We start from the raw sequence: 56765 nt of genomic DNA on the forward strand, positions 1-56765 counted from the left end.
CAGGTTTTGAATCTCCAGTCCGACCAGACCCGCAAGGACCTGGCGCGCACGGTGGCGGCGCTGTTCGAAAAATGGGGACTCTCGGCTGAGGAGCAGTTGATCCTGCTCGGCATGAGTCCGGAAAGCCGGAAGGTCCTGCCGCAGTACCGTCGTGGTGAAAGAGCGCTGCCTAACGCGCCCGACACGTTGGCCCGGGTCGGCTACCTGCTGGGCATCCACAAAGGCCTGCGCCTGCTTTTTCCGGAAAGCGAGGCCCTGCGGTTTGGCTGGGTGAAACTGCGCAACCGGGTGCTGGAAGGCCACACGCCGCTGGAAGTCATGTTGGCTGACGGAATGCTGGGGGTCGCGCGCATCGCGCGCTTCATCGATTTCCAGCGGGGCCAGTAGTAGTGGAGGTTCTGGACACGCTGTCCCGCGTGGACGCGCAGCTGTTCAGGAACATCACCTCGCTGCGGCTCAGCGAAAATCTATTCGATGATCTGGTGCCCGACCGGGCCGGCCAGGACGCGGCGATCGCGGCCGAGATGGCCGTGCGAAAGACCGCCCCGGGCGTGATCGAGCGCGGCCTGTATTACTCGCAGGCCATCGACTACCCCTTCGCCAGCGACCCGGTCGTAGGCTCGCGCTTTGGCGACGGCACGATCCGCGTCTGGTACGGCGCCTTCGACGACGCAACCGCGCGCGCGGAGACGTGCTGGCACGCGCTGCGCCAGGGCAACGACCTGATCGACCCGCCGGAAACCGTGTTCGTGCGCTACCGGGCGGTGTACACGGTGCGGGCGCGGGGGCTGTTTGCCGACCTTCGCGGCAAGGAGGTCGCCTTCCCCGAACTGGTGGGTGATGACTACGCGCCGACCCAGCCGATCGGCCGGTATGCCGCCAACCAGGGGCTGGCCGGGCTGGTCTATCCCTCGGCCCGTTGGCCCGAGGGCGAGTGCCTGGCCGCCTTCCGCGCCGTGCCGCTCTCCGACGCCGCGCTGGCGTACTACCTGACCTACCGGATCGACCTGGATACGCAGACGGTCGCAATCGAGCGGACCCCCGGTGTGGTCGACCAGCGCCTGCACATCAGCGAGCTGCGGCGCTCACGCTGATCAAGATCGCGAGGACACCAGCCGCCGATCGCTTCGCGCGTTACCCAGCGCTCGCGATGCGTTGATGATCGTCGCAAGGTCGACCACTTCCTGCAGCGCCGCGCCAAGGATCGCCGGCAGGAACCCGAACGCCGCGAACAACATCAGTCCGACGCTCAAGGCGATACCGAGCCAGATGCTCTGCAGCGCCACCTGCATGGTGCGCTGGGCGATCGCCATTGCCGTCGCGGTTTTCGACACGTCATCGACGGTGATGATCACATCGGCCGACTCGCTCGCCGCCGTCGCGCCCCGGGCGCCCATGGCGATGCCGACGTCGGCCACCGCAAGCACCGGCGCATCATTGACGCCGTCGCCGACCATGACCACCGGCCGCTCGCTGATCGCCTGGACGATCCGGACCTTGTCTTCCGGCAGCAGTTCGGCCTGGATGTTGCCGATCCCGAGATCGCCGCCCACGTGGCGGGCCGTGGCGTCGGCGTCGCCGGTGAGCATCAGGACGCGCTCGACGCCCAGCGACAGCAGCCGATCGATGGTGGAGCGGGCATTTCCCCGGACCCGGTCGCTGAGCAGGATCGTGCCGGCGAAGCGGCCATCGACGGCGACGTAGACCGCCAGCTCGCCGCTGGCAATCGACGCCGCGCGCGCCTCGGGTGCGAAGGACGCGACGAACGCCAGCTTGCCGACCACGACTTCGCGCTGGTCGATGGTTGCGACGACGCCGTTGGTCGCCTCCTCGCGCGCCTCCGCGGCCTCGCGCGGGGTCAGGCCGCGCTCCTGCGCCGCTTCCACGATCGCCGTGGCCAGCACGTGCGAGGAGTACTGTTCGGCCGAGGCGACGAGGGTGAAAAGCTCGTCCTGCTCGAAGTCGGCGGCGGGCTGCACCGCGACCACGGTCGGGTCCCCGTAGGTGAGGGTACCGGTCTTGTCGAAGGCGACCGTGCGCGCGCGCGACAATTGCTCCAGCGTGCCACCGCCCTTGACGATGATGCCGTGCCGGGAGGCCCGGCTCATGCCGCCCATGAAGGCGACCGGGGCCGCGATCAGCAGTGGGCAGGGGGTCGCAACGACGAGCACCTCGGCAAATCGCACCGGGTCCCCGGACACCCACCAGGCGATCCCGGCAATCAGCAGCGATCCGAAGGTGAAGGGCACGGCGAAACGGTCCGCCAGCCGCACCAGCGGCGCCCGGCTCTCCGCGGCCTCCTCGACCAGCGCGACGATGCGCTGGTACTGGCTGTTGCTCGCCGCCGCCGTGGCCTCGATGACGACCGCAACCTCGCTGTTGAGCGAGCCGCTGAACACGGCGGCCCCGCGGCCGCGCTCGACCGGAAGGCTCTCGCCGGTCAGCGATGACTCGTCGAAGCTGCCGCTCGCCGACACCAGCACCCCATCCACCGGAACGACTTCCGACGGCCGCACCAGCAGGCGATCGCCAATGGCCACCTCCGATACCGGGACGTCCTCGACCTGGCCATCCTCGCCCAGCATGCGGTGGGCATCGCGGGGCGCACGATCCAGCAGGGCGCCGAGCTCCCTGCGCGCGCGGCCGGCGGCGTACTCCTCCAGCGCCTCGCCGCCGGACAGCATCAGCACGATGACCAGACTGGCCCAGTATTCGCCGACCGACACCGTGGCAATGATCGCCATGATCGCCAGCACGTCGATGCCCATCCGCCCGGCCAGCAGGTTGCGCAGCATCCCTACGGCCTGCGACGCGGCGATGGCAAGCGCGAACGCGCTGATCAGCCAGCGGGCGACGTTGCGCTCGGCAAGGACGCCCTGCCCGAACAGCTCGATCGCACCGGCGATGATGCCGACCAGCAGGGTGAGGGCGACGATCGGATAGCGCCTGGTCAGGCTGGCGACTTTGTTCATGCTGTCGGTCAAGCTCCCAAGCCGCTCATTACGGCGTGTTCGGTTTCAGCCTTCGTATTGCTGCCCCAGCGCCAGCAGTTCCGGCGTGCCGATCAGCTCGTTGAGCTGGTCGAAATCCAGCATGGCGTCCTTGAACGGCGCGGTGCTGTGATGGCTGTGCAAGCTGGCATAGTAGCCGCGAAGGGTATGCGCCACCGCGCGCGCGGTGCCGCCGGGGAAGATCACGATCCGGTAGCCGATCTCGCCAAGCACGTCCGAGCTCTGCACCGGGGTCTTGCCGCCTTCGACCATGTTGGCCAGCAGCGGGATCCGATCGGCGAAGCGGGCGCAGACGATGTCCATCTGCTCGCGACTGCGGACCGCCTCGATAAACAGCGCGTCCACGCCGCACTCCAGGTACGCCTCGGCACGGTCCAGCGCCGCCTCGAAACCTTCCACGGCAACGGCGTCGGTGCGCGCGAGGATCAGGGTCTGCTCGCTGCTGCGCGCGTCCAGCGCCGCGCGCAACTTGCCGCACATCTCCCCGACCGGAACGACGCCCTTGCCGTCCAGGTGCCCGCAGCGCTTGGGAAAGGTCTGGTCCTCCAGCTGGATCATCGCGGCGCCGGCGCGCTCAAACGCGCGCACGGTGCGCTGTGTGTTGAGCGCATTGCCGAAGCCGGTGTCGGCATCGACGATGACCGGCGTGCGGACCCGCTCGGTGATCCGCGCCAGGGTGTCAGCGACCTCGGTCGCAGTGGTCAGGCCGATGTCGGACCGGCCCAGTCGCGTATAGGCGATGGAGGCGCCGGAAAGGTACAGCGCCTCGAAGCCGGTCTGCTCCGCGATCAACGCGGTGAAGGCATCGTAGATGCCGGGTACGAGGATGGCGTTTGGCTGCTGCAGGCGTTGCTTGAGGGTGGTTTTCATTCGCACGGATCAAAGGCGGGGAATTGAAGAGGTATAGCGCCAAGCACCGGTGCCCGCGCACGGGGCGCGGGATGTCCGGACATTTGGGCTGGGCGGGTCAGAGGATACCGAGTCTCGGTGGGCTATGCCCGCGGTCGCCGGAAGGTCGATCAAGTGGATATCGCTCAAGCTGCGCATGGGCAGGAGGATGTGTTTGGGGGTCGCGTCGAATGCGACCTGAGGCTCCTCATCGGTCCCGCTTTTCCATCGGGTTTTCGACCGACGCAGAACGGTGACTAAAACTCCCGAACCAGCGGATAGGCAACCCCCTCGAACTCCGTCGCCGGGTCATCAATCAGCAGGTCGATGATGATCGGCATGAGGGTCATGAGGATCGATGCACCATCCCGGACCTGGGCGCGGTTGGCGCCGCTGTTCCAGGTCGCGCCGCCATGGACGAGTTGGTTGCGCAGGACGTAGAGCCGATCCAGGACGATGGAGAGCACCACATCCGTCTGCCGTCCCATCAGCGCCTTCATGGCGACCCGCTTGCTGGCGGCGAATTGGGTTTCCCAACGATCGCTGCTGTCGTGCTCGCGCATTGCCCGCCAATAGGGCTCGAACACGAACCGGTTCTCGATCATCGTGCGGATGGGGCCAGTGAACTTCTGGAACGCCGCGTCCTGCAGGCGGCCTTCCTGATCATTCGCCAGCACTCTGCCAATGAAGGCGCGCGTCTGCTCACGCTCGCTTTGTTCGAACCCGAAGTCCGCGGCGTAGGCGGCATTCAATGAGATCCACAGAAAGATGAACTGCGCATCCAGGTCCGCCGTTTCCTGCTCGGCCCGCGCCAGCCAGCTGATCGCCCGATGGATCCGCACCCGCAGGTTCTCGGGCTGGTTATCCCTGACGTGTCGGTGTTTGGCCTTGAGCGCTTCTGCGTTGAACGTCATGACATTTCCCCCTGAACGTGTCGCAATGTGTGAGACGTCTTTGCTGCATCGTCGCACCTGATGTCAACCACAGGGGGAGAGTGAGATGAGCGACCGCAGCCATATCAGCGTGATCCTGGACCGCACCGGATCCATGCAGGACATTCGCGACGACGTCGTGGGGGGATTCAATGCGTTCCTCGCGGCTCAGAAAGCCAGCCCCGATCCGGCGACTTTCACCTTGGTGCAATTCGACTCGCAGGATCCGTACGAGGTGCTGCACCGCGGCGCTGGTATTTCCGATGTGCCCCCTCTGACCCCGGCGCAGTACGTGCCTCGGGGCTCCACGCCGCTCTACGACGCCATGGGGCAGGGCATCCTCGAGCTGGAGGCGGACTTGGCGGCGATGGCTGACGACGAGCGGCCCAACAAAGTCATCTTTGTTGTGGTCACCGACGGGCAGGAGAATGCCAGCCGCGAGTTTGATCGGGCCCGGGTGACGAAGTTGATCGCAGCAAAGAAAAAGCTTGGCTGGGATTTTGTTTTCCTAAGCGCTGATCTTGAAGCATTCGAAGATGCGGACCGCATGGGGGTGGAACTCTCGTCCCGGCTGATGTTCAACAAGTCCAAGCAGGGCAACGATCGGGCCTGGTCAGCGGCCTCGGCGAGGATTCTCGATCGGCGGTCGGGCGTTTCGGCGTGTGTGGCTTTCGATGAGGTGGATCGGAAAGCCCAGGACGATCCGGACTAGCGGCTGATGAAGCACGAACGGGTCGTGTCGCCGGACCTGCTGCGCGAGATCCGCCGCCAATTCCGGCTCGACTGGACCGGACACCATGGCTTCCCGCACTGGGCGCGCGTCTATCGCCATGGCCTTTACGTTGGCCGGGCAGTGGGCGCGGATCTGCGGGTCGTCGAGTTGTTCGCGTTCCTGCATGACTCGCAGCGGGAGAACGAGTACACCGATCCCGAACACGGTTCCCGCGCGGCCGACTATGCCTGTTGGCTTCGATCCAAAGGAAGGTTTGAGCTTGATGCGCCGGCTCTCGATTTGCTGGTGGCCGCCTGCCAGGGGCACAGCGACGGGCACCAACTGGCAGATCCGACCGTCATGGCGTGCTGGGACGCGGACAGGCTGGACCTGGGGAGGGTGGGGATCCGCCCGGACCCGCGCCGCCTGTGCACCGCTCCCGCCCGTGATCCCGCTTACCTGGCGCGTGCGTGGCGTCGTGGCGTGGCGCACCGGGACCGCATCCACCGGATGGCGCACTAGCGTCTCCGATCATCGCCCACAAAAAACCCCGCAGATCCGCGGGGTTGGCCGGCATTCCGGGTCTCGACCCGGAGTCATCGTCGTGTGGTGGCTATGGGTGGACTCGAACCACCGACCCCAGCATTATGAGTGCTGTGCTCTAACCGGCTGAGCTACATAGCCGACGATCTTCCGCCGCAAGCGCGCAGCGAGCCGGGAATTTTGAGCGCGCCGGGGGGCATTGTCAAACCTGACTGGACCGGGCCCCGTCGCTTGTGGGATGGCGGGGGGCGTGGCAGAGTCAGAGTCAGTCCAATCCGGAGTCCGTCTCGTGATCGATCCGGACGGTTATCGACCCAATGTAGGCATCGTGCTGATGCATTCCGACGGACGCCTGTTCTGGGCGCGGCGGGTGCATAGGGATGGCTGGCAGTTCCCGCAGGGCGGGATGAACACCGACGAGACGCCGGTGGAGGCGATGTATCGCGAGCTGCGCGAAGAGACCGGCCTGCAACCCGACCACGTCGAAGTGCTGGGCGCTACGCCCGGCTGGCTGCGCTATCGCCTGCCGCAGCGGTCCATACGTCGCAACGATCGCCTGGTGTGCATCGGCCAGAAGCAGGTCTGGTTCCTGCTCCGGCTGACGGGCAAGGAATCAGACCTGCAGCTGGACGTCACCGAGAAGCCCGAGTTCGACCACTGGCGCTGGGTCGACTTCTGGTACCCGCTGGAGCATGTGGTGACGTTCAAACGCCACGTCTACGCCAGTGCACTCCAGCACCTCGCGCCGTTCGCGCGCCACGTCGCCGGTGATCAGGCGGTACCACCAGCCGGGCCGGTCCTGGCAGGGTGGTCGCGCCATCGCAGCAGGCCCCGTCCAACGCGACAGCACCCGGCGCAGGGCGGCAAGGGCGGCTGAAACGCACTCCCGACTGAACCCGGTCGGTCGGCTGATTGACAATCATTCTCATTCGTAGTGTGATTGCGACCGTAGCCGATCCGGCTGCCAACCCGGTCCAGTCAACGTGTACGTCTGTATCTGCAACGGCATCACCGATCACGAAATCCGCCAGGCCGCCGAGGCGGGCTGCGACTCCATGGCCGAACTCACCATGCGCACCGGCGCCGGTTCGTGCTGCGGCAGTTGCGTGGACATGGCCAGTGAGATTCTGGACGAGACCCGCGCCGCGCGTGTGCTGCCACTGCCGGTGCTTCGACAAGCCGCCTGAGAACCTGCGTCGCTGATCCTGCAGGCGACAATGGTTCGCGCTTGCAGCTGCACCCGATTCGCATTCCGCCGATCCATGGCATGACCGTTTAGAGTGGTGTGATCCCCACGCAAAAACGGAGCATTGCCATGAAGGGCGACGCCAAGGTCATCGAGTTCCTCAACAAGGCGCTCTACAACGAGCTGACCGCGATCAACCAGTACTTCCTGCACGCCAAGATGCTGAAGAACTGGGGTCTGAAGGAACTGGCCGACCACGAGTACGAGGAATCCATCGACGAGATGAAGCACGCCGACCAGCTGGCGGAGCGGATCCTGTTCCTCGATGGGCTGCCGAACTTCCAGGCGCTGGGCAAGCTGCGCATCGGTGAGAACCCGCGCGAGGTGTTCAACTGCGACCTGGCGCTCGAGATGGACGGACTGCCGCTGCTGCGCGACGCGATTGCCCACTGCGAAAGTGTCAGCGACTACGTCAGCCGCGAGCTGTTTGTCTCGATCCTGGAGTCCGAGGAAGAGCACGTCGACTGGATCGAAACCCAACTCGGCCTGATGGACCGCCTGGGCGACCAGAACTACCTGCTGACCCGTACCGAGAAATAACCCGGATTGAAGTAACCCTCAGCGCCGTGGGGTCGCGGCGGCGGATCGGCGACGGCGGAAGATCATGCGCCAGACCCACCACAGCACCAACGCCAGCACGATGCTGGTCACCACGACCAGCCCAAAGGCCACCCACGGGTAGCTGAACACCAGCGCCAGCCCGCCTACGGTGGCGACATCCTCGGTGAGGCTGGCCGTCCAGTTGGTCACCGGCTCGGGCGAGGTATTGAGCACCGCCCGCGAGCCGGATTTGAGCGCGTGGCTGGCAAACGCGACGCCGGCGCCGGTGGCCAGTGCGCCTGCCCCGAGGCTGCCGTCGGGTGACATCGCCGCCGCGGCCAGGAACGCACCCGCGGGAATGCGCAGCACCGTGTGCAGCAGGTCCGACAGTGAATCCACTCCGGGGATCTTGTCGGTGAGGAATTCCGCTGCCGCCAACACGCCCGAGATCCCCATCACCCAAGGCGATGCGGTGACTTCCAGGGCCTGGGGCAGGTCCAGCCAGCCGAAGAATCCGGCCAGCCCGATCCCGAACACCGTCATGTAGACGCGAACGCCGGCCAACCAGGCGAGAACTACGCCAATTGCGAACAGGTGCGCATCAGACATCGGGCAACCTCGCTAGAATCCGGGCCGGATATGGGGAAAACAGAAACCACACGTTATGTGATCGTGCCGCATCGGCGCGGTCGCCGCACGATGTTGCTGTCGGCGCTCGTCGCCGGCTGGCTGGGATCACTGCTGCTTGTCTGGGCGGCGACCAGTCTGCATGCGGCGCCGCAGCTGCCGGGCCTGAAGACCGCTGCGGCCACGGCGCAAACCGAGCTGGCCGCAGCCAGGGCCAGCCTGCACGAACTGAGCCAGCGCGCGGCGACGCTGGAGCGCTCCGACCAGATCAGCCGCGTCGCCAACCAGGAGCTGCAGGAAGAACTGTCCCAGCGCGAGGAAGAGATCAGTGGCCTGCGCGCCAACCTGGCCTTCTATGAGCGCGTCGCCGGGCCGGCCGCCAAGCAGCGCAAGGGGCTGAATGTGCATTCGCTGGAGTTCAAACCCGAACGCGCCGGCACGTGGCGCTATCAGGCGGTGCTGACCCAGAACCTGGCCCAGGGCGCGATCAGCAGCGGCAAGCTGCGCTTCGCCATCGAGGGGGTACGCGACGGCAAGTTGGCCACTGTCGGTTGGACCGATCTCCACCAGAGCAGCGCCGCGCCGCCGCAGGACTACGCGTTCCGCTACTTCCAGCAGCTCGAAGGCAGCGTCATGTTGCCTCCCGGGTTCACGCCGCAACGGGTGCGCGTCGCATTGCGCGGCGGCAGTGCCAACGTCGACCAGGCGCTGGCGTGGACCCAATCACCGCAACATGGAGAGACCTGACATGCTCAAGAAGAAGGCGAGTGTTCCCGCCAGCCAGATCGATACGCTCATCGGTGCCCAGGTGGTGATCCGGGGGGATTTCCACTTCAGCGGCGGTCTCTACGTGGAGGGGCGAGTCATCGGCAAGCTGATTGCCGACGACGGTGAGAAAGCGGTCCTCACCCTGGCCGACAACGGCATCGTGGAGGGCGAGGTGCGCGCGCCGGTGATGGTGATCAACGGCACGGTCAACGGCAACGTGTACGCCACCGAGCGCATCGAGTTGGGTTCCAGGGCGCGCGTCGACGGCAATGTCCACTACAAGGTGGTGCAGATGGCGGCGGGCTCGGTGTTGACCGGTCGGCTGTTGCATGTGGATTCCGAGCACGCCTACGCCGGTGTGGAAGAGATGGCCGAAGCTGAAGGGATGCCCCGCCTGGCGACCGTGAACGGCTGACGCTCAAGCAACACCGGGGTAGGCTGGCCGCAGACGCCCAGCCGGGGCGGAGCGACCGATACCCCGCCATGAACCCATCCGGATCGCCTTCGGAACCCAGTCCCACCGAACCTGCAGACTCCTCGACTCCCGCGCCGGCGGACACTCCGACGGAGTCGCCCGAGTCCGCGCGCGAGCGGGATGGGCACGATTCGAGCGGACGCGACCCCAACGTGCATGACTCCACCGCGCACGGCCCGGCGCCGGAGCACAGGCCGCCGTCAGCCGGGTTGTCTGCGCCACCGGCGGCCGTGCTCTGGGGCGTGCTTGCCATCGCGGTGCTGTTCGGCGGCTGGGGACTCTGGCGCGCGCTTGGGGGGGGTGGTGATGTGCATGCGCGGCTGAGCGCCAGCGAGCAGAGCAACCAACAGTTGCAAGCCCGCCTGGACGAGATGCAACAGAATGTCGCCACCCTGACCCGCTCCGACCAGATCAGCCGGGACGCCAATCGCGACCTGCAGGGCGCGCTGGCCGAGCGCGAAGAGGAAATCGCCGGCCTCCGCGCCGACGTCGCCTTCTACGAACGTCTGGTCGGCGCGACCTCGCAGCGCCGCGGCCTGACCGTGCATGCCTTGCGGATGTCGCCGCAGAACGGCAACGCGTGGGAGTTCCAGACCACCCTGACCCAGAACCTCAACCGTGGTGCGGTCAGCAGCGGCCGGCTCAGCCTGGTCATCGAAGGCACCCTGGACGGCAAGCGCGAGGAACTGGTCTGGAGCGAGCTGCGCCAGGGGGATGAGGCAGGGGGTACCCCGTTCTCGTTCAAGTACTTCCAGCAGATCAAGGGCGACGTGTTCCTGCCCGACGGGTTCGCGCCGGTACGGGTGACGGTCAAGCTGCAACCGCGGTCGGGCTCGCCGATCAGCGAGTCCTTCAACTGGTCGGAGGTCATCGGCAACGGCCCGCAGGGCGGTGTCCCGCCCGCCGAAGCTGACTGAAGCGCGTGCAAGGTCGCGGCGAGCTTGAATGCCTGCTGGTAACCCCCCATCCTGAGTGGATGGACAGTCAGTTTATTCCGATGCCCGGCCTCGACAGCGCCCCGGGATACCAGTCGCTCGACAACGCGTTGCAGTTCACCTCCGCCGCCGCCGCGAAAGCGGCCGAGCTGGTGGCCGAGGAGGGCAACCCCGCGCTCAAGCTGCGCGTGTTCATCCAAGGCGGCGGTTGCTCGGGCTTCCAGTACGGCTTCGAGTTTGACGAAGAACAGGCCGACGACGACCTCGCGGTGAAAACCGATGCGGCAACGTTGCTGGTGGACCCGCTGAGCCTGCAATACCTGATGGGCGCGGTGGTTGATTACACCGAAAGCCTGCACGGCGCGCAGTTCGTGATCCGTAATCCGAACGCGAAGACCACCTGTGGCTGCGGTTCCTCGTTCGCCGCGTGACGGGTGACGGGGCGCCGTTCGCATTCGTTGAAGCCGGTGCTTTTGCCGGGATAGACGCCCCGTTCCGTCGCGGCGACAGCACGCTTTTGCCGCATGCCGACCAGCCCGAGTGCCACGGGGCGCTGGACCGTGCCGATCGCCTTCGTGGCGATCCGGCTGCACTGGCCGCGCTCTGGGCGGAGGCCCGCGTGGTTCTGCTGGACGACGACGGCCGCGCGCTTGCAGAAGCCGATGGCAGCCTGTTCGCACCGACCGGGGCACAGATCAGCCAGGGACCCGGCGGCACCGGTGCGGCGATTTTCCTCGGCGTCGATGGCAGCGGGCGCGGCTGGTTCAGCCTCGAGGCCAGGCTGGTCGCGCTGCACGCGCCCCGGCGCACCGACCTGCGGACCGCGGCCGCCGAGTGGCCGGCGTTCGAGGCCGGCGTGTACGCACAGGCGCGCGCGCTGCAGCATTGGCGCAGTCGCTACCGCTACTGCAATGTCTGCGGCGGAGAGATCGGGTTCGAGCGCGGCGGCTGGCTCGGTCGCTGCCACCAGTGCGGCCAGGAGCATTACCCGCGCACCGACCCTGCAGTAATTGTCGCGGTGACCGACGGTGAGCGCCTGTTGCTGGGTCGGCAGCCGGGATGGGCGCCGCGCCGGTATTCGGTGCTGGCGGGATTTGTCGAGCCCGGGGAGACCCTGGAGCAGACCGTCGCGCGCGAGGTCATGGAGGAATCCGGCGTGCGCGTGCGTGCGTGCCGCTACCTGGCCTCACAGCCGTGGCCGTTTCCCGGTCAGTTGATGCTCGGCTTTATTGCGCTGGCACATCCCGATGAGCCGCAGGTCGATGACGAGCTGGAAGACGCGCGCTGGTTCAGCGTGGACGAGGTGCGTGCCGCCACTGCCGGTGATGTCGACGACGGCAGCAGCCTGCGCCTGTCAGCCACCATCTCGATTTCGCGCTGGTTGACCAACTGCTGGCTGCAGACGATGGACGCCAAGCGCACCAGCACGCCACGCTGAGTCTGGCCGGTCGCCGGCAGCGATTGCGGCGCGCGTCCGGCACCCGCAGTGCCGCTAGAATCGGGGAATGTGCGCAATCGAAGCGCCGCGCTATCGCGCGACCTGAACTGCGCGGCGTGAACCCGGAGGAGCCCAGCCAATGTCCATCACCCTGATCGCCACCATCGTGGCGCTCGTCCTGGGCCATCTGGCACCGTCGTTCGCGGCCACCGTCCGCAATTTCGGCTGGTACCGCGACCTGATCGCCTGGTGCAACGGTCGCTTTGGCGAGGACGGATTCTGGCGGGGTCGCTGGGGCGTCGTGCTGATCCTCCTGCCACCGGTGCTGGTCATCGGCGTGTTGCAGGCGTCGGTGGATGGCGGGCTGTGGGGGATTGCCGGGCTGTTGTTCGGTACCGCGGTGCTGTTCCTGTCCTGGGGGCCGCGTGATCTGGACCGCGATGTCGATGCGATCCTGGACGCGCCCGACCGCCTGAGCAGGCGCGAGCGCATCGCGCAGATGGTCGCCGAGGCGCAGACCCCCGGTGGCGGCTCCGGCCTGGTGGAAGCGGTGTTCCGCAACGCCCTGCGACGCTGGTTCGGGGTGCTGTTCTGGTTCCTGGTGCTCGGCCCCGTGGGCGCGATCACCTATCGCCTGAGTGTGCTGGCCGCGGTCGGCCCCATCGCCGGCGAGGTGCCGTCCACCACCCGCGAGGGCGCGCGCATCTGGCTGGCGGTTCTGGAGTGGCCGGTGGCGCAGTTGATGACCCTGTCACTCGCGCTGGTGGGCAACTTCGATAGCGTGCTGAGCGCGTGGCGCAACGCCGAGGGTGCGTCCTTGCGGCTCAGCAGCCGTTTCCTTGGCGCCGCGGCGCGCGCCAGCGTCAACAGCGAGCTGAGCGAGCAGGGCGATGTCTGGGTCTCGGATGAGGAAGACACCGAGAGCGGGATCGTTGCGCCTGCAGTCGGCATCGCGCCCCCCGACCTGCCCGAGCTGCGCGATGCCATGAGCCTGGTCTGGCGCAGCCTGCTGGCGTGGCTGGCGGTGCTGGCGCTGTTCGTGATTGCCGGCTTCGTCAGCTGATCCACGCCCGGTCCTGGCTGACCGATCCGCGCTCAGGCGTGATCCCCGCGCAGTTCGCGCACCTTCGCCTCCAGCATCCCGGCATCCACCTGCGCGCCGTCCATCGGCGCCGCGGCAACCACTTCGACCCGCGCGCGGAAGCCACGCGGGGCGCGCATCCGCCCCAGCCGTCCCGCTTCTGCGCGAGCGCTGCGCCGGCTCCACATGCTGGTCCACATGCCGCGCAGCGCCATCGGGATTACCGGCACGGGGCGGCGCTCCAGCACTTTCTCGACCCCTGACTTGAAGGCGGCGATTTCGCCGTCGCGCGTCAGCGAGCCTTCCGGGAAGATGCAGACGATCTCGCCCTCGGCCAGCGCCGCGTCGATATCGTCAAATGCGCGCTGCATCAGCTCCGGATTCTCGCGCGCACCGGCAATCGGGATCGCCTTGGCGGTGCGGAAGAACCAGTGCATCACCGGCACGTTGAAGATCCGGTAATACATGACGAAGCGCACCGGCCGCGGAATGCAGGCGGCCAGGATCAGCGCGTCCATGTAGCTGACGTGGTTGCAGACCACCAGCGCTGCGCCCTCGTCGGGAATGCGGTCGATGCCGCTGGGCCGCAGCCGGTACAGCGTGCGCACCAGCATCCAGCTCAGGAAGCGCATCAGGAATTCGGGAACGATGGTGAAGATCCACAGCGCCACCGCCGCGTTGGCAATGGCCAGAGCCAGGAACACCTGCGGGATGTCCAACTCCGGCATCGGCACGCGCACGCCAGCCACCTCGAAGGACGGCAGTTGCAGCGTGAGTCCGAGCGCCGCGGCCAGCACGATGAAACCGGAGTTCTGGATGTTCAGCCCGGCGAACACGCGCGACATCTCGGACTTGGGCGTGCGGCTCTGGATCAGCGCGAACAGCGGCACCACGAAGAACCCGGTGAACAGGCCGATGCCGAGCAGGTCGATGGTGGTCCGCCAGCCGCCCGGCTGTTGCAGGAAGCCCATTACGTCGAGGCCGGTCAAGCCCGCCGCGCCGGGCCGCGAGAGCGACAGATCGAGCAGGAACGCGGTCATGCCGAACGCGCCCAAGGGCACCAGCCCGATTTCCACCGTGCGCGCCGACAGCTTCTCGCACAGCAAGGAGCCCACGCCGGTGCCAACCGAGAACATCGCCAGCGCGAAGATGTACAGCGTCGCCGATCCGCCCAGGTTGACCTCGGCGTAGGTGGGCAGCTGTGAGGTCAGCACGGTGCCGACGAACCAGAACCACGACACGCCGAGCACCGCGTTGCGCACCGCCAGTTGCTTCTTGGCCAGGCGCAACACGGCAAAGGATTCGGGAATCGGGTTCCAGTTGATCTTCAGCTCGGGCGCACCCGCGCTCGCCGGCGGAATGGCCCGGCTGACCAGATGCCCCGTGACGGCCAGCGCAATCACCAGCGCGCCGGCGACCCACGGTCCGTTGTCGCCGGCGGCGTTGAACACCATGCCGCCGATGATCATCCCGACCAGGATCGAGATCGAGGTGCCCATCTCGACCAGCCCGTTGCCGCCGGTCAGCTCGCGCGGGTGCAGCACGGTCGGCAGGATGGAGTACTTCACCGGGCCGAACAGGGTCGACTGCAGGCCGGTGCCGAACAGGGCAACCAGCAGAACGGTCAGGTTCTGGGTCATGAAGCCAACCGCGGCCAGCGACATGATGGCGATCTCCATCGCCGTGGTGATCCGGATCAGCCTGGACTTTTCGACCTTCTCCGCGATCTGCCCGGCCAGCGCCGAGAACAGGAAGTACGGCAGGATGAACAGCGCCGGCGCCAGGTTGGTGTAGAGCGTCTTGTCGGCGCTGCTCACCCCCAGCCAGAACAGCATGCCGATGATGGCCTGCCGGTAGACGTTGTCGTTGAACGCGCCCAGCGCCTGGGTCAGGAAAAACGGCAGGAAGCGGCGCTGGCGCAGCAGGGCGTATTGGCTGTGCGAGCTGCCCGGTGGCGGCGTCTCGTCTGCCGGCGGCGTTCCGTCTGCCATGGAATTCCCCGAAATAATGCCGGCGAGACTAGCAGACCGGTTGCGTGCAGCGGTGCGCGAGCGACTCATTCCCGCCCGCTGGTCCACTCCGATCGCGAGCTGATGTCAGTCGCGCGAGATCGCCCGCCAGCCGATGTCGTGGCGGTGGAACTCCCCGTCCCAATGAATCCTGTCGACGACCCGGTAGGCATCGCGCTGGGCGGCCGCCACATCCTCGCCGAGGGCGCAGACACACAGCACGCGGCCGCCGGAGGTGACAATCCGGCCGTCCACCAGCCTGGTGCCGCCGTGGAAGACCTTGCTGTCGCCGCCGTTGTCGGTCTCCGGCGGAATGCCGGCCGGGAAACGGATCACGTCGCCGGTACGCGGCGTGTCGGGATAGTTCGCCGCCGCCATCACCACTCCCAGCGAGGGTCGCGGATCCCACTGCGCCTGCTCCTGGTCAAGGCGCCCATCGATGCCAGCCTCGATCAGATCGAGCAGATCCGACTGCAGGCGCAGCATGATCGGCTGGGTCTCCGGATCACCGAAGCGGACGTTGAACTCGATCACCTTCGGCGTGCCGTCGGCGTCGATCATCAGTCCGGCGTAGAGGAAACCGGTAAACGGGATGCCGTCGGCGGCCATGCCCTGCACGGTCGGCTCGACCACCTCGCGCATGATCCGCGCGTGGATCTCGTCGGTGACGACAGGTGCCGGTGAATAGGCGCCCATGCCGCCGGTGTTGGGGCCGGTGTCGCCATCGCCGACGCGCTTGTGGTCCTGGCTGGTCGCCATCGGCAGCGCGGTCACGCCGTCCACCAGCGAGATGAAGCTGGCTTCTTCGCCGGTCAGGAACTCCTCGATCACCACCCGCGCCCCGGCCGCGCCGAACGCGTTCCCCTGCAGCATGTCGATGATCGCCGCTTCGGCCTCGGCCAGTGTCATCGCCACGATCACGCCCTTGCCGGCTGCCAGACCATCGGCCTTCACGACGATCGGCGCGCCCTTTTCGCGGACGTAGGCGAGCGCGGCATCGACCTCGGTATGGACGGCGTAGTACGCGGTCGGGATGCCGTGGCGGGCGAGGAAGTCCTTGGCGAACGCCTTGCTGCCTTCCAGCTGGGCAGCGGCGGCGCTGGGTCCGAAGATCCGGCGGCCGGCGGCGCGGAAGCGGTCAACGATCCCGGCCACAAGCGGCGCTTCGGGCCCGACCACGGTCACGTCGATGTTTTCGCGGGCGGTGAGCTCGAGCAGGCCGTCGATGTCCGTCGCGGCCAGATCGACGTTGCGGCACTTGGCCTCGGTCGCGGTGCCCGCATTGCCCGGGGCGACCAGCACCTGCGAGACGCGCGCTGACCCGGCCAGTTTCCACGCCAGCGCGTGCTCACGGCCGCCGGAGCCGATGACGAGGATTTTCATTGCGGTGTGTTTCCTGACGCGTGGCCCGCGATTTTACCCGACCCGCTCGATCGGCCGGACCGGTCCGCACAACGATGCCAGCGCCGGCAGGATATCGGGGAAGTCGAACACGAAACCCGAGGCGGTCAGTGCCGCTGGCACAACGCGCTGGCCCTCCAGCACGAGGTCGGACTGCTCGCCCAGCGCCAGCCGCAGCGGCCATGCGGGCGCCGGCAGCAACGCGGGTCGGTGGAGGACGCTGGCGGCGGCGTTGGCAAAGTCGGCCTGATGGACGGCGCCGGGGGCGACGAAGTTGTAGGCGTCCACCGCCGCGGGAGATGCCTGGCTGCTCTCTTCCACGCGCGTGGCCTCGCGCGGCCAGAGATGGGCCACGCCGCGCAGCAGGTCGTGGATGTGGATCCAGGACAACCACTGCCGCCCGGTCCCGGTCCGCCCGCCCAGGCCGAGCTTGAAAGGCAACAGCATCATCGGCAGCGCGCCGCCGTGTCCCAGTACCAGCCCGAAGCGCATGCATGCGACAACGACCCCGTGATCCGCGGCCCTGGCTGCTTCCGCCTCCCACGCCTGGCACAGCTGCGACATGAATACCGGCTGCGGTGGACTGTCTTCCGAGAGTGGCGTGTCGTCGCCTTGGCGCTGGACGCCGTAGTAGCCGATCGCCGAGCCGTTCAGCAGCAGCGCCGGCTTGTGCGTGCTGCGCGCGATCCACTCCACAAGGCTGCGGGTGGTGCCGATCCGGCTCTGCATCAACATCTGTTTGCGCCGATCCGTCCAGCGCGCGCCGAGGATCCGTGCGCCGGCCAGGTTCACGATCACGTCGACACGATGATCGTCCGGCAGAGATGCCATGTTGCCGATCGCGTGAACCCGGCCGTCGAACAGCGAGCGGGCACGCTGCGGATCACGCGACAGCGCGGTCACCGTGTGCCCGTCGTCCAGCAGCGCGCGGACCAGCTCCTGGCCGATAAAGCCGGTCGCACCGGTCACCAGGACGTGCTGCTGCTCATCGGCGAATCTGATCGGTTTCACTGGCCGCTCCGTTAGGGCGCGATTACCGGGGTCGGCTCGGCACTGGGAAGACGTGCCGCCACCGCGACCACGCCGGGTGCGTTCTGTATATCAGCAACGCCTGATCGGGCGTGTGTGGAATGCTTCCGAGGGTCCGACGCCTCTGCGCGGCGAATTCCCACTCGATGTACGCCTCCAGGCTACGCGGGAACACACGTTGGCGCGCCCGCCCCGGATGCAAGGCGTCGGCCACTGCCCTAGTATTGAGCTGTCCATGGAGAGGCACATGAGCAGCGGAGTATCTGTTCCCCAGGCCGTGCTGGCCGCATTGTCCCGGTATCGCGACGCCGACCGCCTGTACGCACTGGCGGTGGGCGGCGCGTCGTCCGATCTGATCGTGGAGCGCTGGCAGGGCCGCGAGAGCCTCTCGCAGGGCTTCGAGTGGTGGATTGACGCGCTCTCCACCGACGCCGGCCTGGACCTGGACGCGCTGCTCGGCCAATCGGCCACCTTCTCGACCCGCGCCGCGGACTGCGGACGCATCCCGCGGTCGGGACTGATCCGCCAGGCCGAGTGCGTCGGCAGCGACGGCGGCTTGGCCAGGTACCGCCTGTGCCTGGTGCCGTGGACCTGGCTGCTTACCCAGGGCCGCCACAGCCGCGTATTCCAGGACCGCACGGTGCTGGAGATCGTCGAGGCGGTGTTCGATGACTATGCGCCGCTGGCAAGCTGGCAGGTCGGCGACGAGGTCGGCCCGTTCCTGGCGGAGGTGCGCCCGCGCAGCTATTGCGTGCAATACCGGGAAACGGATTTCGACTTCGTCAGTCGCCTGCTCGCGGAAGAGGGCCTGGGTTGGCGGCTGCAGGAGACGGGCGAGGCTGGTCACGAGTTGGTGCTCTTCGCGCGCAGCGGCAATTGCCCGCAGGATGAGACCGCTGCAGGCGGTGGTGGCATCCGCTTCCACCGCAGCGACGCGACCGAGTCCAGCGATACCGTGCAGTCCCTCGGCGCGCAGCATTCGATTGCCGCCACCGACATCACCCTGCTCAGCCACGACTACAAGAGCATGTCGCTGGGGGCCAGCGTTCCGTTGGATGAGAGTGCGACCGACCTGCGGCTGGAGTCGTATGACCCCACCGGTGCCTACAGCTTTGCCAGTCAGGCCGAGGCCGCGCGCTACGCCGGGTTGCTGGCAGATGCGGCACGAGCTCAAGGGGCGCGCTGGCTGGGCCGCTCGACGGTGCGCAGCTTTCGCGCAGGCCAGTGGTTCGCGCTTACCCAGGCGCCGGTCAACGGCGATGCGCCGCCGGAGCTGCTTCTGGAGGACGTACAACAGGCCGGCATCAACAACCTGCCTGACGTCGTGCGCGAGGGTGCTTCGGAGCATTTGGGCGCCGCGCCGCCGATCGCGGAACCGGATGCCTTTGGAGCCGGCGGGGATCGCGCGGCGTCACTTTCGGCCGGCACTGGCGCCTTGATCGCGTCCGCTGCAGATGGGAACGGATCGGACGCAAAGAACTGGCAGGCAATCTGGGCCCGCGCCGAAGCCATCGGCTATGCGAACAGTTTCATTGCCGTCCCGCGCGAGCTGCCGTGGCGACCGGTGCTGGCTGATGACACCGGCCTGCGCATCAACCCGCGCCCTACAGCGCCTGGTTACCAGAGCGCCATCGTCGTCGGCGATGGTGGCTCCCCGCACGCGTCGGGAGTGAAGGAGTTGCACTCCGATGCACTGGGTCGGGTGCGGGTGAGGTTCCACTTCCAGACCGACCAAGGCACTTCGACTGCCGCCGACAGCTGCTGGCTGCGCGTCGCCCAACGCTATGCCGGCCCCGGCGTGGGCAGCCAGTTCCTGCCGCGCATCGGCCAGGAAGTGCTGGTGGGCTTCCTGGACGGCGACATCGACCGCCCGATGGTCGTCGGTGCGCTGTACAACGGCCAGGGCGAAGGCGGCATCGCCCCGACCCCGGGTGGCGAGGCGGCGTCAAGCGAAGCCAACGACCTGTTTGCTCAGGCCGGCGACCATCGGCCCGGCGCCCAGGCCAACCGCGCCGGCGGCAACGCGCCGGCTTGGCACGGCATGAGCTCGGACGCCGACGGCCACCGCAACGCCGCCGCGATGAGCGGGTTCAAATCCCGGGAGTTCGGTGGAGATGGGCATAACCGGTTGGTCTTTGACGACAGCGACGGCCAGCTGCGCCTGCAACTGGCCACGACCCACGCGGCCACCCAGCTCAACCTGGGCCACCTGATCCACCAGTCCGACAACTACCGCGGCAGCTTCCGTGGCGAGGGCTTCGAGCTGCGTACCGACCAGTGGGGCGCCGTTCGGAGCGAGCGCGGCCTGTGGATCAGCGCCACTGCCAACGATGCCGAGGCTCCGGCGGGCGAACACGTCGCCGCATTGGCTCTATTGAGGCAGGCCAGCCAACTGGCCGGTTCGTTCAACGAGATGGCCACCACCCACCAGACCGTCCGTCTGGCTGCGCATCAGGGCGCGACAGCCGCAAACAGCTCGCGACTGATAGAGGATCAGGCCCCGTTGGAGGCACTGCTGGCAAGCGCGGGAACCGTGGTGACCGGTGCCGCGTTCGGAGAGGGCACTGACGAAGCCCCCGAACGAAACCCGGCCGGTGGTGACGGCCGCGTTCCCCACAGCGGCGACGCCATCATTGGGCTGACGGCCCCAGCCGGCATCGGAATCGTGGCGGGACAGAGCCTCCACTGGAGCGTCGGCGAAACCCTGACGGTGGCCAGCGGCGAGGTCAGCAACCTGGCCGTCGCCGGCGACCTGCGCATCCACGCCGGCCAGGCGATCGGATGGCTGGCCGGCGCAGTCGAGGGCAATGTCACCAGCGAGCACGCCCTGGCACTGGTGACCGCCGAAGGCGACCTGGACATCCAGGCGCAGAAAGACGCGATCAATCTGCAGTCACGCGACCGGCTCAAAGTGGTCAGCGCCAACGCCGAGGTCGATCTTGCGGCCGGCAAGACGGTGCACCTGGCGACCAGCGGCGGGGCAAGCATCACCATAGAAGGCGGCAATATCGTTATCGAATGCCCCGGCAACATTACCGTGCATGCGGCGAAGAAGTCGTTTGTGGGGCCGGCACAGCTGAGTCGGGAGATGAACAGCTGGCCGGAGACGAAATTCGACCAGAGCTACGTGGTACGCCATCGCGCGACCGACGAGCCCATGGCCGACACCCGAGTGGAACTGACCCGTGCCGACGGTGCGCGCATGTCGCTGGTCACCGACGCTGAGGGCAAGCTACCGATACAGAAGGGTCTGGGCCCGGAGAAGGTTGTAATCAAGATCCTCGGAAAGGAATGAAGCAGGCATGCCACGGAAGGAAGACGAAATCAGGATTGGCTCCCATGAAACCGACGGGAAGGGGAGTCCGGTAACCCACACAACGCTGAGCCCGACCAGCGACATCCGCCAGCGGGCCATCCTTGCCCAGCCCACCGCCGTGATCCCGATCATTTTCTTACCGGGGATCATGGGTACCAACCTCAAATCCAATACAGGCTCCAAAGTCTGGCGGCCGCCCAACACCGACGGCGTATTCCCGATCCTTGGTGCGATGGGACAGATGTTCGCCTATGTGTTTCGTGGGCCCGCGACCCGGCAACGGATGCTGGATCCGACCAAGGTGGAGGTGGATGACCGAGGGTCCATCGATACCGGTGGCGCGCTTGAAAAGGCCGTCGCAAAGGACCGCGGCTGGGGCGCAGTGATGCGCTCTTCCTACCACCCCGTGATGGCGCTGATGCAGAAACGCCTCAACAACATCATGGAAGCGGGCGGATTGCTGGACTGGTGGAGTGAAGAGGGGCAGCACAGCCCAGCCGACTACGGCGACGAAAAGGCGAGTACAGCGCTTAGTGTTGATGATTTCAAGCACGCTGCCGGCTATCGATATGAAGTCTGGGGCGGCGGCTATAACTGGCTGCAGTCCAACGAAGATTCTGGACAGGACTTGATCGATTACATTGATAACGTCGTGCTCGCCCATCACCGCGCCAAAGGGCAAAACGTGAAGAAGGTGATCCTGGTGACCCACTCGATGGGTGGGATTGTCGGTCGAGCGATTGCCAGGGTCCACGAGTACGGCAAGCTGCTCGGGGTCGTCCACGGCGTAATGCCGGCCACCGGCGCGCCTGCCACATATCACCATTGTCGATGCGGTTATGACGGCGTCTCCCAGATCATCCTGGGACGAAACGCAAAGGAGGTCACTGCAATCGTGGGCAACTCGCCAGGCGCACTGGAGTTGCTTCCCAGCGCCGACTACGGCGATGGGCGCGCATGGCTGAAGATAGGCGGACCTGAAGATAATCCATCTCATGCACTCCCGGTATCCGACCCATACACCGAGATTTACCACAGCAGGGAATGGTACGGACTCGTTCCGGAGGAAAGCATGGAGATGCTGGATCCAGCGGGGCTGCATTCAGAGCCTGAATTCGAAGGGGCTGAAGCGGTCGGGTATGAACGCTTCACCCGCCTATTGAGTGACACCCAGCGCTTCCATGAGTCAGTTTCCGGCAAATATCCCGAGCCCGCATTTGTGCACTATGGCGCTGACGAAAGAATGCATGGGTGGACTGACGTCCATTGGCAAGGGGCCCATCTGCCTTCGCTGGAAGGAACGAGGGGCAGTAAGGATAACGGCAACGGGAAGATTAGCATCAAAAACGGTGGCCAAGTCGTCCAACTCAATTTCGGGGAGGCGGATCAACCCGGCGATGGCACCGTTCCGACAGTTTCCGGCGAGGCTCCCAGCAGGGCAGGCGTATGCGCAAGCTTCAGGCAGGGTAGTCAAGGGGCAGGCGCGCGCGTCGTAACTAACGGAAAAGGGAAGGATAAGGGTTACGACCATCAGGATAGTTACAACGACTCGCGGAGCCAGTGGGCGACGCTTTTCAGTGTGACGAGGATTTCGCGAGAGGCAGACTGGGCATGAGTATTTGCAAGGTTCCAATAATCGCTTTCGCTGTCGCCATACTTATTGCAATAACAATACCTGTAGCTGCCGGGCAAGGATCAAAAATGACAACTTACGACCATGGACAAACGGCCACGCATTGCTTCGGTCGCCATTTGCTCGATCTTCCCTCCAGCAGCACTGTCAAGTCGAGCTTCGTCGTTGGCGGAGCATCTGTTGAAGTGCGCCGTGGGATAGATGCGCACGAGTTTGCCGCGCTGGTGGAGGCAAACGAGAAGAGACTGCGAACAGCACCCCACAAAACTGAAGGATCCATGTTTCGCGATCGCGTCGACTTTCAGCCTGATCGGATTTTGCTCTCCTCGTGGTTCAGCCCCAACAGTACGGCCACGAACAAGGACATGCTTTATACCCGTATGGCCGACGCTTCGGTCATGCACGTGTTTTCCGTTGAGGGAAGTGGCAGCAACCCGGCAAGGGCCAAGGAATACATGCTGCGCGTTTCGAGAAACCTGAGTCATCGGGCGACGGGTGAAACTCCGGAGGCTCCTGGATTCTGCATCGATCAAGGCCTGATTACTATGAGCAAGCTCAACAAGGAGGAGGTCACTGCGAGTGTCCGAATCAAGGAGCGGCCAGGGCTGACACTCCACTTTATGTCGTACGTCACCGGCGCACCCGACAAGCCGCTGCTGCGCCGCAACTCACGGATCCCGCCCGGCTACGAAGGCACCGCTGCCGGGATGAAGCGTCTCCGTCGCGGAGACCGCAATATAGGTCCGATCAAGGGGCAGGAACTGCTCGTCAGGGGAGACGCAGGCGGCAAGCGCAGCTACGAGTTCCTGTGGGAAAGCCAGGGTGAGAAAGCATCAATCGAGCACCCGTTCCTTTCACTGCGCATGTCAACGACAGACGACACGGACGAGAATGGCGAGATCATGGATGCACCGTTCCAGGAAGACGCCGAGGCGCTGGCCTTGTGGGACTCGATCCTGAGCACACTTCAACTGCGCCCCGGCGCAATCAACCCCGGTGGCGCTGACCTTCGCTAGGCCCCCGTCTGGATGTCGTGCTAAGCCGCGGCCGGCTTGAGCGGGCATCATGCCCGTCATGCCCGTCATGCCCGCAGCCACACCCCTGAACGCGTCTATCATCACGCGCCGCGCGATTGCGCGGCAGGCGTGGCCGATCATTCTTGCCAACGCGGCGGTGCCGACGCTGGGTCTGATCGACACCGCTGTGATCGGGCATTACGGCAGCGCGGCGGAATTGGGCGCGTTGGCGCTGGGCGCGTTGTTGTTCAACTTCGTCTATTGGAGCTTCGGGTTCCTGCGCATGGGAACTACCGGCTTCACGGCGCAGGCGGCGGGGGCGGGCGACGAGGCGGAGGTGCGTGCGACGGTCGGGCGCGCGGGTTTGCTGGCGGTCGGCTTAGGCATTGCGTTGATGGCGCTGCAGGGTCCGACAACCTGGCTGTACTTCGGGCTGATGGACGGCAGCGACGAGGTGGAATCGATATCGGAAGCCTATTACCGTGCGCGCATCTGGGGCGCACCGGCAGCGCTGACCCTGTTCGTGTGCAGTGGCTTGTTGATTGGGCTCGGGCGCAGCCGGACATTGCTGGGTGTGCAGTTGCTGCTGAACGGACTGAACGCCGGGCTCGACATCTGGCTGGCGGGTGCACTCGGGATGGGCGCCCGCGGCATCGGGCTTGGCACGGCCATCGCGGAGTGGCTTACGTGCGGCGTGGCGGTGTTGGTGGTGGTGCGTCTGCTGCGGGAGCGGCATCACGACAAGGAGCCATTCCTGCCCGGGGTGCGGATCCGCAACCTGGCTCGGCTGCGTCAGGCCATGGCCGCCAACGGCGACATCATGGTGCGGACTTTGTGCCTGTTGTTCGGCTTTGGCTGGTTGGCCAATGCCGGAGCCCGCTTCGGCGATGTGGTTCTTGCCGCCAACCACATCCTCTTGCAGTTGGTGTCGTTCAGCGCGTTCTTCCTGGATGGCTTTGCCTTTGTTGCCGAAGCACTGGTGGGCGCGGCTTGGGGGGCGCGTGATCGGGCCGGGTTCTCCAGAGTGGTGCGGCTGAGCAGCGAGCTGGCCGCGGTTACCGCGCTGGCCCTGGCCGCGCTGATCCTGCTGTTCGGCGGAACCGCCGTGGCGGGCCTGACCAACCTGCCTGCGGTGCGCGAGGTGGCCATCGCGCATCTGCCTTGGACGGCGCTGTACGTGGTGTTGTCGGTCGCGGCGTTCCAGCTCGATGGCGTGTTCATCGGTGCCACGCGAACGCGCGAGATGCGCAACGCCAGCCTGCTGTCACTCGCCGTCTACCTGCTCGCCGCGTGGCCTATGACGGCCTTGTGGGGCAATCACGGGCTCTGGGCCGCGTTTGTGGTGTTCGTCGTCGCCCGGGCGCTGGCGCTGGTGCCGTACTACCGAAAATTGGGCACCAGCCCCGCACTCAATGGCGGAAGTGGCGCACGCCAGTGAACACCATCGCGATACCGTGCTCGTCAGCGGCCGCGATCACTTCCTTGTCGCGCATCGAGCCTCCGGGCTGGATGACCGCCTTGATGCCGGCCGCCGCCGCCGCATCGATGCCATCGCGGAAGGGGAAGAACGCGTCGCTGGCCATCACCGAGCCCGGGACCGACAGGCCCGCTTCCTCGGCCTTCAGTCCGGCGATCTTTGCCGATACCACGCGGCTCATCTGGCCGGCGCCGATGCCGATGCTGCGCAGGTCGCGGGCGTAGACGATCGCGTTGGATTTGACGTACTTGGCGATCTGCCAGGCGAACATCAGGTCGTCCAGCTGCGCCGCGGTGGGCGCCAGGGTCGAGACGACGGTGAGCTCGTTGCGGCCCACCTGGCGGTTGTCGGCCGACTGCATCAGCAGGCCCGAACCGATGCGCTTGAGGTCGAACCGGTTCCGCCCGTCGCCGTGGGGGATCTTCAGCACGCGCACGTTGGCCTTTGTAGTGCAGTAATCCAGTGCGCCCTGCTCGTAATCCGGCGCGATGAGCACCTCCACAAACTGCCGGTCGAGGATCGCTTTGGCCGTGGCTTCGTCCAGGGTGTGATTGAAGGCCAGGATGCCGCCGAATGCCGACGTCGGGTCGGTGGCAAACGCCGCCTCATAGGCCTCGGCGTTGCTGGCCGCGACCGCGACCCCGCACGGATTGGCGTGCTTGACGATGACGCAGGCCGGCGCGTCGAACTGGCGCACGCATTCCCAGGCGGCATCCGCATCGGCCAGGTTGTTGTAGCTCAGCTCCTTGCCCTGCAGCTGGGTAAAGGTGGCCAGCGTGCCCGGCAGCGGGTGCGCGTCGCGGTAGAAGGCGCCTTGCTGGTGCGGGTTCTCGCCGTAGCGCAGGTCCATCACCTTGATGAAGTGGCTGTTCTCCTGCGCTGGAAATACCGCGCGAGTGCCATCTTCGCTGATCGAGGAGAGATAGTTGCTGATGCACGCGTCGTAGGCGGCGACGCGATTGAACGCGGCCACCGACAGCGCGAATCGCGTTTTCGCCGACAGCGCTCCGTTGTTGTCCGCCAGCTCGCCGAGCAGGGCGGCGTACTGGGCCGGATCGGTCGCCACCGCGACGCGGGCATGGTTCTTCGCCGCCGAGCGCAGCATCGCCGGGCCGCCGATGTCGATGTTCTCGATGATGTCGTCCATCGAGCTGTCGGGGTCGGCCGAGACCCGCTCGAACGGATACAGGTTCAGCACCAGAAGGTCGATCGCATCGATGCCGTGCTCGGCCATCACCGCGTCATCGGTGCCCGCGCGCCCCAGCAGGCCGCCATGGATTATCGGGTGCAGGGTCTTGACCCGTCCGTCCATCATCTCCGGGAAGGCGGTGGCCTCGGACACGTCGGTCACCGCCAGACCCGCCTCGCGGATCGCCTTGGCGGTGCCGCCGGTGGAGAGCAGCTGCACGCCGTGGGCGGTCAACGCGCTGGCAAGATCGATCAGCCCGGTCTTGTCGGATACGGAAAGCAGGGCACGGCGAACGGGAACAAGGTCGGTCATTGCGGGCACGGGGGCTGCGGTGGGGCAGGTATTGTAAGGTCGTCGGTCGCGCACCGCTGGACGGAAGGGGACAGGGATTGTCGATCTACAAATTGAAGGGGCGATTCCAGGCCGTGTTGCGGCCAGGCGTGGGGCGGATCGCCGCCTGGGGAATTGCCGCCAATCAGGTGACGGTGGCTGCCGCGATCGTGTCGGCGGTGGTGGCTGCCGTCGTGTGGGCGGTGACGCCCGGGCAGCCGTGGGTCTACTTGTTGTTGCCGGGCTGGATGCTGCTGCGCATGGCGCTCAACGCCGTTGACGGCATGTTGGCGCGTGAGTTTGCCCAGCAATCCCGTCTGGGCGCCTATCTCAATGAGCTTTGTGACGTCATCGCCGATGCCGCGCTTTACCTGGCTTTGCTAAGTGTCGCAGGAGTCAGCGTGCACCTGGTTTGGACCTTCGTCGCGCTGTCGGCACTGACCGAATATGCCGGCGTACTGGGCTTGATGGTCGGCGCCCAGCGGCGTTACGACGGGCCGATGGGCAAAAGCGACAGGGCGTTCGTCATCGGCCTGTTGGGTCTGCTGCTGGCCGGTGGCTGGATCGGCGCAAGCGCCGTCAATGCGGTCGTGGCTGCGGCGGCCTTCCTCTGCGTCGTCACCGTAATCCGACGGGTTCGCGCCGGACTGCGTGGAGGCGCAACGACGTGAGCAACCCAACCAAGGACGACGGAGTAATGCGCGAAGTGCACGAACGTACTTTCACCACCTGGGATGGCGAGTCGCTGTTTTACCGGCATTGGCCAGCGCGCGGCCCGTCCCGGGGCGCGCTGGTGCTGCTGCATCGGGGGCACGAGCATTCCGGGCGCGTCGCCCATCTGGCTGACGAGCTTTCCATGCCGCAGTGGGATGTGTTCGCATGGGATGCGCGAGGCAACGGCCGATCACCCGGGGCCCGCGGGGACGCCCCCGGCTTCGACGCGCTGGTGCGCGACCTCGATCGTTTCGTGGCCTGGATCGACGCGGAGCACGGAATTCCGCTGGAGCGGATGGCGGTCGTGGCGCAAAGCGTAGGCGCTGTGATCGCGGCAACGTGGGTGCATGACTTCGCGCCGCACCTGCGTGCGCTGGTTCTCGCCTCGCCGGCCTTCCAGGTCAAGCTGTATGCGCCGCTGGCGATTCCGTCGCTGAAGCTGATGAAAAAGCTGCGGGGCAATTTTTTCGTCAACAGCTACGTGAAGCCGCAGTGGTTGACCCATGATCAAGAGCGGATCCGCAGCTACCGTGAAGATCCGCTGATCACCCGGCCGATCTCGGTGCGGGTCCTGCTGGAGCTGCGTGCCGCGGCCGACCGGGTGGTCGCTGATGCCAACGCGATCACCGTACCCACCCAGCTGCTGGTGTCGGGCGCGGACTTTGTCGTCCACCGGAAGCCACAGGACCGGTTCTTCGAGCGCCTTGGCTCGCACGTCAAGCAACGCCTCCTGTTGCCGGGGTTCTTCCACGACACGCTGGGCGAGCGCGACCGCGGACCGGCGGTCGCGGCGGTTCGCGAATTCCTGCAGCAGCGGTTCGATGCGGCGCCGTCGCGCCCGTCGCTTTTGGACGCGCATCGTCATGGCAGCAGGTTCGACGAGTCCCAGGTGCTGGCCTGGCCTCCGCAGCGATGGTCGCTGCAGGGATTGCGTTGGCGTGCGGTCCGCGCAGGGCTGGCGTTGGGAGGTAGGCTGTCGACGGGCATCGCCCTTGGCCTGGAGACCGGCTTTGATTCCGGTAGCACGCTGGACTACATCTACGAAGACGAGGCCCGCGGCCGCGGCTTGGCGGGTCGCCTGATCGATCGCAATTACCTGGATGCGATTGGCTGGCGTGGCATCCGGGTTCGCCGCGAGCATCTGCAGGAGTTGCTGGGCGTCGCGATGCAGCGCCTGCGCGCGGCCGGCAAGCCGGTCAATGCCGTGGACATCGCCGCCGGGCACGGCCGCTACGCATTGCACGCTCTTGCCACGGGCGCGAAGCGGGCCGACCGGATCCTGCTGCGCGATTACAGTGCGTTGAACGTCGAGCGGGGCCGGGCCTTGATCGATGCAATGGGAGCCGGCGACATCGCCCGATTCGAGCAGGGCGATGCGTTTGACCGGGCGTCGTTGGCGTCCATTACGCCGCGTCCCAGCCTGGCGATAGTCTCCGGACTGTACGAACTGTTCCCCGACAACGACGCGGTGGCGGAGTCGCTCGCCGGGCTTGCCGATGCCGTTGAATCCGGCGGGTTTCTGATCTACACCGGCCAGCCGTGGCATCCGCAGCTGGAGTTCATCGCGCGCGCGCTGACCAGCCATCGCGACCGAGCGGCGTGGGTGATGCGGCGCAGGACCCAGGTCGAGATGGACCAGCTGGTCGAGCAAGCCGGATTCCGGAAGATCGAGCAGCGCATCGATCGCTGGGGCATCTTCAGCGTATCGCTGGCGCAGCGCATTGATGACTGACGGATTGCCGGCATGAGTGTGTCCACCTCACGCCCGTGGCGGCGGGCGCTGGCATGGCTGGCGCTGCTTGGCCCGTTTTTCTATCTCAGTTACGGCTTTGCGAACCACGTTGCGGAACAGCGCGATGTGGTGCGCAGCATCGTGTTCGCCTGGGAACATCGGATTCCGTTCGTTGCCTGGACGATCGTGCCGTACTGGACCACGAACCTTTTCTACGCCGTCTCCATGTTCCTGTGCCGCGACCGACGCGAGCTGGACACCCACGCGCTGCGGCTGCTCAGCGTGCAGGTGCTCGCCGTGTCCTGCTTCCTGCTCTGGCCGTTGCGGGTCAGTTTCGAGGCGCCGGTTGTGGAGGGATTGTTTGGCGGCATGTTCGCGGCACTGAAGTCCTTCGACCAACCGTACAACCAGGCGCCGTCGCTGCATATCGCGCTGACCGTGATCCTCTGGGTGCGCTACAACAAGCACCTGCGGGGGATCTGGCAGGCGCTGCTGCATGTCTGGTTCACTCTCGTTTGCGTCTCGGTGCTGACCACCTATCAGCACCATTTCATCGATGTCCCCACCGGCATTGCTGCCGGCTGGCTGTGTGTCTGGCTGTGGCCGGAGGGCACCCCAGCGCCTTGGCGCGCCGCGCGATGGAGCGGGGATCCCCGCCGCTGGCGATTGGCCGTCGGTTACGCGGTTGCGTCGGTTGTGCTGGCGTGGCTGGGTACGGCGGTCGGATCGAGCGCACTGTGGCTGTGGTGGCCGGCGTTGTCGTTGGCGCTGGTGGCACTCAACTACGCGCTGCTGGGCCCGTCCGGGTTCCAGAAGAGGAGCGATGGCCGCCTTTCCACGGCTGCGCGCTGGCTGTACGCGCCATACCTGGCTGTGGCATGGATCAACTCGCGGGCATGGACGCGGCGCCAGCCAGCGCCGGTCGAAGTAGCCGATGGCGTGTGGCTGGGACGGATCCCGTCACGCGCCGACCGGGAGGGTTTTCAGGTGGTCGACGTGTGTGCAGAGCTGTCGCTGCCGGGGGGTGCGCGTCCGGGCGACACGGTCGTGCCGATGCTGGATCTGGTCACGCCCGACCCCGCGCGCCTGCAGCAGGCGATTAGGGCCATTCCGCATCATCCGGGCCTCCCGGTGCTGGTGTGTTGCGCGCTGGGCTACTCGCGCAGCGCAACGGTGATCGCCGGCTGGTTGCTGCACACCGGCCGCGCGCCGACGGTGGAGGCAGCCTGCGGGATCGTCCGGGCGGCGCGGGCATCGGTGGTGCTGGGTGAGGCGCAGCTCCAGGTGTTGCGAGGGACATTCGCGGCCGCTGCTGCCGGGAATTCCGCCGCTACCGGCGACTTCGCGTGATCACGCCTCCCCTGGACCTGCAGGTGATGGCTGCCGCGCTGAGGCAGGGGCGACTGCTCAACGCTGCCTCCCTGGGTATCGGGGCGCTCACTGTGCTCTGGTGGATCCTGCGGCAGGTCCATGGACAGGACGCCGGCATCCTCTGGACGTGCCTGGTTGCCTTGGGTGTGGCGGTCGCGTTGGTCCAGCTCTACTGGGCCCTGCGCGTGGGCCTGGACGCTGAACTGCTCGCTGCCGTCGGCGCCAGCGCGCCGGACGCTGCCGCGCGTGATCTGGACAGCAGCCTCGTGGCGGTCGGATTGCGGTCGTCGGCCAGGCGTGTCCCTGCACGTGGCTGGGACGCCCGCTGGCGCGCGATGCGCAGGATGCTGCTGCGGCAGGCGCTGTGTATTCCCGTACAACTGGCGTTGCTGGCGGCGGCCGGCTGGGCCGCATAGGCAACGCAGGACAAGGGGGCAAAATGTTCGATGACATTCTGGCGCGCGGCTTTCGCGGCGCCATCCGCGCGCTGACCGCGGCGCGTGCGCTGTGGGACGGTTGCGTGCCGTCCGCGCAACGACGCGTCTACATCGGCAACCACGCCAGCCATGGCGACTTTGTCATGATCTGGTCGGCGTTGCCCAGCAGCATCCGCAACCGGGTGCGTCCGGTCGCCGGCGCGGAGTACTGGAGCGGTGACCCGATCCGGCGGTACCTGATCCGGAACGTCTTCAACGGCGTGCTGATCGAACGTGAGGCGGCGCAGCGCACCGAGGATCCTATCCAGACGCTGTGCAACGCGGTGGATGATGGTGCCTCGCTGATCCTGTTTCCCGAAGGCACCCGCAACCTCGGCGAGGGTGTGGCCCCGTTCAAGAGCGGCATCTATCACCTGGCTCGGCAACGCCCGGAGCTGGAGTTTGTCCCGGTCTGGCTGGACAACCTCAAACGGGTCATGCCCAAGGGGACCCTGATCCCGCTGCCCCTGCTGTGCACCGCGCGCTTTGGCGCCCCACTGCGCTTGCAGGCAGGGGAGGGCAAAGCTGCGTTCCTTGAGCGCTCGCGCGCGGCGCTGCTGGCCTTGTCCGGGGAAGCGACTGCCGCAGGCAGTCAGGTTGCCGGAGCCGAGTCGTGACGGCATTCCTGCACGATATTTCCCACCCGGCGTGGTTGTTCATCGCCATCGGCGGCACCCTGTTGCTGGCAACCGCCATCTCCGAAGGGCTGCGCTGGCGGGCGCGGGGCCAGCCCAGCGCCGTGTTGGACAACCTGAGTGCGCGCATCCGCGCCTGGTGGGTGATGGCGGCGGTGATCGGTGCGGCATTTTTTGCCGGCCGTACGGCGGTGGTGGTGCTCTTCGCGGTCATCTCGCTTTTTGCGCTGCGCGAATTTCTCACCCTGACCCCGACCCGGCGCGGTGACTACTACGCGTTGCTGGCTGCGTTCTACGTGGTGCTGCCCTACCAGTACTGGCTCGTCCATCAGGACTGGTACGGGATGTACACGCTCCTGATCCCGGTCTATGCCTTCCTGTTGCTGCCGATCCTGTCGACGATCGGTGGCGACACCACGCATTACCTGGAGCGAACAGCCAAGGTGCAGTGGGGGCTGATGATCAGCGTGTTCTGCATCTCCCACGTGCCGGCGCTGCTGAACCTGCGCATCGAAGGGTATGAGGGACGGAACCTGCTGCTGGTCGCGTTCCTGGTGATCGTCGTGCAGTCCTCGGATGTGCTCCAGTACGTATGGGGAAAGCTGCTGGGCCGGCGGTTGATCGCTCCGAAACTCTCCCCCTCCAAGACCGTTGCCGGATTCGTCGGTGGTATCGGGACAGCCAGCCTGCTGGGCGCGTCGTTGTGGTGGATCACGCCGTTCACGCCGCTGCAGGCCGGACTGCTGGCGCTGGTGATCAACCTGATGGGGTTCTACGGCGGACTGGTGATGTCGGCCATCAAGCGCGACCGCGGGATCAAGGATTGGGGCCACATGATCGAGGGCCACGGCGGCATGCTCGATCGCCTTGACTCGGTGTGTTTTGCCGCGCCGGTGTTCTTCCACCTCACCCGCTACTGGTGGGCCTGAGGGCTATACCAGACCGTACTCGCGCAGCTTCTTGCGCAGGGTGGCGCGGTGGATGCCCAGCATCGCCGCGGCGCGGCTCTGGTTGCCGTCGCAGTGCGTCATGACTTCGGCGAACAGGGGAATTTCCAGCTCGCGCAGGGCGATCTCGTAGAGGTCGGCGTTGTCGCAGCCGTCGAGGTCGCGCAGGTAACGCCGGATCGACGTTGCGACGTGATCGCGCAGGGGCACCCGATTGCCGGAACGGATGGTGTCGGTGCGAGTGGCTGCAGCATTCAAGTCGTGTCCCCCCAGACAGTGACCGCCTGTCGCGTACGATGCGCCGCGTTGTGCGGGGCGACGACAGTCGATGAGTCTAGCCTGCGCGGCCGCTCGACAAAACCCGCGGCAGTGGTTTTCATCGGAAATCGAAGTTGAAGGCGACGATCGGGGTCGCCGGTTCCGCGATCCGGAACGACACGCTGGCGCTCTGGCCGGAGGCGAGTGCGGCCTCGTGCGCGGTGTCGGAATGGTAGTCGGTCGGCTGCAGCATCCGCGCGGCCACGGCCTGGCCATTGACGTCGGTCAGTTGCAGGTAGAGGACGGGCCAGGCCTGCGGCAGGGGAGCGTCGTTGCGGAAGCTGGCGCTGACCTCAAGCACGCCGGACTCGTCGGAAGCCGGGCGGACGTCGCGCGCGAGCATCGTGTAGGCGGCCGGCTCGTGCCACAGCGGGACCTCGCAACCCAGCGCCGCGCATACGCTGGCGATGACGGGGCGCCAGCGCGCACTGGCCGCCAGTTCCGCCCGCTGCAGCAACAGCAGTTGCAGGATCAGGACCGCCGCAAGCAGGCCGAAGGACACAACCCATGGCCAACGCGGTCCGTGGGGGCGGGCAGGCATGCCGACGGTGCGCGCGAACGTCGGGCGCCGGTGGCCGGCGCGCGGATGGCTGACCTTCGCGGTGCTCCGTCCCGCAGGGGGCGACAACTCGGTGTTCGCCTCGCCGCCGACCACGGACTGGATATGCGCACCTGGTTTCGTCGCACCACGATCCGGCCCCGCGCCTTGACCGGTCGGATGTGCCGATGACGGCGCCGGAGGCGGTGCCTCGCTCGCGGGACTGGCCTGGGGGCTCGCAGCTGTGCGGACCGGCGTCGTCTCCTGCGTGTCACCGACGTCTGCCTTTGCCGGATCCATGGCGTCGGCAGCCACAACCGGGGCGTCGAGTGCTTTTCCGCAGCGGGGGCACGACTGCGTTGTGTCGCCGCGACCGACGATGAGCGCAACCAGGAATCCGCAGTGGGGGCAGGGTACGAACATCGCCGCAGTTTAGCCGAGGCGCGCGGGCAGATGACTGCCCGCAAGGCTTGCGCAATCAATCACGCGCAGCCGCGTGCGTCAGCGCCGACGCACGCCGTCGATGCGGATCCAGTCATCCAGCCGTGCGACCTGCAGCTGTTCGAAGGCCCTCTCGAATCGCGCGATCACCTCGTCCTCCTGGCCGGCGAGAATGCCGGACAGTGCGATCCGGCCGCCGGGAGCGACGCGGGCGGCCAGCTCGTCGGCCAGCGAAATCAGCGCGGAGGCCAGGATGTTGGCGACCACCACCGGGTAGCGCATCGCGGCCGGCTCGTCCTCGGGCAGGTAGACCGCGAGGCGGTCGCGCACGTTGTTGCGCTCGGCGTTGTCGGCAGTCGCGATCAGCGCCTGGGGGTCGTTGTCGACACCGACCGCGCCGGCCGCGCCGAGCTTCAGCGCCGCCAGCGCGAGGATGCCGGAGCCGCAACCGAAATCCAGCACGGTGGCATCGTCCAGCTCGCCGCGTCCCGCCAGCCCGTCCAGCCATTGCAGGCACAGGGCGGTGGTCTGGTGCGTGCCCGAGCCGAATGCGAGCCCGGGATCCAGCCGCACCACGGCACTGCCGTCGCGGTCGGCGCCTTCGGGCAGCGCATGGTTCCACGGCACGATCCAGGTGCGCTCGCCGAATTTCAGCGGCTCGTATTGGTCCATCCAGGCCCGTTCCCAGTCCTGGTCGGCGACCTCGCGGAATTCGACATGCGACCAGTCGATGCCATCGTCGGCGACCTCCAGCGCGTGCAACAGCAGTTCGCGCGGCGTGGTGCCGGGAAACAGCGCGGTCAGCGACAGCTCGGCCCACAAGGGCATCGCGCCAACACCGGGCTCGAAGATCGCCTGCTCGTCGGGCGCGTCGGCGTGGGCGTCGCTGAGGGTGACCGCCAGCGCGCCGACATTCTCCAGCGCCCGCTCGTAACGGGGCTGGTCGACTTCGGTGCACGGCAGGGTGAGCTCCAGGAATGGCATGGTCGGCTCAGCTGATCGCCAGCGACTTGTCCTTCTGTTCCTTCAGGCGCCGCTCCAGGTAGTGGATGTTCTGGCCGCCCTGCTGGAAGCCGACGTCGGCCAGGATGCGCTGCTGCAAGGGGATATTGGTCTTGATGCCGTCGATCACCATCTCGCTGAGCGCCACGCGCATGCGCGCGATCGCGGTCTCGCGGTCGGGGCCGTGCACGATCAGCTTGGCAATCATGGAGTCGTAGTTCGGCGGCACGCGATAGCCGGCATACAGATGGCTGTCCACGCGCACGCCGGGACCACCCGGCACGTGGAAGTCGGTGACCAGGCCCGGGCTGGGCATGAAGGTCTCCGGGTCCTCGGCGTTGATCCGGCACTCGATGGCGTGGCCGCTGATGACGATGTCTTCCTGCTTCAGGCGCAGCTTCTGCCCGCTGGCGATCATCAGCTGTTCGCGGATCAGGTCGATGCCGGTGACCATCTCGGTGACCGGGTGCTCGACCTGGATGCGGGTGTTCATCTCGATGAAGTAGAAGCGGCCGTTCTCGTACAGGAATTCGAACGTGCCCGCGCCGCGGTAGTCGATCCGGATGCAGGCGTCCACGCAGACCTTGCCGATTTCGGCGCGCTGCTCGTCGGTGATGCCGGGTGCGGGCGCCTCCTCGACCACCTTCTGGTGGCGGCGCTGCATCGAGCAGTCGCGCTCGCCCAGGTGGATCGCGTTGCCCTGGCCGTCGGCGAGGACCTGGATCTCCACGTGGCGCGGGTTCTCCAGGAACTTTTCCATGTAGACCATGTCGTTGCCGAACGTGGCCTTGGCCTCGGCCTTGGTGGTCTGGATCGCGGTGACCAGCGCGGCCTCGGTGTGGACCACGCGCATGCCGCGTCCGCCGCCACCGCCGGAGGCCTTGACGATCACCGGATAGCCGATCTCGCGGGCGATCTTGATGTTGGTCTGCGGGTCATCGCCCAGCGGGCCATCGCTGCCGGGAACGCAGGGCACGCCGGCTTCCTTCATTGCCCGGATCGCCGCGACCTTGTCGCCCATCAGGCGGATCGTCTCGGCCTTGGGGCCGATGAAGATGAAGCCCGACTCCTCGACGCGCTCGGCGAAGTCGGCGTTTTCGGCCAGGAAACCGTAGCCCGGGTGGATCGCCTGCGCGTCGGTGACCTCGGCCGCGGAGATCAGCGAGGCCATGTTGAGGTAACTCTCGGGCGAGGGCGCCGGGCCGATGCAGACCGACTCGTCGGCCATGGCGACGTGCTTGAGGTTGCGATCCACCGTCGAATGCACCGCGACGGTATGGATACCCAGGGCGTGGCAGGCACGCAGGATGCGCAGCGCGATTTCGCCGCGGTTGGCGATGACGACTTTGTCCAGCATCGCCGCGGCCTCAGCCAATCACGAACAGGGGCTGGTCGAACTCGACCGGCTGACCGTTCTCGGCCACCACCTTGACGATGGTGCCGGACGCATCGGCCTCGATCGGGTTGAACATCTTCATCGCCTCGATGATGCCGATGGTCTCGCCGGCGGTGACCGTCTGGCCGACCGTCACGAAGGCAGGCTTGTCCGGCGACGGCGATGCATAGAAAGTGCCAACCATGGGCGCGCGCACCACGTGGCCGTCGGGCAGCTCATTCCCGGTTGGTACGCTGCCGCCGGTGGCGGCCTCGACCGGTGAGGCCATGGGCATCGGCGCTGGCGCGGCAACGGGCTGTTGAGGCGCGGGCGCGGCCATGACGGTGCCGCGTGGTGACCGTGCCAGGCGGACGGACTCCTCGCCCTCCTTGATCTCGATCTCGGCCAGGTTGGACTCTTCCAGCAGGTCGATGAGTTTCTTGATTTTGCGCAGGTCCATGGGAGGTCCTCGGTAGTTGTGTCGATGGGCCGCACTGGGCGGCCGAAGGGGTTTCAGGCCCGCGTCGCGGCCAGTCCGCGCAGCGCCGCATCCAGTGCGCAGCGATAGCCGGCGGGGCCCAGCCCGGCGATCACGCCGACGGCCAGGTCGCTGAAGTAGCTCGCGTGGCGGAACGGCTCGCGGGCATGCGGATTGGACAGGTGGATCTCGTAGAACGGTAGCTCCACCGCCGCCAGCGCGTCGCGAAGGGCAACGCTGGTGTGGGTGAACGCCGCAGGGTTGATCAGGATCACCGCGGTGCCATCGCTGCGCGCCGCCTGGATGCGGTCGACCAGCACGTGCTCGGCGTTGGACTGCAGGCTGTCCAGTTCATGGCCTGCGGTGTCCGCGATGCCCCGCAGCTCCGCGTCGATCTCTGCGAGCGTGGTTCGGCCATAGATCTCCGGCTCGCGTTCACCGAGCAGGTTCAGGTTTGGGCCGTGCAGGACCAGCAGTTTTGCCATGGGGCAGCCGCAGTGCAAAGCACGGAAGTGTGGCGGAGTGACACGCCAGTGTCCAGAAAATGCGGGGTAAATCGCCGAAGTTACGTTGATTTAAGCGACTGTTTGAATTTCGGAGCGGTTGCGGCCTGCTGGAACCCCGCCTCAGTGATCGGCCCACGAATCGATTTCACCATCGCGAAATGGGCCGATCTTCTGTTTGAGCAGGCGGCCCTGTGCGTCGAGCAGAACGGTGTAGGGCAGGACGCCCTTGACGTTGCCCAGTTGCACGCCAGCATCGGCCGGTCCGGCCGCGTCGATCAGGATCGGGTAGCGCACCGGCACGCGTTCAAGGAAGGCGCGCACCGCGTCGGCGTCGTCCAGCGCAATGCCGACCACCTGGGTTCCTTCACCGCCCTGCTGGTTGGCGAATCGGTCCAGCTCGGGCATTTCCTCGATGCACGGCCCGCACCAGCTGGCCCACAGGTTGATCAGTTGCGGGCGCCCCGCGTGGGCCTGCGGCAATTGCATCAGCGCGCCATCCAGTGCAGGTAGCTCAAACGTCGGGATCGCTTCGCCCCGACGCGCGATCGCCAGACCGTCGGGCGGGGTCGGCGCCGTGGCGGCGAGCACGTCCTGGAGCGCACGCTGGCCGATCTCGGTCCGCATCAACGGTGCAGGCGGGTTCAGCCATAGGCTCAGGCCGACGCCTGCCAGGGCAGCGAGCACTGCGGCGATCACGATTTTGCCGTTCTGGCCCATTCAGAACGCTTCCACGGCGGCATCGGCCAGAGCCTGGCGGACGATGTCGGGCGTCAACACGGGGGGCAGGATCTGTCCCTCGCCGCCGCCGCGCGGGAACACCACGTAGAGCGGCACGCCGACCGCATTGTGGCGTTGCAGGAACGCGGTGAGCACCGGATCGACGTTGGTCCAGTCGCCGACCAGGTACGCGGCGTCGGCATCGTCGAGCGCGCGCTTGAATCCCTCGCGACCCAGCACGGTCTTCTCGTTGGCCTTGCAGGTGACGCACCAGTCGGCGGTCATGTTCACGAACACTACCCGGTTCGCGGCGCGCAGATCGGCCAGGCGCTGCTCGCTGAAAGGTACCTTCACAAGTTGATCTTCGCCGACTGCGGTGTGCTCCAGCACCTTTTCCGGGAGAGGGTGTGTATGGATAAGCCACAGTGTCCAGCCCGCGCCCAGCAGCGCGATCACCGCCAGTGAGGTCGCCCATCCACGGGCATGCGTCCGCGAGTGGTTCCAGGCCCAGGCGCCCAGCGCCACCAGGACCGCTGCGACCATCCACAGGCCGACGGCGTCCGCGCCCAATTGCTTGGCCAGTACCCAGGCCAGCCACACCGCAGTCAGATAGAGCGGGAAGGCCATGATCTGCTTGAAGGTTTCCATCCACGCGCCGGGGCGCGGCAGTGCGCGGGCGAGGGCCGGCACGAAGCCGATCAGCAGGAAGGGCAACGCCAGGCCGAGTCCGAGGGCGAGGAACACGGCCAGCGCGATCGCGGCCGGCGCAGTGAATGCCCAGGCCAGCGCGGCGCCCATGAACGGCGCGGTGCACGGCGTGGCGACCACGACTGCCAGTACCCCGGTAAAGAAGTCTCCCGCCGGGCCCGAGCGCGTGGTCAGGACGTGGCCTGCCCCGGTCCAGCGGCCGGCCAGTTGCCAGACACCGGACAGGCTCAGGCCGAGCGCAAGCATCAGCAACGCGAGCAGCGCCACTACTATTGGTTGCTGCAGCTGGAAGCCCCAGCCCAGTGCCAGTCCCGCCTGCCGCAGACCCAGGGCAAGAGCACCCAGTGTCGCGAAGCTGACCATCACGCCGGCGGTGTACCAGAGCGCCTGCCTGCGCGCCGCACCCGGCGTGTGGCCGTTGCCAGCCAGCGACAGCACCTTCAGTGACAGCACCGGCAGCACGCACGGCATGAGGTTGAGGATCAGGCCGCCGATGAGGGCGAACAGGAGGATCAGCAACAGGCCCGGCGCGGAGTCCGGTGTGCCAGCGCTGGTCTGGGTCGATGCGGGAGATGGGGCCGATGCAGCGGCGCCGGCGTCGATCGCGCCGAGTGATTCGTCAGTGCCCAAAGCAGCGCCGCTGGCCACGACCGTTGCGTCGGTTTCCCCGGCGCCCGGCAGTTGCCCGGCTGCACCGTCCGTTTGCGTGCCAGTCGCGTCGCCGGCCGCCGCCGCAGCGGAAGTCGTCCCGGCGGCGTCGGCAGCGGGCTTTGTCGTCGCCGTTACCGTCCCCTTCGGCAGGTCGATCTCGACCTTGCGGGTCATCGGCGGGTAGCAGATGCCGTCGTTCTGGCAGCCCTGGAAGGTGGCGGTGAGCTTGACGGTCGCGGCGTCGGCACGCTCGCGCAGCAGCGGCACCGGCACGTCGATCTGGTCGAAGTACACCACCACATCGCCGAAATGCTCGTCGCGATGCTGGCGACCGGTGGGCCAGCGCGGCTTGCCCAGGGCGATGCCGCCGTCGGCTGATTCCAGGGTGAGGCGGGTATTGTCGCGATACAGGTAGTAGCCCGATGCGGGGCTGAAGCGCAGCAACAAGGTGTCGCCATCACCGGCGATCGCCTCGAAGCCGAACGCCTGCTCGGCGGGCAACGGCATCGCGTCGGCGCCGCCCGCAGCACCCGGAAACAGCGCGTTGCCGCCCAGACCGCTGCTGGCCAGTGGCTTGCCGAGAAGGTTGGTGCCCTTGCTGGCGGCGGGTGGGCGGGCCGGCGGGACCGAAGGCAGCGCCACGGTCAGCTTGCGTGTCTGTGGCGGGTAACAGATGCCGGCGTCGGCGCAGCCCTGGTATTTGACCGTCAGGGTGGTGCTGGCACCGCGCGCCTCGCCCGGCAGCTGCGCCGTCAGGCGCTTGCGGTAGGTCTCCACCTTGCCGAAGAACTCGTCCTCGTGCGGCTCGCCGGGCGGCAGCTGCAGCTCACCGGCCGCAAATCCGGCATCGCTGGTCACCGAGGTGCGGTGGCGATACAGGTAATACCCGTCGGCGATCTTCCAGTGGATGGCGACCGCGCCCTGGTCGCTGGCGCGGGCATCCACGGCGAAGGCCTCGTCAACCGGCAACAGGTCATCGGCATTGACCGCCGCCAGCGCCGGTAGTGCCAGCCCGGCGAGCAACGCCAGTCCGCCCAGGCTCGCAGCAACGCGACGCCCAAGGCGGGTGCGTGGCGGGTCGCTGGGGACAGAGGGCAGGAAGGCGTGCAGGGACAGGCGCGTGCGGGGTTCAGTCATCATCTCGGGTCTGTTCCACGACCCAATCCAGGTAGGGGGCGAGTCCGCCAACGGCTTCGACCGCGATCAGCTCGGGGAGTTCATAGGGGTGCAAGGCGCGGACCCGGGCTGTCAGCGCGTCCAGCTGCTCCCTGGTCGTTTTGATCATCAGCAGGACTTCGTTGCCATGCTCGACCCGGCCCTCCCAACGGTAGGTGGAGCGCACGCCGGGCATCTCGCTCACGCACGCAGCCAGGCGTTCGGCCACCAGTGCGCGGGCCATGACGTCGGCGCTGGCTGCATCGGGACAGGTGCAATACGCGATCAGGACAGACATGGTGCTGATTGTACCGAGGCCAGCGGGGCGGCGTTCGCGCCCTGATCCATGATGTTGCAGCGCCTGGTGGCGCGACACGACTCGGGTCGCCATCGCGTCTGCGGTGTCCGGATCGCGCGCCTGGCGTCGTCTCTGGGGATGGAATCAGCCGCCGTGCCAAGGCCGCCGGCCGAGCAAACGATCTACCTGGAAGCACTTCAAGGAGACCTGCACGATGGACACACCGATGCCGCACAAGAACCGACTCACCCTCGCCATCCTCGGCGCCGCACTGGCGATGATGACGCTTCCCGCGTGCGCCGCTGACGCGGGCGCTGGCTTTGCGAGCGCGCCGGGCTACGTCGAGGTCGACTTCGACAACCTGCAGTGGGACGACTACTACACCGCCGAGCGCTTCCCCAGCCAGGGCGACTCGGTGTTCATGCCCGACGCCGACCTCATCGCGCCGGTGCGCGCCGTGCTGTTGATGGAAAACCACGAAGGGACCCTGCCGCATGCGCGTTACCGGGTGACCTATGACATGCACAGCGATGCCGAGCTCCAGGACGACGGTACCAGTGAGATCGAAATCACCCGCATCAACCTGGGCCCGGCATTCCGCGAGCAGGCGCTGGAGGGAGTGCCTGTCGAGAATCACGCGCCCCCGGAGGCGTTCGGATTGGGGCCGCACGTCAGCTGGCGCTTCCAGATGGCGCCGATCCAGGGCATGACCGCGCACGTCGTCGAGGCGGGCCGGAAGGAGCTGTCCGATGCCGACGTCGCCGGACTGGATTGCCTGGGCATGCCATGCGCACAACTCGAATCCGCCGAACGCCCTGCCGGCAACTGGGTGGAGCAGGCGCCGCCGGCACCCAGCGTCGACTATCGCGCCGTCACCGCCGAAGGCCCGGATCCGGCCTATGTTGTCGACCAGATGCTGGCCGTGATGCTGGGCGAGGATGGGGCGCAGCCTACGGGTCCGGCGGTTCCCGGACGCGAGCCCCGGATCACCATGGTGGTTTCGGTCAACGTCGGCGGCCAGGACGTCATGACCACCGGACTGGGGCGCAACTCGGTCGTGTATGACGACGCGATCGGCACCGTATGGGTGCGTTCGTGGCAGCAGGGCGACACGCCGGGAGAGATCAGCGAGTTGCAAGTGGCGCGGCAGCGCTGATGGACATGCCCATTATTTCCGGCCTCCACCGAACGCCGGCCGCACCCGGAGGAGCGTCAAGGATGACGGTTTCAACCATTGGATCGGCCATCGTCGCCGCATCGATCGTGATCGGCGGTGGCTGCGCGTCCGAAAAAGGCAGCGCGGTACCCGCCAAAGCGGCCGCCGAGGCGAGGCGCCAGGCCCCGGCGGTCACCTTCCCGGGGGTGGTGATCCACACCGACGCGGGAGAATTTTCGTTCCAGCCGGCCTCGTGCTCGGTGGGCGAGGAGGACGGCGCGCAGGTCTTCACCGTTCACGGCCCGGGCAAGGGACCCGACGGCAAGCCGGTCTACGTCGATATTGATGGCGCGGACCAGGGGCCGATGGGCGACACGGACATGCGGATCCACGTCGGCGTCGACGCGCAATTCAAGCACGGCGATCCGGCCTGGATATCCAACAGTGCCGTGTCGCACGGCTTCGACGTTCCCGCCTCCGTGGCCAGCGTCGAAGGCGATGTGGTGGTGCTGAGCGGCGTGGTTTTCAGTGCCGACGGGGACAGCCGCCTGGATGTCGAAGGTCCCGTCCGCATCGATTGCAGCCGCTGATCAGAGCCGTAACCTCATCGCGTCCCATTACCGTTCTTTGCTCTACCATAACGTGAGCCTATGGATAACGTGACGTGAATGGGCAATAATGGCCCCGGGCTGACAGGAGTTGGCCATCGACAAGGGGTCAGGTGTGGGGGGAGGGGCACAGGACGTGCCGCGCTGGATGCCAATCCCGAACCAGAAGGGGCGTGTTCCGTCAGGACGCGCTCCTTCTTTTTTTGCACCATACGCAGCAGCCACGGCGCGGCGCCGAAAAATCTTTGCCGCGGCCCTTGAAAGCCCGCCCGCGCGCCCCATCTTCAGTCGCAGTCCCGGTGCGCCGGGCATGTCTGCATCGGTCGAGCGCCTGCGCAGGCATTCCAAATCACTGTATTCCGGATTTTTCAACCATCTACGAGGTTGCTGCAAATGAATATCAAGCCGCTGTTCGACCGCGTGGTCATCAAACGCATGGAAGAAGAGAAGATGTCCGCGGGCGGCATCGTCATCCCTGATTCGGCCGCTGAAAAGCCGATCAAGGGCGAAGTCGTCGCCGTCGGCGCCGGCAAGGCACTGGACAACGGCAGCGTGCGCGCGCCGCAGGTCAAGGTGGGCGACAAGGTGCTGTTCGGCAAGTACAGCGGCACCGAGGTCAAGCTGGATGGCACCGACCTGCTGGTGGTGAAGGAAGACGACATCTTCGCGATCCTGGGCTGATCCAGACGTCTTCGGCCACACCGGCCACACCCTTTTTCCCACAATTCCTGTTTTGAGGTTCTAGATCATGGCTGCCAAGGAAATTCGTTTCGGCGAAGACGCGCGCTCCAAGATGCTGCGCGGTGTCAACACGCTCGCCAATGCTGTCAAGGCGACTCTCGGCCCGAAGGGTCGCAACGTTGTGCTCGACAAGAGCTACGGCGCCCCCACGATCACCAAGGACGGCGTGTCCGTCGCCAAGGAGATCGAGCTGGCCGACAAGTTCGAGAACATGGGCGCGCAGATGGTCAAGGAAGTCGCCTCGCGCACTTCCGATGATGCCGGCGACGGCACCACCACCGCGACCGTGCTGGCGCAGGCGTTCATCCGCGAGGGCATGAAGGCCGTTGCCGCCGGCATGAACCCGATGGACCTGAAGCGCGGCATCGACAAGGCCGTCACCGGCGCTGTCGCCGAACTGAAGAACATCTCCAAGCCGTCGTCCAGCAGCAAGGAAATCGCCCAGGTCGGTACGATCTCGGCCAACTCCGATGCCAACATCGGTGACCTCATCGCCAAGGCGATGGACAAGGTCGGCAAGGAAGGCGTGATCACCGTGGAAGACGGTTCGGGCCTGGACAACGAGCTGGACGTGGTCGAGGGCATGCAGTTCGACCGCGGCTACCTCTCCCCGTACTTCATCAACAACCAGCAGTCGATGCAGGCCGAGCTGGATGACCCGTTCATCCTGCTGTACGACAAGAAGATCTCCAACGTCCGCGACCTGCTGCCGATCCTGGAAGGCGTGGCCAAGGCCGGCAAGCCGCTGCTGATCGTCGCCGAAGACGTCGAGGGCGAGGCCCTGGCGACGCTGGTGGTCAACACCATCCGCGGCATCGTCAAGGTCTGCGCCGTCAAGGCCCCGGGCTTCGGCGACCGTCGCAAGGCGATGCTGGAAGACATGGCCGTGCTGACCGGCGGCACCGTGATCTCCGAGGAAGTCGGCCTGGCGCTGGACAAGGCGACCATCGAAGACCTCGGCCGGGCCAAGAAGGTCCAGGTCTCCAAGGAAAACACCACCGTCATCGACGGCGCCGGCGAGACCGGTGGCATCGAAGGCCGCATCAAGCAGATCAAGGCGCAGATCGAAGAGACCTCTTCGGACTACGACCGCGAGAAGCTGCAGGAGCGCGTGGCCAAGCTGGCCGGCGGCGTTGCGGTGATCAAGGTCGGTGCCTCGACCGAGATCGAGATGAAGGAAAAGAAGGCCCGCGTTGAAGACGCCCTGCACGCGACCCGCGCGGCAGTGGAAGAAGGCGTGGTCCCGGGCGGCGGTGTTGCCCTGATCCGTGCGCTGGCCGCCATTGTCGACCTGAAGGGCGACAACGAAGACCAGAACCACGGCATCACCATCGCCCTGCGCGCGATGGAAGCTCCGTTGCGCGAGATCGTGATCAACGCCGGTGAAGAAGCCTCGGTGATCCTGAACAAGGTTCGCGAAGGCACCGGCAGCTACGGTTACAACGCGGCCAACGGCCAGTACGGCGACATGCTCGAGTTCGGCATCCTGGACCCGACCAAGGTGACCCGCACTGCGCTGCAGAACGCGGCGTCCATCGCCGGCCTGATGATCACCACCGAAGCGATGGTGGGCGAGCTGCCGAAGAAGGACGAGCCTGCCATGCAGGGCGGCGGCGACATGGGCGGCATGGGTGGCATGGGCGGCATGGGCTTCTAAAGCCGGCACCTACGTTCCGTTCGTTGCAAAAAAGAACCCCGCCGCGAGGCGGGGTTCTTTTTTGTCCGTTCCACCGGTTTACAGGTCCACGCCGAAGCCGATACCGGCCGACGACTCGCCGTCGCTGAACGCACCACCCAGGGAGAAGGATCCGGTCTTGCCGATCCGACGGCCGTAGCCGATGGACAGTCCGCTCTCGCCGCCCTGGAACCCAGCCCCCACTGCAATCCGGCCGCGCGGACTCTGGGTGCCAGCGGCATTGATCGCCATGTTCAGCATTGCCGAGCTCATTGCGCCGAGGCGGTCGATGCGACGGTCCTGACGGTGCAGGCGGCGGTCGACGTCCACGAAACGGTCCTCGAGCATGTCCAGGCGATCATTGAGGCCGCCCACGTCAAAGCCGACCAGTGCCTGCACCGCGTTGTCGGTGTAGGTATTGGCTGACGAGAGGGTGGCGGCATTGGCGGCCCGCATGTCCTCGCGCACCGTGGTCTCGCGGGTGTCGGTGTAGGCGTTGGCGTCGGCCAGGGTTTCCGCGTCGCCGCTCTGCATGTCGGCGCGGATGGCGGCCTCGCGGGTATCCGTGTACCCGTTGGCCTCGCCCAGGGTGGTCGCGTCACCAGCCGCGGCGATCTCGCGGACCTGGGCTTCGGAGACTGTGTCAATCTCCGCGATGCGGGCATCGGTATAGCCGTTGGCGGCGGTCAGTGTTCTGGCATCGCCCGCATCGGCGATTTCCTGCACGCGCGCCTCGCTGACGCCACCACCGCCCTCCACGCCTTCCAGCGCGGCCTGCAGTTGGCGCAGGTTCACCGCATCGGTTCCAGCGGACGCGTCCCCAACATTGGTGATGCGACGCAATCGGTTGGCATTGCCGACCGATACCGTGTTCGCCTCATCTGCCATCGAGTCGGCACCGAGTGCGACAGAGTTGGTTGCGTCCGCGCCGACCGAGCTGCGCGCACCAATCGCGACGCCGGCTCCGGTCAGGACCTCGGCCCCTCGACCCGCGGCGATGCTGTCCTCGGTTGTCGCATTCGCCTCGTAACCCATCGCCAGGGAATACCGGCCCGCCGCGCTCGAGCGGTTCCCCACTACGCTGGCTGCATCGCCGCTGGCGGTATTGCCGGCGCCGAACGCGTTGCTGTTGGAGCCCGATGCAGTGTTGGAGTAACCCAGCGCCGATGCGTTGGTGCCTTCAGCTTTGTTGAGTCGTCCCACGGCGATGCCGTAGTCGCCCGAGGCGGTGTTCTGGATACCGAACGCGCTGCCCATCAGGCCACTGGAGACATTGCTGCTACCGAACGCCACGCTGTTGCCGCCGGTGGCACCGTTTGCAGCGCCGAAGGCGTGCCCGCCGTTGGCGCTGGCAGTGTTGCCAATTCCGACAGTCGCTGCCCCGTCACCGCTGGCAACGTTGTCGCGCCCGAAAGCGACACTCTGGTCGCCGTCGACCTGGTTGGCGTTGCCGAACGCGGCACTGGCGATGCCGTCAACGGCGTTGCTGCGCCCGAATGCACTGCTGCCGTTGCCGGTCACGGCGTTGCGCGCGCCAAATGCGCTCGCCGAGCTGTTACCCAGGACCTGGTTGCCCCAGCCGAACGCGCTGCTTTGAGTGCCGCGCGCAAGGTTGTCGTACCCAAATGCGCTGGACTGGTTGCCACTTGCATTGTTCAGGATGCCGTACGCGCTGGCGTCGGTTTTGCACGTGCTGTTGCGATTGCCGTGCTCGGCGCCCTGGGTGCGGTTGATGGCGGGGTTCTGCACCCAGGTGCCGGTGGAGTCGTCCCAGCACGCCGGGCCGTCGGCCGCGGCCTGGGCCGGTGTGGCGATGGCCAGGCCAAGGGCGAGGGCGAGCGGGACGAATTTGATGGTGTGCGGGATGGTGCGCGCTTGCATGGTGAGTCTCCGTGATCGAAATGAAGGTGCCGGACACGAGCGCCGGTCCTTCCAACCACGCAAACGGGCGTCACGGACTGACAGCCACGGGAAACTTTTTTCAGGGCCCGGGCTCAGCCTTCGGGCCGACTACGCGAACCGGATCAAGGACGGACAGCGAATGGAATGTCGTTCCTGTGCGGAAGGGCCCCAGCCACCCGCACTACGGCAACGCCAGGCAGTTCACCTCAGTGGGGCGTTCAAGACATTGCGACAGGGTCGGTGTAGCGGCGAAATCGCCGAGTCCGGCCACAAGCATCTCCCGCGACTGGGTGTCTCCGGTGCGGTGCGCCAGCAACAGCGAGAGCATCCACGGGCGCATCCAGTACCGGTCATCCGCCGCGGGCGGGCGTTCCTCGCGCATGCCGGCTGCCAGGCGTGCAGCATCCGTGAATCGTCCACGCACCAGATGCAGCTCCGCCTGGGCCTGGGTCAACATCATCTGCGGGGTTGTTCCCGCATCCGGCACGCACTCGGCAAGCGCCTTCTCCGCTGCAGCGATGTCGCCGAGGCGCAGATGGACCGAGGCGCGTACCCCACAGGACGACTCGCCGGAAGCCGAGTTGTGCTGGTCGTGCTCACCCAGGATCTTCCAGCTGTGCATCAGGTTGGTCAGGGCCTTGGCATGTTCTCCCTGCGCCGCGTGCACGTAGCCGCTGAAGCGGAAGCAGGCCTCGGCGTGGAGGTTGCTGATTGCCAGGGCGGAGTTGATCTCATCGGCGATCGCGAAGTACCGCAACGCTTCGCCGTAGCGGCCCTGCCAGGTCAGGTATGAACCCAGCTGGCAATGCGCGGCGGCCCGATTGTGGTGCGGGCGCGTGTACGCGCGGTCGGCGATGGCGACGGCCTCAAGCGCCAGTGCTTCAGCGCGTTCCGGGTTACCGGCGCGACTGAAGGTCGGAACCTGGTCGGCAAGTGTGTTGGCATACTGCCCACTTTCCGGCCCATCGATCAGCTGCGAGAGCCGGATCTGCTCCTCGGCCAGCTCGACAATGCGCTCGATGTCTACCGGCTCGAGGACGCTGAGCGATGCGCTCAACCCGTCCAGTGCTGTCAGGTGCAGTTCGGTTTCCTTCAAGCCTGCCGCAGGCAGTGCCGCCAGAACCTGCTCGAACTCTGCAGCCGCCGCTTCCGGCGTACCTGCGAACAGCGCCATGCCCAAGTAGACGCGAGCGGCCAGCAATGTTTGTGCGTCCTCCGCGTCGGTCTGGGCCCGCTCTGCGAACGCGAGCGCGGCACGAGCGTGGCGGAGCGCCGTTGCGCCGTCGCCGCGCATCCGGCTCAGCTGGCTGAGGTGGCTTTCGATCTGCGAATGCTCCCGGAATGCGCCTGCCTCGGGGTTGCCGAGCAGCGACTTCGCCTCTTCCAGGTCCTCTCTCCCCTCGTCGTACTGCCCTAGGGCCAAGCGCGCGCCGCCGGTAAGCATCAGGATATCCGCGGCGGCGAGCGGGTCGGTCCGGAGGATGTCTGAGCGTGCGCGGCGGGCGCCCTCGTCCAGCAGTTCCAGGGCGTCGGGTACGCCTCCAGCCGCCGGATCGGTGGAGGTGAAAACGCGCTCCAGGAAATCGCGGACCAGCTCGGCGCGCTGTGCCTGCGCACGGGCGTTTTCGGCCTCGCGCTGTGCTTCACGGGCCTGCCACAGCGTCGCGCCGACGCCACCGGCAACACTGGCCAGCAACAGCACCCCCGCGGCCACGCCCACCGCGTTGCGGACAACAAACTTGCGCGCCCGGTAGAGCACGCCCGGCTTTTCGGCCAGTACCGGCTGACCATCGAGCCAGCGGCGCAGGTCCTCCGCCATCGCCTCGGCGGTTGCGTAGCGTTGTCCGGGCTCCTCGGCCAAAGCCTTGAGCAGGACCCGATCCAGGTCGTTGCGAAGCGGCACGTAATGCCTGTGGTAGGGACTACCGCTGGGGCGCACCAGCAGGGAGGGGCGGGTGGTCTCGGTCCCACTGTCCGACTGTGGCGTGCGCCCGGTCAGCAGCCGGTGCAGCAGGGCCCCCAGGCCGTAGACATCGATCGCGGTCGTGGGTGGGTCGCCGCGGAGCTGCTCGGGTGCCGCGTAACCGGGCGTCACCGCCCGCCACAGGGTGCTGGTGCGCTCGCTTTCCACATCGGTGAACTGGCCAATGCCAAAGTCGAGCAGGCGCACCTGTCCATCGCTGTCCACCAGCACGTTGGACGGCTTGATGTCGCGGTGGATAACCAGGTTGCGGTGCGCGCTGGCCACCGCGTCGCACACCTGCAGGTACAAGCGGACGATCGCGCGGGCATCCAGTGCGCGCGATTCGCACCAGTCATCGATGCGGTTGCCCGTGACCAGGGGCATCGCCAGCCAGCACGTTCCGTCCGCGGCCACCCCCGAGTCGATCAGCGTGGTGATATTGGGATGGGCCAGCCGCGCCAGGATTGCCGCTTCGCGGTGGAACCGATCGCTGCCGGTGGCTCCAAGCGCGCCCAGGGTCAGGATCTTGATCGCCGCCTGCTGGCGGGCCATGCCCTGTTCGCGCCAGCCATGGTAGACCACCGCCATGCCGCCCCGGCCCAGTTCCGATTCCAGCGTCCACGCGCCCAGTTGGCAGCCGGCGAGGTCGCTACCGGCCGGGTCGATGGACGCGCGTGGCCGCTGGTGCGCCGCGACCAGTTGCTCGGCACGCCGCCTGACCTCGCTTTCGAGCGCTTGCCGTTGCAGCCATGCATCGCGATCCCCGGCCGGCAGGTCCAGCCAGCGATTGAAGACCTCATCGGCGGCCCGCCACTGCGCCAACGCCTCAGGCCTCATCGCCGCCGTCCTCCAGCACCGCCTGCAGGAACGCCCGGGCGCGTTCCCACTCGCGGTATACCGTGCGCTCGGAAACCCCTACCAGTGCCGCGATTTCACCGAACTCCATGCCAGCGAACCAGCGCAGCTCCACGATGTGGCGGCGCTGCGGGCTGATCGCCTCCAGGGCATCCAGACCCTTGTCTAGCATCAATACATTCGTCAGCGCCGCGGGCGCGGCCGGGATCTCGTCGTCCAGACTGATCATCACTTGGCCGCCGCCACGCTTGCCGCTGGCGCGCTCACGCGCGTGCTCGATCATGATCCAGCGCATCGCCCGGGCGGAGGCGGCGAAGAAATGCTGCCGGTCGACCAGCGGAAGGGGGGCGGAGTGACTGATGCGCAGGAACAGCTCGTGCACCAGCACGGTCGGCGTGACCGTGGATTGCCGGCCATAGATCCGCGACCCTGCGAGCCGCCGCAGCTCCGGGTAGAGCGCCTGGAACACCGCGCCGAGGCGATCAGGGTGACCGCTGCGCGCCAGTACAAGCAGTTCAGTGATCTCGGAATCGGCCATCCGTGCCGGTGCCCCCAAGCGCCCGAGTGGACCCCCTGACAGTGTGCCTGTGAAGGCAGCGCGATGTCACTAGCACGGAAACCGGTCCGCTTGGCGGGCCGACGGGGCGTCAGCGATCCGGTTGTCGCCGCCGCGGCAGGTCTGGATCGCCCACCTCATCGGCGTCTGCCTTGGCGGCATTGCCATCGTCCTCCGGCGGCGGGTAGTCGATATCCGGGTCGGCCCGGAGGACCGCATCAACCTCGTCCAGCATCGCCTGGCGCAGTTCCGCGCCAGGCAACGCGGACTCGCGCGCAATCCGGCGCACCTCGGCGGCGTGTTCCTCGTTGAACTGGCGACCGGGATCCAGGTGGCGCAAGGCCAGGCGATGGAGTCGTCGTCGCCGGCTCAGCTCGGCGGCGATCCGGTGTCGCCGGCGGAACCAGCCCACGCCCAACACGACGATCATGGCCAGTCCCAGGTATCCCAGCGCCGGATAGACGTAGGACACCAGGTCGCGAAAGCCCACGAAACTGAGCACGAACCCGACCAGCACCGTGCCGATGTAGACGGCGCGGAAGCGCTCCGGCCGGGCGCGGGTCAAACGCTTGCCCAGTGCGTAGAACAGGCCCAGCGCGGTATTGAAGATCATGCCGAAGATCACCACCGCCATCGCCGTGCCCAGCGCTGGATGCAGCAGGTTGACCAGGCTCAGCATCGGCAGGTCGTCCCCGCCGACGACGTCGACGCGGAGGAACATGGCCATCACCGCAAGCAGCAGGAGCATCAGGTACATCAGCCCGCCGATCAGCCCGCCCAGCCCCGCAGCGCGGGTATCGAGCATGTTGCCGCCGATGACGATCGTCATCGAGACCGCGGTCATCGCGCACAGGCCGACGTAGTTCAGCGCACCGACCCACCAGTTGGGCAGCGAGGTCTGCACCTGGGCGCTGGCGAGGTTCAGTGCGGCGATGTCGTAATCGCTGGTTGCCAGGGTCCACACCGAGGCGCCGGTGAGGAACAGGATGATGAAGGGCGTCATCGCGCCGATGAGGGTGGACACCCGGTTGACGTCAAACATTCCGGCCGCCAGCACCGCGGCGAGAGTCATGACTGCGCCCACCCAGACGGGCCAGCCAAATTGCTGTGCCATGTTGGCGCCGCCGCCGGCGAACATCACGAAGCCGATCGAGAACAACGTGATGATCGTGATGGCATCGAGGAAGTGCGCCACCACCGGCTGCGTGATGCGCTGGAAGACCGCGGTGTGCTCCTTCGCGCCCACATAGCTTCCTAGTTGCAGCATCGCGATGCCGCTGACGATCATGATCAGGGAAGCGCCGAGCGCGCCGATGATGCCCCAGCTTCCAAAGGCCACGAAGAACTGCAGCATTTCCTGGCCGGAGGCGAAGCCGGCTCCGACAATCAGCCCGATGAAGGCCATGCCGATTCCCATCGCGCGTTTGAACACGGCGTTCCCTCCATTGCCGGGTGACGTCGCGGCTTTGCAGCCGATGAACGCGGATTCGATTGCTCCCGAGCGCGATCGAACCGTTGTATTAAAGGCCGCCGACGCGGGCTGGGCCGTGAAGGGACACGCCGTGCAGTTGCAATTCATAACCCCATCAGTTCAATTTTGCACTGCAGCGTGCACCCTGCTAACAAATCCTTCACAGTCGACCTGCATCCCGACGTGGGGGAGGGAGCAGGCCCGCAACCGGTTCGTCCGGGGCGGGCTTTTTATTTCCCGCTCCGGCGCAACGGTCACGGGGCTCGCGCTGATCCACGCGTGACGCCATGGGCCACGATGCGCTCATGCCACTATCCGTCCCATGACTCCACCCCAACCAATCGAATCCGCCGTGCTGCTGCGAAAGCTGGAGCCTGCCGGTATCGCCCAGTTGGACGACTGCGCCACCGCCCGCCTGGAGGCCGTGGCCATCGCCAGCGACTTTGCGATCGACACCCTGGCCCGCCAGCCCGGCCTGCTGGATCGACTGTTGCAGGACGATGGCGCGGCTGCCATCCCGCCGCCGGAGCTTGACCCTGACGCTCCCGAGGCATGGCCGTCTGCCTTGCGTCGTTATCGCACCGCCGAATCCACCCGGCTGGTGTGGCGCGACGTGCTCGAACTGGACGACATCGACACGACACTCGCCGGCACCACTGTGCTGGCCGAGCGTTGCCTGCAACTGGCACTGGACGCGCTGGAGGCGACCTTCATCGAGCGCCATGGCGTGCTGCGGGACGCGTCGGGCAAAGTGTTGCGGCTGGTGGTGCTGGCACTGGGCAAGCTGGGTGGAGGCGAGCTGAACTTCAGTTCCGACGTTGACCTGGTCTACGGCTACGAGCCGCCCGGCGACCGGTCTGATGCGTCCGACGGGCCGCGTCCACTGGCGGCGGAACACTACTTTTCCCGCCTCGGCCAGAAACTCGCGCGCCTGCTCGACGACGTCACCGTCGATGGCTTCTGCCACCGCGTGGATCTGCGCTTGCGTCCCTATGGGAATGCGGGACGGGTGGCCTGGTCGTTTCCGGCCATGGAGCAGTATTTCCAGCGCGAAGGGCGGGACTGGGAGCGGTATGCGTGGCAGAAGGCGCGACCCGTGGCTGGGGACCTGGCGGCCGGCGCGGAGTTCCTAGAGCTCCTGCGCCCGTTCGTCTACCGGCGTTATCTGGACTACGGCGCGCTGGACGGCCTGCGTGCGATGAAGGCGGCCATCGCGGCCGAAGTGGCGCGCAAGGAGCTTGCCGACGATATCAAGCGCGGGCCCGGAGGGATCCGGGAGATCGAGTTCCTCGCCCAGGCGTTGCAGCTGATCCGCGGCGGGCGCGATCCGCACCTGCGCGAGCGTTCACTGCAGCCGGCGTTGGCGGCACTGGTCGATGCCGGGCAAGTGGAGGTGCAGACTGGCGCCCAACTGACCGCGGCCTACCGTTTCCTGCGTCATCTGGAGAATCGGCTGCAAATGTTCGCCGACCAGCAAACCCATGCCTTGCCGGTGGAGCCGGCGACGCGCAAACGCATCGCAATCGGCATGGGATTTTCCGATTGGGCAGAACTGCGGGCGGAACTGGAGCGGCACCGCGGCGTGGTGGGCGAGGAGTTCGCGGCGTTGCTGGCGCCGCGCCATGGCAACCGTACCGAGGGGGAGCTTGCGGCGTACTGGCTGGCGCTTCCCGATGGCGGCGATGCGGCGATCCTGGCCGAGGCCGGCTTCGAGGACGCAGCCGGGGCCGACAGCCTGCTGCGTGATTTCGCGCGCAGCCCCGGCGTTGTCGCGCTGACCGACGCCACCCGCTCACGCCTGGACCGCGTGCTGCCGGCCTTCATGGAAGGGGCGGCGCGATCCAGCCAACCCGCGCTCGCATTGCGCCGCCTGCTCGCGCTGGTGCAGAACATCCTGCGCCGGACCGCCTACCTGGCGCTGCTGGACGAGCAACCCGCCGCGTTGGCACGACTGGTCCGGGTGACCAGTCAAAGCGCCTTGCTGGCCGAACGCGTGGCAGTGCATCCCCTGCTGCTGGACGAACTGCTCGACGCCAGCGTGGCTGGCGAGCTGCCTGGTCGCGCCGAGCTCATCCAGGCCTGCGCCGAGGTCGGGCTGCAGGGTGACGGCTCGGGCGCTCGCTCGGTGCCGGGCGACGCAGCGGGCCAGCTTGCGGCGCGCGGGAAACGCAGCCAGGAAGACGTCGAGGCGGTGCTCAACGCGCTCAACGAAGTGCGCCAGGCCGCCAGCTTCCGCATTGCCATGGCGCATCGCGACCATCGCCAGCCGGCGGTGGAAAGCGCGCGCCAGGTCGCCTGGCTGGCCGAAGGTGTGGTGAACCGCGTGCTGGAAATGGCCACCAGGGAAATGATCGCCGCCCATGGCGGTCTTCCGGCGACCCGTTTCGGGGTAATCGGCTACGGCAGCCTGGGCGGGGAGGAGTTGGGGTTCGACTCGGATCTGGACCTTGTTTTCCTCTACGACACGCCGGCCAGCGTTGGCGGTGCCGATGCCGTGTCGGATGGACCGCGACCGTTGGATGCCGCGCGCTGGTCCGCGCGGATGGCGCAGAAGCTGGTCGCCTTGCTGGAAGCGCCCACCCGTGCCGGCCGCCTGTACGAGGTGGACGTGCGCCTGCGGCCGGATGGCGCCAAGGGCGTCCTGGTATCCAGCCTGGCCAGCTTTGATGCCTACCAGCACGAGCGCGCGTGGAACTGGGAGCACCAGGCGCTGGTGCGTGCGAGGCCCATTGCCGGTGATACCACCCTGGCCGCGGATTTTGCCAGGGTGCGCAGCGCCACCCTGTCACGGCCGCGCGATCAGCAGCAGTTGCGCGAGGAGGTGTCGGCAATGCGGGCGCGCATGCGCGCCGAACTGGATCGCAGCAAGGGCGACATGTTCGATCTCAAACAGGGCCAGGGCGGGCTGGTGGACCTGGAGTTCGTGCTGCAGTCACTCGTGCTGGAGCATGCCGCCAGCCGTCCGGGCGTGATGGACACCCAGGACACCCACGGCCTGATCGCGGCCCTTCATGACGAGGGGATCATCGACGGGGAAACCCGCACGCAACTGCAGGCAGCCCACGAGATCCTGCTCTCCCGCAGTCTGGACTGCAGCCTGGATCGCCGGCCCCGGCGGATGGTGCCCGACGCGCCGGTGGAGCGCGCCCGCGCCGCGATTGAGCTGGCGGCTGGTGAGCATGGACTCGACTTCAGCCGTCGGGTCTGAAAAGCGGGCGTTACAGCGACAGGCGCTGCCTGACCTCGTCTGCGACCCGGCCGGTTTCGCGCAGCGGCGTGACCGGAAAATCCGTCAGGGACCCGTCGAATGTGCGCACGCGACCCAGTTCCAGCAGGCGATCGACGAACCGGCGCGGACGCCCGCCCAGCCGGTCCAGACCGGCGACGAACACCGGGGCATCTGTGGCGCACGCCTCCGAGAGCATGTTGACCGACTCGGCGGTGCAGACGATCCGGTCGGCACAGGCCAGCAGGCCGGGGTAGGGATTGGCACCGTCACCCGGCGGGGTGAACAGCATTCCGCTGCGGCCGGCGAAATGCTTTTGCAGCCGCTGACCCAACCCGGCCGGGCTGCGGCGCGATGTGGTCGCCATGATGCAGCCGCCTGCCTCGTCGACCTGGCGCATTACCTCCAGGGTCAGCGCCTCCAGCCAATCCGCGTCCAGCCTGGCATGGGCGCTCGCACCGCCGAGCAGCAACGCGGTGCGCGGTTGCGGCAGGGTTGCCAGAGCCGTGAACCGACGCCGCGCCTCCGCCAGCCAGTGCGCGTCCACGGGATGCAGGCTGCCGAGCACCGGGATCACGTTGCTGCCCACCAGACGGTCGTGCTCGGGCGCGATCACCAGGTCCCAATGGCGCGTGGCGATGCGTGGATCGAGGATCTGCACCGTCGCGCTGCCGTGGCGCCCCAGGAGCCGGGTGGCCAGGGCCGCCTGGCGCCCGCAGCCGATCGCCAACGCGGGCGGCCCGGCCAACGCATCATGGAACCCGGCGCCGAAGGCGTGGCCCGCGGCAATACCGCGGGGCGCGGTCCAACGCCACGGCGCGCGCGTGTCCAGCCTCCAATCGCGCATTGGCATGCCGAGCGCGCGTGCCAGCGCGTGCGCCTGGCGCAGGTTGCCGGCGTTGCCGTCGGTGATGGTCCAGACGCTCGGATTTTCCGCTTGGCGTTTCATCTGTGCCTGCAATACGTTCCAAGGTTGCGCCCGTGCGTGGCGGCTGCCAACGCCTACACTGGCCGGCTTGCAGCTCCCACTGAGCGTCGATTCCACCGCATCCACGGAGAGATCATAGATGGCCCCGTCCCGACCCGAACCCCTCGCACCGGCAACGTTGGACCAGTTGTTCCGCACCGCGCGCACCCACAACGAGCTGGGTGGCGAGGTCAGTGACGATACGCTCCGCCAGCTCTACGATCTGGTGAAGTGGGGCCCGACCAGCGCCAACATGTCGCCGGCGCGCTTCGTGTTCGTGAAGTCGGCGGAGGCCAAGGCGCTTCTGGAGCCAGCCCTGGATGAGGGCAATCACGCCAAGACCATGGCCGCCCCGGTTACGGTGATTGTCGGCTTCGACGAGGATTTCCACGAAAAGCTGCCGTACCTGTTCCCACATACCGATGCGAAAAGCTGGTTTGCCGGTCCGCGGGAAGGCCGCACGGCAGCGGCGTTCCGCAATGGCAGCCTGCAGGGTGCGTACCTGATCCTGGCGGCGCGGGCGCTGGGACTGGACACCGGGCCGATGTCCGGTTTTGACAATGCCAGGGTCGACGCCGCGTTTTTCGCGGGTACGGCGATCAAGTCGAACTTTCTCGTCAACCTCGGTTATGGCAACGACGATAAGATTTTCCCGCGGTTGCCACGACTTTCTTTCGAGGAGGCAGCGCGGATCGTTTGACGGTTTTGTGATGCGTTCCCACGCCTGCCCTGCGCCACGTTTCCCATCGCAGCCTTCCCATTTGAGTCTTCCCAACATCCCAGGAGCCTTCCCATGATCAAACGACTTGTCCTCGCCGCCGCGCTGGCCACGACCGCCAACTTCGCAATCGCCGCCCCCGTCACCTACCAGCTCGATCCCAGCCATACCAACGTGATCGCCCAGTGGAACCACTTCGGCTTTTCCAATCCGGTGGCCCATTTCGGCCAGGCCGAAGGGATCCTGATCTACGACGCCGACAACGTCGC

52 protein-coding genes, 1 tRNA gene and 1 pseudogene (2 of these 54 running past the window's edge) are annotated in these 56765 nt (G+C 66.8%); 31 read left to right on the plus strand and 23 right to left on the minus strand.

The features are described from left to right. Together INQ43_RS02005 and INQ43_RS02010 are read left to right on the plus strand one after the other, a co-directional pair. Nucleotides 1-387, plus strand: the 3' portion of a protein-coding gene (locus INQ43_RS02005) for an antitoxin Xre/MbcA/ParS toxin-binding domain-containing protein (RefSeq protein ID WP_194036963.1). 18 nt of this gene lie to the left of the window's left edge; only the last 387 of its 405 coding nucleotides appear in the window; its start codon lies off the left edge, out of view; its stop codon occupies nt 385-387. A gap of 2 nt (nt 388-389) precedes the next feature. Then, nucleotides 390-1094 carry an RES family NAD+ phosphorylase gene (locus INQ43_RS02010; RefSeq protein WP_193985696.1) on the plus strand — a complete coding sequence of 235 codons (705 nt, stop codon included), beginning with the start codon at nt 390-392 and terminating at the stop codon, nt 1092-1094. On the opposite strand, the gene INQ43_RS02015 is transcribed toward INQ43_RS02010, so the two are convergent. From INQ43_RS02015 to INQ43_RS02025, 3 genes are all read right to left on the minus strand, one after another. After that, nucleotides 1095-2972: a heavy metal translocating P-type ATPase gene (locus INQ43_RS02015; protein WP_194036964.1), complete on the minus strand. Its 1878-nt coding sequence runs from the start codon at nt 2970-2972 to the stop codon at nt 1095-1097. Nucleotides 2973-3017: 45 nt separating this feature from the next. Beyond that, a complete protein-coding gene (locus INQ43_RS02020) occupies nt 3018-3881 on the minus strand; it encodes an oxaloacetate decarboxylase (protein ID WP_194036965.1) in 864 nt (287 codons plus the stop codon). Between the two features lie 275 nt (nt 3882-4156). Next, on the minus strand, nt 4157-4813 hold the full coding sequence (locus INQ43_RS02025) for a HEPN domain-containing protein (RefSeq protein WP_194036966.1): 657 nt from the start codon (nt 4811-4813) through the stop codon (nt 4157-4159). Between the two features lie 85 nt (nt 4814-4898). Between INQ43_RS02025 and INQ43_RS02030 the strand changes: the two genes are divergently transcribed. Together INQ43_RS02030 and INQ43_RS02035 are read left to right on the plus strand one after the other, a co-directional pair. Then, complete coding sequence (locus INQ43_RS02030; protein ID WP_228062588.1) at nt 4899-5543, plus strand: hypothetical protein; 645 nt, start codon at nt 4899-4901, stop codon at nt 5541-5543. A gap of 6 nt (nt 5544-5549) precedes the next feature. Next, entirely contained in the window at nt 5550-6065 is a 516-nt protein-coding gene (locus INQ43_RS02035; protein WP_194036967.1) for a hypothetical protein, read from the plus strand. 85 nt (nt 6066-6150) lie between these two features. Here the strand turns inward: INQ43_RS02035 and INQ43_RS02040 are convergent. Beyond that, nucleotides 6151-6227 (minus strand) — tRNA-Met (locus INQ43_RS02040). A 148-nt stretch (nt 6228-6375) separates the two neighbouring features. Here INQ43_RS02040 and INQ43_RS02045 point away from each other — a divergent pair. From INQ43_RS02045 to bfr, 3 genes and pseudogenes are all read left to right on the plus strand, one after another. Beyond that, a pseudogene (locus tag INQ43_RS02045) lies at nt 6376-6855 on the plus strand (RNA pyrophosphohydrolase); the annotation flags it as partial. A gap of 214 nt (nt 6856-7069) precedes the next feature. Then, a complete protein-coding gene (locus INQ43_RS02050) occupies nt 7070-7273 on the plus strand; it encodes a bacterioferritin-associated ferredoxin (RefSeq protein WP_194036968.1) in 204 nt (67 codons plus the stop codon). Nucleotides 7274-7401: 128 nt separating this feature from the next. Further along, entirely contained in the window at nt 7402-7872 is a 471-nt protein-coding gene (gene bfr, locus INQ43_RS02055) for a bacterioferritin (protein WP_043959314.1), read from the plus strand. 18 nt (nt 7873-7890) lie between these two features. Here the strand turns inward: bfr and INQ43_RS02060 are convergent, their stop codons facing one another. Continuing rightward, nucleotides 7891-8481, minus strand: coding sequence for a DUF4126 domain-containing protein (locus INQ43_RS02060; protein WP_194036969.1), 591 nt, complete (start codon nt 8479-8481; stop codon nt 7891-7893). Between the two features lie 90 nt (nt 8482-8571). Here INQ43_RS02060 and INQ43_RS02065 point away from each other — a divergent pair, with 90 nt between their 5' ends. From INQ43_RS02065 to INQ43_RS02090, 6 genes are all read left to right on the plus strand, one after another. Continuing rightward, a complete protein-coding gene (locus INQ43_RS02065; protein ID WP_194037527.1) occupies nt 8572-9246 on the plus strand; it encodes a DUF6776 family protein in 675 nt (224 codons plus the stop codon). A gap of 1 nt (nt 9247) precedes the next feature. Further along, entirely contained in the window at nt 9248-9682 is a 435-nt protein-coding gene (locus tag INQ43_RS02070; RefSeq protein WP_194034906.1) for a polymer-forming cytoskeletal protein, read from the plus strand. A 212-nt stretch (nt 9683-9894) separates the two neighbouring features. After that, on the plus strand, nt 9895-10659 hold the full coding sequence (locus tag INQ43_RS02075; protein WP_228062589.1) for a DUF6776 family protein: 765 nt from the start codon (nt 9895-9897) through the stop codon (nt 10657-10659). A gap of 59 nt (nt 10660-10718) precedes the next feature. Beyond that, nucleotides 10719-11108, plus strand: coding sequence for an iron-sulfur cluster insertion protein ErpA (gene erpA / locus INQ43_RS02080; RefSeq protein ID WP_194037529.1), 390 nt, complete (start codon nt 10719-10721; stop codon nt 11106-11108). A gap of 86 nt (nt 11109-11194) precedes the next feature. Beyond that, nucleotides 11195-12115 (plus strand): NAD(+) diphosphatase, encoded by a 921-nt coding sequence (nudC, locus tag INQ43_RS02085; RefSeq protein ID WP_194037530.1) that lies wholly within the window; start codon nt 11195-11197, stop codon nt 12113-12115. A 139-nt stretch (nt 12116-12254) separates the two neighbouring features. Next, a complete protein-coding gene (locus tag INQ43_RS02090; protein ID WP_194036970.1) occupies nt 12255-13178 on the plus strand; it encodes a cobalamin biosynthesis protein in 924 nt (307 codons plus the stop codon). Between the two features lie 32 nt (nt 13179-13210). On the opposite strand, the gene INQ43_RS02095 is transcribed toward INQ43_RS02090, so the two are convergent. The 3 genes from INQ43_RS02095 to INQ43_RS02105 all read right to left on the minus strand — a co-directional run bounded on the left by INQ43_RS02095 (nt 13211) and on the right by INQ43_RS02105 (nt 17617). After that, nucleotides 13211-15187 carry an MFS transporter gene (locus INQ43_RS02095; RefSeq protein ID WP_194036971.1) on the minus strand — a complete coding sequence of 659 codons (1977 nt, stop codon included), beginning with the start codon at nt 15185-15187 and terminating at the stop codon, nt 13211-13213. A 105-nt stretch (nt 15188-15292) separates the two neighbouring features. Further along, complete coding sequence (gene purD, locus INQ43_RS02100; protein WP_194036972.1) at nt 15293-16588, minus strand: phosphoribosylamine--glycine ligase; 1296 nt, start codon at nt 16586-16588, stop codon at nt 15293-15295. Nucleotides 16589-16621: 33 nt separating this feature from the next. After that, complete coding sequence (locus INQ43_RS02105; protein ID WP_194036973.1) at nt 16622-17617, minus strand: TIGR01777 family oxidoreductase; 996 nt, start codon at nt 17615-17617, stop codon at nt 16622-16624. 265 nt (nt 17618-17882) lie between these two features. Between INQ43_RS02105 and INQ43_RS02110 the strand changes: the two genes are divergently transcribed. From INQ43_RS02110 to INQ43_RS02125, 4 genes are all read left to right on the plus strand, one after another. Next, the gene (locus INQ43_RS02110) at nt 17883-20930 is read left to right on the plus strand and encodes a type VI secretion system Vgr family protein (RefSeq protein WP_194036974.1); all 3048 of its coding nucleotides are present in this window, start codon (nt 17883-17885) and stop codon (nt 20928-20930) included. Between the two features lie 7 nt (nt 20931-20937). Next, nucleotides 20938-22566: a hypothetical protein gene (locus INQ43_RS02115; RefSeq protein ID WP_193985726.1), complete on the plus strand. Its 1629-nt coding sequence runs from the start codon at nt 20938-20940 to the stop codon at nt 22564-22566. Nucleotides 22567-22652: 86 nt separating this feature from the next. Beyond that, nucleotides 22653-23600, plus strand: a complete 948-nt coding sequence (locus tag INQ43_RS02120; protein ID WP_194034914.1) for a T6SS immunity protein Tli4 family protein — start codon at nt 22653-22655, stop codon at nt 23598-23600. Between the two features lie 49 nt (nt 23601-23649). Further along, on the plus strand, nt 23650-25038 hold the full coding sequence (locus INQ43_RS02125) for an MATE family efflux transporter (protein ID WP_228062590.1): 1389 nt from the start codon (nt 23650-23652) through the stop codon (nt 25036-25038). Here the strand turns inward: INQ43_RS02125 and purH are convergent. Then, nucleotides 25010-26578, minus strand: a complete 1569-nt coding sequence (gene purH, locus INQ43_RS02130) for a bifunctional phosphoribosylaminoimidazolecarboxamide formyltransferase/IMP cyclohydrolase (RefSeq protein WP_194036975.1) — start codon at nt 26576-26578, stop codon at nt 25010-25012. The two genes, INQ43_RS02125 and purH, sit on opposite strands and share 29 nt — an antisense overlap. Before the next feature lie 77 nt (nt 26579-26655). Between purH and INQ43_RS02135 the strand changes: the two genes are divergently transcribed. Genes INQ43_RS02135 through INQ43_RS02160 form a run of 6 tightly spaced genes read left to right on the plus strand, consistent with a single transcriptional unit; the run spans nt 26656 to nt 32453 of the window. Continuing rightward, nucleotides 26656-27267 carry a CDP-alcohol phosphatidyltransferase family protein gene (locus INQ43_RS02135; protein WP_194036976.1) on the plus strand — a complete coding sequence of 204 codons (612 nt, stop codon included), beginning with the start codon at nt 26656-26658 and terminating at the stop codon, nt 27265-27267. Nucleotides 27268-27293: 26 nt separating this feature from the next. After that, nucleotides 27294-29042: a bifunctional alpha/beta hydrolase/class I SAM-dependent methyltransferase gene (locus tag INQ43_RS02140; RefSeq protein WP_194037532.1), complete on the plus strand. Its 1749-nt coding sequence runs from the start codon at nt 27294-27296 to the stop codon at nt 29040-29042. Nucleotides 29043-29054: 12 nt separating this feature from the next. Further along, entirely contained in the window at nt 29055-30392 is a 1338-nt protein-coding gene (locus INQ43_RS02145; RefSeq protein WP_194036977.1) for a phosphatase PAP2/dual specificity phosphatase family protein, read from the plus strand. After that, complete coding sequence (locus INQ43_RS02150; RefSeq protein ID WP_194036978.1) at nt 30389-30829, plus strand: hypothetical protein; 441 nt, start codon at nt 30389-30391, stop codon at nt 30827-30829. Before INQ43_RS02145 ends, INQ43_RS02150 begins: the two co-directional genes overlap by 4 nt. Nucleotides 30830-30852: 23 nt before the next feature. Continuing rightward, a complete protein-coding gene (locus INQ43_RS02155) occupies nt 30853-31506 on the plus strand; it encodes a lysophospholipid acyltransferase family protein (protein ID WP_194036979.1) in 654 nt (217 codons plus the stop codon). 8 nt (nt 31507-31514) lie between these two features. Continuing rightward, nucleotides 31515-32453, plus strand: a complete 939-nt coding sequence (locus tag INQ43_RS02160; RefSeq protein WP_228062654.1) for a phosphatidate cytidylyltransferase — start codon at nt 31515-31517, stop codon at nt 32451-32453. A gap of 3 nt (nt 32454-32456) precedes the next feature. Here INQ43_RS02160 and fis read toward each other — a convergent pair whose 3' ends face one another. The 9 genes from fis to cutA form a co-directional block, all read right to left on the minus strand. Further along, nucleotides 32457-32729 (minus strand): DNA-binding transcriptional regulator Fis, encoded by a 273-nt coding sequence (gene fis, locus INQ43_RS02165; protein WP_194036981.1) that lies wholly within the window; start codon nt 32727-32729, stop codon nt 32457-32459. A 118-nt stretch (nt 32730-32847) separates the two neighbouring features. Continuing rightward, a complete protein-coding gene (locus INQ43_RS02170; protein ID WP_194036982.1) occupies nt 32848-33330 on the minus strand; it encodes a DUF3426 domain-containing protein in 483 nt (160 codons plus the stop codon). Between the two features lie 498 nt (nt 33331-33828). Next, nucleotides 33829-34752 carry a 50S ribosomal protein L11 methyltransferase gene (gene prmA / locus INQ43_RS02175; RefSeq protein WP_194036983.1) on the minus strand — a complete coding sequence of 308 codons (924 nt, stop codon included), beginning with the start codon at nt 34750-34752 and terminating at the stop codon, nt 33829-33831. 7 nt (nt 34753-34759) lie between these two features. Next, entirely contained in the window at nt 34760-36127 is a 1368-nt protein-coding gene (gene accC / locus INQ43_RS02180; protein WP_193985737.1) for an acetyl-CoA carboxylase biotin carboxylase subunit, read from the minus strand. 10 nt (nt 36128-36137) lie between these two features. Then, nucleotides 36138-36605 carry an acetyl-CoA carboxylase biotin carboxyl carrier protein gene (gene accB / locus INQ43_RS02185; RefSeq protein WP_194036984.1) on the minus strand — a complete coding sequence of 156 codons (468 nt, stop codon included), beginning with the start codon at nt 36603-36605 and terminating at the stop codon, nt 36138-36140. A gap of 53 nt (nt 36606-36658) precedes the next feature. After that, the gene (gene aroQ / locus INQ43_RS02190) at nt 36659-37108 is read right to left on the minus strand and encodes a type II 3-dehydroquinate dehydratase (RefSeq protein ID WP_194036985.1); all 450 of its coding nucleotides are present in this window, start codon (nt 37106-37108) and stop codon (nt 36659-36661) included. Between the two features lie 141 nt (nt 37109-37249). Further along, nucleotides 37250-37846, minus strand: a complete 597-nt coding sequence (locus INQ43_RS02195; RefSeq protein WP_228062591.1) for a TlpA disulfide reductase family protein — start codon at nt 37844-37846, stop codon at nt 37250-37252. Further along, on the minus strand, nt 37847-40342 hold the full coding sequence (locus tag INQ43_RS02200; RefSeq protein WP_194036986.1) for a protein-disulfide reductase DsbD: 2496 nt from the start codon (nt 40340-40342) through the stop codon (nt 37847-37849). It lies immediately after the preceding gene. After that, nucleotides 40335-40658: a divalent-cation tolerance protein CutA gene (cutA, locus tag INQ43_RS02205; RefSeq protein WP_194034923.1), complete on the minus strand. Its 324-nt coding sequence runs from the start codon at nt 40656-40658 to the stop codon at nt 40335-40337. The genes INQ43_RS02200 and cutA overlap by 8 nt, the downstream gene beginning before the upstream one ends. 214 nt (nt 40659-40872) lie before the next feature. Between cutA and INQ43_RS02210 the strand changes: the two genes are divergently transcribed. The 4 genes from INQ43_RS02210 to groL all read left to right on the plus strand — a co-directional run bounded on the left by INQ43_RS02210 (nt 40873) and on the right by groL (nt 44820). Next, nucleotides 40873-41814 carry a hypothetical protein gene (locus INQ43_RS02210; protein ID WP_194036987.1) on the plus strand — a complete coding sequence of 314 codons (942 nt, stop codon included), beginning with the start codon at nt 40873-40875 and terminating at the stop codon, nt 41812-41814. 62 nt (nt 41815-41876) lie between these two features. Continuing rightward, on the plus strand, nt 41877-42404 hold the full coding sequence (locus tag INQ43_RS02215) for a hypothetical protein (protein ID WP_194036988.1): 528 nt from the start codon (nt 41877-41879) through the stop codon (nt 42402-42404). A 411-nt stretch (nt 42405-42815) separates the two neighbouring features. Then, entirely contained in the window at nt 42816-43103 is a 288-nt protein-coding gene (gene groES / locus INQ43_RS02220; protein ID WP_043959236.1) for a co-chaperone GroES, read from the plus strand. 67 nt (nt 43104-43170) lie between these two features. Then, complete coding sequence (groL, locus tag INQ43_RS02225; protein WP_043959235.1) at nt 43171-44820, plus strand: chaperonin GroEL; 1650 nt, start codon at nt 43171-43173, stop codon at nt 44818-44820. A gap of 78 nt (nt 44821-44898) precedes the next feature. Here the strand turns inward: groL and INQ43_RS02230 are convergent, their stop codons facing one another. The 4 genes from INQ43_RS02230 to INQ43_RS02245 all read right to left on the minus strand — a co-directional run bounded on the left by INQ43_RS02230 (nt 44899) and on the right by INQ43_RS02245 (nt 51519). After that, nucleotides 44899-46719: a hypothetical protein gene (locus INQ43_RS02230; RefSeq protein WP_194036989.1), complete on the minus strand. Its 1821-nt coding sequence runs from the start codon at nt 46717-46719 to the stop codon at nt 44899-44901. Nucleotides 46720-46921: 202 nt separating this feature from the next. Then, a complete protein-coding gene (locus tag INQ43_RS02235; RefSeq protein ID WP_194036990.1) occupies nt 46922-49540 on the minus strand; it encodes a serine/threonine-protein kinase in 2619 nt (872 codons plus the stop codon). Next, entirely contained in the window at nt 49530-50096 is a 567-nt protein-coding gene (locus INQ43_RS02240; RefSeq protein WP_194034928.1) for an ECF-type sigma factor, read from the minus strand. The genes INQ43_RS02235 and INQ43_RS02240 overlap by 11 nt, the downstream gene beginning before the upstream one ends. Nucleotides 50097-50205: 109 nt before the next feature. Next, on the minus strand, nt 50206-51519 hold the full coding sequence (locus INQ43_RS02245) for a hypothetical protein (protein ID WP_228062592.1): 1314 nt from the start codon (nt 51517-51519) through the stop codon (nt 50206-50208). Here INQ43_RS02245 and INQ43_RS02250 point away from each other — a divergent pair. Together INQ43_RS02250 and glnE are read left to right on the plus strand one after the other, a co-directional pair. Then, entirely contained in the window at nt 51518-51868 is a 351-nt protein-coding gene (locus INQ43_RS02250; RefSeq protein ID WP_194036992.1) for a hypothetical protein, read from the plus strand. The genes INQ43_RS02245 and INQ43_RS02250 overlap by 2 nt on opposite strands. Nucleotides 51869-51907: 39 nt before the next feature. Beyond that, nucleotides 51908-54793 (plus strand): bifunctional [glutamate--ammonia ligase]-adenylyl-L-tyrosine phosphorylase/[glutamate--ammonia-ligase] adenylyltransferase, encoded by a 2886-nt coding sequence (gene glnE, locus INQ43_RS02255; RefSeq protein ID WP_194036993.1) that lies wholly within the window; start codon nt 51908-51910, stop codon nt 54791-54793. Nucleotides 54794-54803: 10 nt separating this feature from the next. On the opposite strand, the gene INQ43_RS02260 is transcribed toward glnE, so the two are convergent. Continuing rightward, nucleotides 54804-55760: a mitochondrial fission ELM1 family protein gene (locus INQ43_RS02260; RefSeq protein WP_194034932.1), complete on the minus strand. Its 957-nt coding sequence runs from the start codon at nt 55758-55760 to the stop codon at nt 54804-54806. A gap of 118 nt (nt 55761-55878) precedes the next feature. Here INQ43_RS02260 and INQ43_RS02265 point away from each other — a divergent pair, with 118 nt between their 5' ends. Both INQ43_RS02265 and INQ43_RS02270 read left to right on the plus strand, forming a co-directional pair. After that, entirely contained in the window at nt 55879-56478 is a 600-nt protein-coding gene (locus INQ43_RS02265) for a malonic semialdehyde reductase (protein WP_194034933.1), read from the plus strand. A gap of 93 nt (nt 56479-56571) precedes the next feature. Next, on the plus strand, nt 56572-56765 hold the 5' end (the start) of the coding sequence (locus tag INQ43_RS02270; protein WP_194036994.1) for a YceI family protein. Its footprint extends 385 nt past the window's final position; only the first 194 of its 579 coding nucleotides appear in the window; its start codon is at nt 56572-56574; its stop codon lies off the right edge, out of view.

It is taken from the genome of Lysobacter sp. H23M47, from assembly GCF_015209765.1.
Lineage (GTDB): Bacteria > Pseudomonadota > Gammaproteobacteria > Xanthomonadales > Xanthomonadaceae > Novilysobacter > Novilysobacter avium.

Excerpts from the sequence above, each read along its gene's own strand:
- INQ43_RS02015 (WP_194036964.1), bottom strand. The coding sequence starts at position 2,972 with ATGAACAAAGTCGCCAGCCTGACCAGGCGCTATCCGATCGTCGCCCTC.
- INQ43_RS02020 (WP_194036965.1), bottom strand. The coding sequence starts at position 3,881 with ATGAAAACCACCCTCAAGCAACGCCTGCAGCAGCCAAACGCCATCCTC.
- INQ43_RS02025 (WP_194036966.1), bottom strand. The coding sequence starts at position 4,813 with ATGACGTTCAACGCAGAAGCGCTCAAGGCCAAACACCGACACGTCAGG.
- INQ43_RS02030 (WP_228062588.1), top strand. The coding sequence starts at position 4,899 with ATGAGCGACCGCAGCCATATCAGCGTGATCCTGGACCGCACCGGATCC.
- INQ43_RS02035 (WP_194036967.1), top strand. The coding sequence starts at position 5,550 with ATGAAGCACGAACGGGTCGTGTCGCCGGACCTGCTGCGCGAGATCCGC.
- bfr (WP_043959314.1), top strand. The coding sequence starts at position 7,402 with ATGAAGGGCGACGCCAAGGTCATCGAGTTCCTCAACAAGGCGCTCTAC.
- INQ43_RS02060 (WP_194036969.1), bottom strand. The coding sequence starts at position 8,481 with ATGTCTGATGCGCACCTGTTCGCAATTGGCGTAGTTCTCGCCTGGTTG.
- INQ43_RS02065 (WP_194037527.1), top strand. The coding sequence starts at position 8,572 with ATGTTGCTGTCGGCGCTCGTCGCCGGCTGGCTGGGATCACTGCTGCTT.
- INQ43_RS02070 (WP_194034906.1), top strand. The coding sequence starts at position 9,248 with ATGCTCAAGAAGAAGGCGAGTGTTCCCGCCAGCCAGATCGATACGCTC.
- erpA (WP_194037529.1), top strand. The coding sequence starts at position 10,719 with ATGGACAGTCAGTTTATTCCGATGCCCGGCCTCGACAGCGCCCCGGGA.
- INQ43_RS02090 (WP_194036970.1), top strand. The coding sequence starts at position 12,255 with ATGTCCATCACCCTGATCGCCACCATCGTGGCGCTCGTCCTGGGCCAT.
- INQ43_RS02095 (WP_194036971.1), bottom strand. The coding sequence starts at position 15,187 with ATGGCAGACGGAACGCCGCCGGCAGACGAGACGCCGCCACCGGGCAGC.
- purD (WP_194036972.1), bottom strand. The coding sequence starts at position 16,588 with ATGAAAATCCTCGTCATCGGCTCCGGCGGCCGTGAGCACGCGCTGGCG.
- INQ43_RS02110 (WP_194036974.1), top strand. The coding sequence starts at position 17,883 with ATGAGCAGCGGAGTATCTGTTCCCCAGGCCGTGCTGGCCGCATTGTCC.
- INQ43_RS02115 (WP_193985726.1), top strand. The coding sequence starts at position 20,938 with ATGCCACGGAAGGAAGACGAAATCAGGATTGGCTCCCATGAAACCGAC.
- INQ43_RS02120 (WP_194034914.1), top strand. The coding sequence starts at position 22,653 with ATGACAACTTACGACCATGGACAAACGGCCACGCATTGCTTCGGTCGC.
- INQ43_RS02125 (WP_228062590.1), top strand. The coding sequence starts at position 23,650 with ATGCCCGTCATGCCCGTCATGCCCGCAGCCACACCCCTGAACGCGTCT.
- purH (WP_194036975.1), bottom strand. The coding sequence starts at position 26,578 with ATGACCGACCTTGTTCCCGTTCGCCGTGCCCTGCTTTCCGTATCCGAC.
- INQ43_RS02140 (WP_194037532.1), top strand. The coding sequence starts at position 27,294 with ATGCGCGAAGTGCACGAACGTACTTTCACCACCTGGGATGGCGAGTCG.
- INQ43_RS02145 (WP_194036977.1), top strand. The coding sequence starts at position 29,055 with ATGAGTGTGTCCACCTCACGCCCGTGGCGGCGGGCGCTGGCATGGCTG.
- INQ43_RS02155 (WP_194036979.1), top strand. The coding sequence starts at position 30,853 with ATGTTCGATGACATTCTGGCGCGCGGCTTTCGCGGCGCCATCCGCGCG.
- INQ43_RS02170 (WP_194036982.1), bottom strand. The coding sequence starts at position 33,330 with ATGCCTGCCCGCCCCCACGGACCGCGTTGGCCATGGGTTGTGTCCTTC.
- prmA (WP_194036983.1), bottom strand. The coding sequence starts at position 34,752 with ATGCCATTCCTGGAGCTCACCCTGCCGTGCACCGAAGTCGACCAGCCC.
- accC (WP_193985737.1), bottom strand. The coding sequence starts at position 36,127 with ATGCTGGACAAAGTCGTCATCGCCAACCGCGGCGAAATCGCGCTGCGC.
- accB (WP_194036984.1), bottom strand. The coding sequence starts at position 36,605 with ATGGACCTGCGCAAAATCAAGAAACTCATCGACCTGCTGGAAGAGTCC.
- aroQ (WP_194036985.1), bottom strand. The coding sequence starts at position 37,108 with ATGGCAAAACTGCTGGTCCTGCACGGCCCAAACCTGAACCTGCTCGGT.
- INQ43_RS02195 (WP_228062591.1), bottom strand. The coding sequence starts at position 37,846 with ATGGGCCAGAACGGCAAAATCGTGATCGCCGCAGTGCTCGCTGCCCTG.
- INQ43_RS02200 (WP_194036986.1), bottom strand. The coding sequence starts at position 40,342 with ATGACTGAACCCCGCACGCGCCTGTCCCTGCACGCCTTCCTGCCCTCT.
- cutA (WP_194034923.1), bottom strand. The coding sequence starts at position 40,658 with ATGTCTGTCCTGATCGCGTATTGCACCTGTCCCGATGCAGCCAGCGCC.
- INQ43_RS02210 (WP_194036987.1), top strand. The coding sequence starts at position 40,873 with ATGGACACACCGATGCCGCACAAGAACCGACTCACCCTCGCCATCCTC.
- INQ43_RS02215 (WP_194036988.1), top strand. The coding sequence starts at position 41,877 with ATGACGGTTTCAACCATTGGATCGGCCATCGTCGCCGCATCGATCGTG.
- groES (WP_043959236.1), top strand. The coding sequence starts at position 42,816 with ATGAATATCAAGCCGCTGTTCGACCGCGTGGTCATCAAACGCATGGAA.
- groL (WP_043959235.1), top strand. The coding sequence starts at position 43,171 with ATGGCTGCCAAGGAAATTCGTTTCGGCGAAGACGCGCGCTCCAAGATG.
- INQ43_RS02230 (WP_194036989.1), bottom strand. The coding sequence starts at position 46,719 with ATGCAAGCGCGCACCATCCCGCACACCATCAAATTCGTCCCGCTCGCC.
- INQ43_RS02235 (WP_194036990.1), bottom strand. The coding sequence starts at position 49,540 with ATGAGGCCTGAGGCGTTGGCGCAGTGGCGGGCCGCCGATGAGGTCTTC.
- INQ43_RS02240 (WP_194034928.1), bottom strand. The coding sequence starts at position 50,096 with ATGGCCGATTCCGAGATCACTGAACTGCTTGTACTGGCGCGCAGCGGT.
- INQ43_RS02250 (WP_194036992.1), top strand. The coding sequence starts at position 51,518 with ATGCCGATTCCCATCGCGCGTTTGAACACGGCGTTCCCTCCATTGCCG.
- INQ43_RS02245 (WP_228062592.1), bottom strand. The coding sequence starts at position 51,519 with ATGGCCTTCATCGGGCTGATTGTCGGAGCCGGCTTCGCCTCCGGCCAG.
- glnE (WP_194036993.1), top strand. The coding sequence starts at position 51,908 with ATGACTCCACCCCAACCAATCGAATCCGCCGTGCTGCTGCGAAAGCTG.
- INQ43_RS02260 (WP_194034932.1), bottom strand. The coding sequence starts at position 55,760 with ATGAAACGCCAAGCGGAAAATCCGAGCGTCTGGACCATCACCGACGGC.
- INQ43_RS02265 (WP_194034933.1), top strand. The coding sequence starts at position 55,879 with ATGGCCCCGTCCCGACCCGAACCCCTCGCACCGGCAACGTTGGACCAG.